This window comes from Azoarcus sp. DD4, assembly GCF_006496635.1.
Taxonomy (GTDB): Bacteria; Pseudomonadota; Gammaproteobacteria; order Burkholderiales; family Rhodocyclaceae; genus Azoarcus.
This window is the reverse complement of sequence record NZ_CP022958.1, coordinates 3018567-3075549: the sequence shown is the minus strand read 5'-3', so window position 1 is coordinate 3075549 and position 56983 is coordinate 3018567. Positions and strand designations below refer to the sequence as shown.

47 protein-coding genes (2 of these 47 only partly in view) are annotated in these 56983 nt (G+C 66.7%); 13 read left to right on the top strand and 34 right to left on the bottom strand.

Annotated features, from left to right (window positions below; genetic code table 11):
* Nucleotides 1–313 carry the 3' portion of an ATP-binding protein gene (locus tag CJ010_RS14180; protein WP_205754787.1) on the top strand. The gene continues 578 nt to the left of window position 1, outside the view, so the window shows 313 of its 891 coding nt (coding positions 579–891); the start codon falls outside the window, past its left edge; its stop codon occupies nucleotides 311–313.
* Between the two features lie 13 nt (nucleotides 314–326).
* On the opposite strand, the gene CJ010_RS14175 is transcribed toward CJ010_RS14180, so the two are convergent.
* Together CJ010_RS14175 and CJ010_RS14170 are read right to left on the bottom strand one after the other, a co-directional pair.
* Nucleotides 327–581 carry a hypothetical protein gene (locus tag CJ010_RS14175; protein WP_141018638.1) on the bottom strand — a complete coding sequence of 85 codons (255 nt, stop codon included), beginning with the start codon at nucleotides 579–581 and terminating at the stop codon, nucleotides 327–329.
* Between the two features lie 33 nt (nucleotides 582–614).
* Nucleotides 615–1994: an 8-oxoguanine deaminase gene (locus tag CJ010_RS14170; RefSeq protein ID WP_141018637.1), complete on the bottom strand. Its 1380-nt coding sequence runs from the start codon at nucleotides 1992–1994 to the stop codon at nucleotides 615–617.
* A 192-nt stretch (nucleotides 1995–2186) separates the two neighbouring features.
* Between CJ010_RS14170 and ehuB the strand changes: the two genes are divergently transcribed.
* From ehuB to CJ010_RS14150, 4 genes are all read left to right on the top strand, one after another.
* Complete coding sequence (ehuB, locus tag CJ010_RS14165; protein WP_168224957.1) at nucleotides 2187–3056, top strand: ectoine/hydroxyectoine ABC transporter substrate-binding protein EhuB; 870 nt, start codon at nucleotides 2187–2189, stop codon at nucleotides 3054–3056.
* Nucleotides 3053–5722 (top strand): bifunctional diguanylate cyclase/phosphodiesterase, encoded by a 2670-nt coding sequence (locus CJ010_RS14160; RefSeq protein WP_141018635.1) that lies wholly within the window; start codon nucleotides 3053–3055, stop codon nucleotides 5720–5722. Before ehuB ends, CJ010_RS14160 begins: the two co-directional genes overlap by 4 nt.
* Nucleotides 5723–5732: 10 nt before the next feature.
* Nucleotides 5733–6509 carry an N-acetylmuramoyl-L-alanine amidase gene (locus CJ010_RS14155; RefSeq protein ID WP_141018634.1) on the top strand — a complete coding sequence of 259 codons (777 nt, stop codon included), beginning with the start codon at nucleotides 5733–5735 and terminating at the stop codon, nucleotides 6507–6509.
* A 147-nt stretch (nucleotides 6510–6656) separates the two neighbouring features.
* Nucleotides 6657–8741: a methyl-accepting chemotaxis protein gene (locus CJ010_RS14150; protein WP_141018633.1), complete on the top strand. Its 2085-nt coding sequence runs from the start codon at nucleotides 6657–6659 to the stop codon at nucleotides 8739–8741.
* A gap of 13 nt (nucleotides 8742–8754) precedes the next feature.
* Here CJ010_RS14150 and CJ010_RS14145 read toward each other — a convergent pair whose 3' ends face one another.
* Complete coding sequence (locus CJ010_RS14145; protein WP_141018632.1) at nucleotides 8755–10068, bottom strand: HD-GYP domain-containing protein; 1314 nt, start codon at nucleotides 10066–10068, stop codon at nucleotides 8755–8757.
* Nucleotides 10069–10286: 218 nt separating this feature from the next.
* Between CJ010_RS14145 and CJ010_RS14140 the strand changes: the two genes are divergently transcribed.
* From CJ010_RS14140 to CJ010_RS14130, 3 genes are read left to right on the top strand one after another with little or no spacing between them, the layout of a single operon-like run.
* A complete protein-coding gene (locus CJ010_RS14140) occupies nucleotides 10287–12239 on the top strand; it encodes a PAS domain S-box protein (protein WP_168224956.1) in 1953 nt (650 codons plus the stop codon).
* The gene (locus CJ010_RS14135; protein ID WP_141018630.1) at nucleotides 12236–13591 is read left to right on the top strand and encodes an HD domain-containing phosphohydrolase; all 1356 of its coding nucleotides are present in this window, start codon (nucleotides 12236–12238) and stop codon (nucleotides 13589–13591) included. Before CJ010_RS14140 ends, CJ010_RS14135 begins: the two co-directional genes overlap by 4 nt.
* Nucleotides 13588–14997, top strand: a complete 1410-nt coding sequence (locus tag CJ010_RS14130) for a hemerythrin domain-containing protein (protein WP_141018629.1) — start codon at nucleotides 13588–13590, stop codon at nucleotides 14995–14997. The genes CJ010_RS14135 and CJ010_RS14130 overlap by 4 nt, the downstream gene beginning before the upstream one ends.
* 10 nt (nucleotides 14998–15007) lie before the next feature.
* Here the strand turns inward: CJ010_RS14130 and CJ010_RS14125 are convergent, their stop codons facing one another.
* The 16 genes from CJ010_RS14125 to xdhA all read right to left on the bottom strand — a co-directional run bounded on the left by CJ010_RS14125 (nucleotide 15008) and on the right by xdhA (nucleotide 34000).
* Entirely contained in the window at nucleotides 15008–16705 is a 1698-nt protein-coding gene (locus tag CJ010_RS14125) for a bifunctional diguanylate cyclase/phosphodiesterase (protein WP_141018628.1), read from the bottom strand.
* 149 nt (nucleotides 16706–16854) lie between these two features.
* Nucleotides 16855–17304, bottom strand: coding sequence for a YaiI/YqxD family protein (locus CJ010_RS14120; protein WP_141020705.1), 450 nt, complete (start codon nucleotides 17302–17304; stop codon nucleotides 16855–16857).
* A 13-nt stretch (nucleotides 17305–17317) separates the two neighbouring features.
* A complete protein-coding gene (gene guaD, locus CJ010_RS14115) occupies nucleotides 17318–18622 on the bottom strand; it encodes a guanine deaminase (protein WP_141018627.1) in 1305 nt (434 codons plus the stop codon).
* A 59-nt stretch (nucleotides 18623–18681) separates the two neighbouring features.
* Nucleotides 18682–19338 carry an energy-coupling factor ABC transporter ATP-binding protein gene (locus CJ010_RS14110; RefSeq protein ID WP_141018626.1) on the bottom strand — a complete coding sequence of 219 codons (657 nt, stop codon included), beginning with the start codon at nucleotides 19336–19338 and terminating at the stop codon, nucleotides 18682–18684.
* The gene (locus CJ010_RS14105; RefSeq protein WP_141018625.1) at nucleotides 19335–20030 is read right to left on the bottom strand and encodes an energy-coupling factor transporter transmembrane protein EcfT; all 696 of its coding nucleotides are present in this window, start codon (nucleotides 20028–20030) and stop codon (nucleotides 19335–19337) included. The genes CJ010_RS14110 and CJ010_RS14105 overlap by 4 nt, the downstream gene beginning before the upstream one ends.
* On the bottom strand, nucleotides 20027–20656 hold the full coding sequence (gene cbiM / locus CJ010_RS14100; protein WP_141018624.1) for a cobalt transporter CbiM: 630 nt from the start codon (nucleotides 20654–20656) through the stop codon (nucleotides 20027–20029). Before cbiM ends, CJ010_RS14105 begins: the two co-directional genes overlap by 4 nt.
* A gap of 1 nt (nucleotide 20657) precedes the next feature.
* Nucleotides 20658–21167 (bottom strand): carboxypeptidase-like regulatory domain-containing protein, encoded by a 510-nt coding sequence (locus CJ010_RS14095; RefSeq protein ID WP_141018623.1) that lies wholly within the window; start codon nucleotides 21165–21167, stop codon nucleotides 20658–20660.
* Nucleotides 21164–21874: a DUF4198 domain-containing protein gene (locus CJ010_RS14090; protein ID WP_141018622.1), complete on the bottom strand. Its 711-nt coding sequence runs from the start codon at nucleotides 21872–21874 to the stop codon at nucleotides 21164–21166. Before CJ010_RS14090 ends, CJ010_RS14095 begins: the two co-directional genes overlap by 4 nt.
* Nucleotides 21875–21905: 31 nt before the next feature.
* Nucleotides 21906–23954 carry a TonB-dependent receptor gene (locus CJ010_RS14085; protein ID WP_141018621.1) on the bottom strand — a complete coding sequence of 683 codons (2049 nt, stop codon included), beginning with the start codon at nucleotides 23952–23954 and terminating at the stop codon, nucleotides 21906–21908.
* A 313-nt stretch (nucleotides 23955–24267) separates the two neighbouring features.
* On the bottom strand, nucleotides 24268–25356 hold the full coding sequence (locus CJ010_RS14080) for a BMP family ABC transporter substrate-binding protein (RefSeq protein ID WP_141018620.1): 1089 nt from the start codon (nucleotides 25354–25356) through the stop codon (nucleotides 24268–24270).
* A 62-nt stretch (nucleotides 25357–25418) separates the two neighbouring features.
* Complete coding sequence (locus CJ010_RS14075; RefSeq protein WP_141018619.1) at nucleotides 25419–26351, bottom strand: ABC transporter permease; 933 nt, start codon at nucleotides 26349–26351, stop codon at nucleotides 25419–25421.
* Nucleotides 26352–26360: 9 nt separating this feature from the next.
* On the bottom strand, nucleotides 26361–27425 hold the full coding sequence (locus CJ010_RS14070; RefSeq protein WP_141018618.1) for an ABC transporter permease: 1065 nt from the start codon (nucleotides 27423–27425) through the stop codon (nucleotides 26361–26363).
* Nucleotides 27412–29004 carry an ABC transporter ATP-binding protein gene (locus tag CJ010_RS14065; protein WP_141018617.1) on the bottom strand — a complete coding sequence of 531 codons (1593 nt, stop codon included), beginning with the start codon at nucleotides 29002–29004 and terminating at the stop codon, nucleotides 27412–27414. The genes CJ010_RS14070 and CJ010_RS14065 overlap by 14 nt, the downstream gene beginning before the upstream one ends.
* A 32-nt stretch (nucleotides 29005–29036) precedes the next feature.
* Nucleotides 29037–30110, bottom strand: a complete 1074-nt coding sequence (xdhC, locus tag CJ010_RS14060; protein ID WP_141018616.1) for a xanthine dehydrogenase accessory protein XdhC — start codon at nucleotides 30108–30110, stop codon at nucleotides 29037–29039.
* A 13-nt stretch (nucleotides 30111–30123) separates the two neighbouring features.
* Entirely contained in the window at nucleotides 30124–32472 is a 2349-nt protein-coding gene (gene xdhB, locus CJ010_RS14055; RefSeq protein WP_141018615.1) for a xanthine dehydrogenase molybdopterin binding subunit, read from the bottom strand.
* Nucleotides 32459–34000, bottom strand: a complete 1542-nt coding sequence (xdhA, locus tag CJ010_RS14050) for a xanthine dehydrogenase small subunit (protein WP_141018614.1) — start codon at nucleotides 33998–34000, stop codon at nucleotides 32459–32461. The genes xdhB and xdhA overlap by 14 nt, the downstream gene beginning before the upstream one ends.
* Nucleotides 34001–34234: 234 nt before the next feature.
* Here xdhA and CJ010_RS14045 point away from each other — a divergent pair, with 234 nt between their 5' ends.
* The gene (locus CJ010_RS14045) at nucleotides 34235–34966 is read left to right on the top strand and encodes a GntR family transcriptional regulator (protein WP_141018613.1); all 732 of its coding nucleotides are present in this window, start codon (nucleotides 34235–34237) and stop codon (nucleotides 34964–34966) included.
* A 35-nt stretch (nucleotides 34967–35001) separates the two neighbouring features.
* Here CJ010_RS14045 and CJ010_RS14040 read toward each other — a convergent pair whose 3' ends face one another.
* The 4 genes from CJ010_RS14040 to CJ010_RS14025 form a co-directional block, all read right to left on the bottom strand.
* Nucleotides 35002–36021, bottom strand: a complete 1020-nt coding sequence (locus tag CJ010_RS14040; protein WP_141018612.1) for a quinone-dependent dihydroorotate dehydrogenase — start codon at nucleotides 36019–36021, stop codon at nucleotides 35002–35004.
* Between the two features lie 67 nt (nucleotides 36022–36088).
* Nucleotides 36089–36838 (bottom strand): arginyltransferase, encoded by a 750-nt coding sequence (locus tag CJ010_RS14035; protein WP_141018611.1) that lies wholly within the window; start codon nucleotides 36836–36838, stop codon nucleotides 36089–36091.
* 41 nt (nucleotides 36839–36879) lie between these two features.
* The gene (gene aat / locus CJ010_RS14030; RefSeq protein ID WP_141018610.1) at nucleotides 36880–37587 is read right to left on the bottom strand and encodes a leucyl/phenylalanyl-tRNA--protein transferase; all 708 of its coding nucleotides are present in this window, start codon (nucleotides 37585–37587) and stop codon (nucleotides 36880–36882) included.
* Nucleotides 37584–38693 (bottom strand): ABC transporter ATP-binding protein, encoded by a 1110-nt coding sequence (locus tag CJ010_RS14025; RefSeq protein WP_141018609.1) that lies wholly within the window; start codon nucleotides 38691–38693, stop codon nucleotides 37584–37586. Before CJ010_RS14025 ends, aat begins: the two co-directional genes overlap by 4 nt.
* Before the next feature lie 121 nt (nucleotides 38694–38814).
* Between CJ010_RS14025 and CJ010_RS14020 the strand changes: the two genes are divergently transcribed.
* A complete protein-coding gene (locus CJ010_RS14020; protein ID WP_141020704.1) occupies nucleotides 38815–40482 on the top strand; it encodes an iron ABC transporter permease in 1668 nt (555 codons plus the stop codon).
* A gap of 53 nt (nucleotides 40483–40535) precedes the next feature.
* Here CJ010_RS14020 and CJ010_RS14015 read toward each other — a convergent pair whose 3' ends face one another.
* Nucleotides 40536–41558 (bottom strand): Fe(3+) ABC transporter substrate-binding protein, encoded by a 1023-nt coding sequence (locus CJ010_RS14015; protein WP_141018608.1) that lies wholly within the window; start codon nucleotides 41556–41558, stop codon nucleotides 40536–40538.
* A gap of 124 nt (nucleotides 41559–41682) precedes the next feature.
* Between CJ010_RS14015 and CJ010_RS14010 the strand changes: the two genes are divergently transcribed.
* The gene (locus CJ010_RS14010) at nucleotides 41683–42021 is read left to right on the top strand and encodes a DUF2325 domain-containing protein (protein WP_141018607.1); all 339 of its coding nucleotides are present in this window, start codon (nucleotides 41683–41685) and stop codon (nucleotides 42019–42021) included.
* A gap of 64 nt (nucleotides 42022–42085) precedes the next feature.
* Here the strand turns inward: CJ010_RS14010 and CJ010_RS14005 are convergent, their stop codons facing one another.
* The 9 genes from CJ010_RS14005 to CJ010_RS13965 form a co-directional block, all read right to left on the bottom strand.
* Nucleotides 42086–42628 carry a C40 family peptidase gene (locus tag CJ010_RS14005; protein ID WP_141020703.1) on the bottom strand — a complete coding sequence of 181 codons (543 nt, stop codon included), beginning with the start codon at nucleotides 42626–42628 and terminating at the stop codon, nucleotides 42086–42088.
* A gap of 100 nt (nucleotides 42629–42728) precedes the next feature.
* Nucleotides 42729–43373: a 3'-5' exonuclease gene (locus CJ010_RS14000; protein ID WP_141018606.1), complete on the bottom strand. Its 645-nt coding sequence runs from the start codon at nucleotides 43371–43373 to the stop codon at nucleotides 42729–42731.
* Nucleotides 43370–45268, bottom strand: a complete 1899-nt coding sequence (locus CJ010_RS13995) for a DUF294 nucleotidyltransferase-like domain-containing protein (RefSeq protein WP_141018605.1) — start codon at nucleotides 45266–45268, stop codon at nucleotides 43370–43372. The genes CJ010_RS14000 and CJ010_RS13995 overlap by 4 nt, the downstream gene beginning before the upstream one ends.
* An 82-nt stretch (nucleotides 45269–45350) precedes the next feature.
* Nucleotides 45351–46496: an HD-GYP domain-containing protein gene (locus CJ010_RS13990; protein ID WP_141018604.1), complete on the bottom strand. Its 1146-nt coding sequence runs from the start codon at nucleotides 46494–46496 to the stop codon at nucleotides 45351–45353.
* Between the two features lie 73 nt (nucleotides 46497–46569).
* A complete protein-coding gene (locus CJ010_RS13985) occupies nucleotides 46570–48189 on the bottom strand; it encodes a PAS domain-containing methyl-accepting chemotaxis protein (protein ID WP_141018603.1) in 1620 nt (539 codons plus the stop codon).
* Between the two features lie 296 nt (nucleotides 48190–48485).
* A complete protein-coding gene (locus tag CJ010_RS13980) occupies nucleotides 48486–49937 on the bottom strand; it encodes a PhoH family protein (RefSeq protein WP_168224955.1) in 1452 nt (483 codons plus the stop codon).
* Nucleotides 49938–49959: 22 nt separating this feature from the next.
* Entirely contained in the window at nucleotides 49960–50415 is a 456-nt protein-coding gene (locus CJ010_RS13975; RefSeq protein WP_141018602.1) for a peroxiredoxin, read from the bottom strand.
* Between the two features lie 150 nt (nucleotides 50416–50565).
* Complete coding sequence (locus CJ010_RS13970) at nucleotides 50566–51384, bottom strand: UDP-2,3-diacylglucosamine diphosphatase (protein WP_141018601.1); 819 nt, start codon at nucleotides 51382–51384, stop codon at nucleotides 50566–50568.
* Between the two features lie 93 nt (nucleotides 51385–51477).
* Nucleotides 51478–52695 carry an NAD(P)/FAD-dependent oxidoreductase gene (locus tag CJ010_RS13965; RefSeq protein WP_141018600.1) on the bottom strand — a complete coding sequence of 406 codons (1218 nt, stop codon included), beginning with the start codon at nucleotides 52693–52695 and terminating at the stop codon, nucleotides 51478–51480.
* Between the two features lie 128 nt (nucleotides 52696–52823).
* Between CJ010_RS13965 and CJ010_RS13960 the strand changes: the two genes are divergently transcribed.
* Nucleotides 52824–56471 carry a DUF748 domain-containing protein gene (locus CJ010_RS13960; RefSeq protein WP_141018599.1) on the top strand — a complete coding sequence of 1216 codons (3648 nt, stop codon included), beginning with the start codon at nucleotides 52824–52826 and terminating at the stop codon, nucleotides 56469–56471.
* A 30-nt stretch (nucleotides 56472–56501) separates the two neighbouring features.
* Nucleotides 56502–56807, top strand: coding sequence for a 4a-hydroxytetrahydrobiopterin dehydratase (locus CJ010_RS13955; protein ID WP_141018598.1), 306 nt, complete (start codon nucleotides 56502–56504; stop codon nucleotides 56805–56807).
* Nucleotides 56808–56850: 43 nt separating this feature from the next.
* On the opposite strand, the gene CJ010_RS13950 is transcribed toward CJ010_RS13955, so the two are convergent.
* Nucleotides 56851–56983 carry the final stretch of a bifunctional O-acetylhomoserine aminocarboxypropyltransferase/cysteine synthase gene (locus CJ010_RS13950; protein ID WP_141018597.1) on the bottom strand. 1139 nt of this gene lie beyond the right edge of the window, so 133 of the gene's 1272 nt are visible here — the last part of the coding sequence; the start codon falls outside the window, past its right edge — the gene reads right to left on this strand; it ends in the stop codon at nucleotides 56851–56853.

The following is a 56983-nucleotide window of genomic DNA, read 5'->3' as shown; positions in this document are numbered from 1 at the left end:
GAACGTCGTCCGCAACGCGGTGAAATACACCGCCGAGGGCACCGGGGTGGAGGTGGCGGCGGCTTGCGAGCCGAACGGAGAGTTCCGCCTGGTGGTCGCGGACCGTGGGCCGGGCGTGGCCGAGGCGGATCTCGCCGCCATTTTCGAACCCTTCTATCGCGGCGGTAACGGCAGCGAGGTGGTCGGCTTCGGTCTCGGACTGGCGATTGCCCGCGGCGCCGTGCTCTTGCACGACGGCAGCATCGTCGCGAGTGCGCGCGAGGGTGGCGGGCTGCGCATGGAAATCCGCCTGCCGCTGTCGGCGCCGGGTTGAAGCGGGCTCCGCGTCAGCGCAGGTTGGCCGAGTTGAACAGCACCACCTGGTCGGCGACGAAATTGACGTTGATGTAGCGCTTGTCGTCGCCCCAGGTGCAGGCCTTGACCGCGAGGACGTCGTTGCAGCGCGCAGGCTCGCCGAGAATGGCCTTCACTTCGGTGTAACGCATGCCCATCCTGATCTTGTCGTAGTTTTCCGGGGTCAGCTTGCTGCACGCTGCGAGGGCGGCAACAAGTGCGAAGGCAATGGCGAGGCGGGCGCGCATGGCGTGTCCTTGTGTGGTTGGTATGGCGCGGATTCAGCGCGCTGCGGTAAGCAATTGTCGCGCGAGGCGGTTGTGGGCTTCAACCAGGCGGCCGGTATCCACCGGTAACAGCACGCCGTCGCGCACCACCGGCCGGCCGTCGATGATGCTGTGCTTGACGCCGGTCGGCGCGGCGAACAGGAGCGCCGCGAGCGGATCGTGCAGCGCCCCGGCATGAGCGACGCCCGAGACGTCGAAGATCGCCAGGTCGGCACACTTGCCGGGCGCCAGGCTGCCGATGTCCTTGCGGCCGAGCGCCGCCGCACCGCCACGGGTGGCGATGTCCAGCGCCTCGCGCGCGCCCAGCGCGGCAGGGTCGCCGCTGCCGTCGCCGGTGTCGCGCACGCGGGCGAGCAGCATTGCCATGCGGGCTTCGAGCAGCAGGTGGCCGGCATCGTTGGAGGCCGATCCGTCCACGCCCAGGCCGACCGGCACGCCGGCATCGCGCATGCGGCGCACCGGTGCGATGCCGGAGCCCAGCCGCATGTTGGACGAGGGGCAGTGCGCAACCCCGGTACGGGTGCGGGCGAACAGATCGATGCCGTGGTCGTCGAGGCAGACGCAGTGGGCGTGCCACACGCCTTCGCCGGTCCAGCCGAGTTCTTCGGCGTACTGTGCCGGCGTGCGACCGAAGCGTTCGCGGCTGTAGGCGACGTCGCCGACGGTCTCGGCGAGATGGGTGTGCAGGCCGACGCCGTAGTGGCGTGCCATTGCGGCCGATTCGCGCATCAGGTCCTGCGACACCGAGAAGGGCGAACAGGGTGCGAGCGCGATGCGCAGCATGGCGCCGTCGGCCGGGTCGTGCCAGCGTTCGATCAGGCGCTGCGAGTCGGCGAGGATGGCAGCCTCGTCCTCGACCAGGCGATCGGGCGGCAGGCCGCCCTGCGATTCGCCCACGCTCATCGAGCCGCGGCAGGCATGGAAGCGCATGCCGATCTCCGCGGCGGCCTCGATCGCGTCTTCGAGCCGGCAGCCGTTGGGGTAGAGATACAGATGGTCGGATGCGGTGGTGCAGCCGGACAGGATGAGTTCGGCCATCGCGGTCTGGGTGGAGACCCGGATCATCTCCGGCGTGATTCCGGCCCAGATGGGGTAGAGGCGCCGGAGCCAGGCGAACAGCTCGCAGTCCTGCGCGCCGGGCACCGCGCGCGTCAGTGTCTGGTACATGTGGTGATGGGTGTTCACCAGGCCGGGAATGACGACACAGCCGCTGGCGTCGATCACCTCGTCCGCGTTGTCGGGCAGTTCGCCAGTGGGACCGACGGCGACGATGCGGCGGTCGCGGATCATTACCGCGCCGTCGGCGATTTCGCGCCTGTGCTCGTCCTGGGTGGCGACGAGCAGGGCATTGCGGACGAGCAGGGTGCGTGTCATCGGACGAAGCTCCAGTGCGGCGGTGGCAAAAGCAGACTCAATAGCCTTTTGCGCCTGCCACGGCAAGATCGCAAGGCGAATTGCCGAAATCACCAATTCGCAGCCTGCGACCTGCAGGCTAGTATCCCCTGTGCCGCAACATGCCGGCGTATGCGGTTGGCAATGCCGGCCGGCCTGTACGATGATAGGACAGTGATCAAGGACTCCCTCAAACTCACCCATCTCGCCTCGCTGCTTGTCATCGTGGCAACGGCGGCGGTGACGCAATGGCTGGCCTTCGGCGAGCAGGCTTCTTCCCCGCTCCGGCGTGTGCAGGAGGGGGACGTGGTGCGCGCCGGCTATGCGCTCGAACCGCCCTTCGCCCTGCTCGATGCCGAGGGCAAGGTCAGCGGCGAGGCGCCGGAGGTCTTCCGCCGGGTGCTCGCCAGGCTGGGCCCGGGGCGCATCGAATGGGTGCACGCCGAGTTCGGCAGCCTGCAGCACGAGTTGGCGGCGGGCCGCATCGACGTCATCGTGTCCGGACTCTTCATCACGCCGGAGCGTGCCCGCCACATGCTGTTCTCGCGCCCGACCGCGCGGGTGTGCCCGGCATTCGCGGTAGTGGCCGGCAATCCGCTCGCCCTGCATGGCCACGCCGACCTGCTGCGCCATCCGGCGGCACGGCTGGGGGTGATAGCCGGTGCCGTCGAACACGACGAGGCACGCCTGGCCGGCGTACCGCTGGAGCGTCTGGTCGCCTTTCCCGATCCCTGGAGTGCGCTTGCTGCGCTCCGCAGCGGCCGGATCGACGCCTTCGCGCTGTCGTCGGTGTCGCTGCGCCATGCACTGGCGAATACCGGGGGGCTGGAGGTGATTTCGCCCCTGGTCGCCGAGCCCGCGCCGCTGCCCGGCAGGCCGGCTTTCGCCTTTCGTCCGCAGGACGGCGACCTGCGCGACGCGGTGGATGAGGCGCTGGGCAACTGGCTGGGTTCGCGCGAGCATATGGAGTTGATTGCCCGCTTCGGCTTTACCGCGGCAGAGCTGCCGGGTGGAGCACAGGGGGATGCGCGGTGTTTCCGGTGAGACACGATGTCGGGCGGGTGATGCAGTACAGCGGCTCGCTGGTGCTGCTCGCGATTACCGCACTGGCTGTGGTGGCCTTGGTGCTCACCGGCTGGTCTTCGGCGCGCTGGGATAACGCCTTGCGCGACAGCGTGGTGCCGCTGGACCGGCTGGCGCAGTCGCGCGTTCATTCCCTGCAGGCCGAACTCTTCACCGAAAGGCTGCTGCAGGGCGATCCGGGCAGTTCTGCAGCGTTGGTGCTTGCCAATCTGGAACACGCGCTGCAGGCCGCACGTGCCATTGTCAGTGCAGGCAGCCGCTTGGGCGATCTTGCGCTGGATCGTCCGCCCTCGGCGGCGCTGCAGGCGGCGGTCGACGACTATGTCCGTGTGCTCGAAGAAATGGCCGGGCGGGTACGGGCGCGGGTCGCGCATCCGCAGGATGGTTCCGGGCTGGAGCTGCGCATCCTGCACGCGACGCTGAGCGAGGCCGGCCTCAAGGTCGAAAACGTGCTGCTGGCCGACATGAACGCCCGCTACCGGTTCCAGCGCGAACTCGACCGCCTCGTCGGCCTGCTGCTGGCGCTGATGATGCTGGCCGTGGTGGCCTTGCGCTGGCGCGCGACCGCGCATCAACGCGATGCTGTGCTCAAGGTGGTCGACAGCGAGGCGCGTCTGCGTGCCTTCGTCTTCGCCATGCCGGACGTCGCCTTCATGCTGGACAGCGACGGTCGTTATCTTGAAGTGTTCGGTGCCAGGCGGGCGCTGGCCGGAGGTGGACGGGAACGCCTGATCGGTGCCTCGGTGTTCGACTACTTCGCGCCGGACGTCGCCGAGGGCTTCGTGCGGGTGATAGGCGAGGCGCTCGCCGAGCGTCGCGTGGTGCGTTACGAATACAGCCTGGACCTGGCAGGCGGCCGGCGCTGGTTCGAGGCCAGGGTGTCGCCGGTGGACGCGCTGCCCCAGGTGGTGTGGGTGAGCCGCGACGTGACCGAGCGGCGCCGCGCCGACGAGCGCATAAGGCTCCACTCGGTGGCGCTGGAGGGCACCCGCGATGGTGTGATCGTGACCGACCTCAGGGGTAGCATCCAGTCGGTGAACCGCGCCTTCAGCACGATCACCGGTTACACCGAGGAAGAGGCGATCGGCAACACGCCGCGCATGCTGAGGTCCGGCCGGCACGATGCGGCCTTCTACCGGGCGATGTGGTCGGCACTGATCAATGCCGGCCACTGGCAGGGCGAGATCTGGAACCGCTGCCGCAACGGCGAGGTGGCGCCGCACTGGATGTCGATCAGCGCGGTGGGCGGTCGAGATGGCGACGGCGCATCCCACTACGTGGGCGTATTCACCGACATCAGCCAGCTGCGGCAATTCGAGGAGCGGGTCAGCCATCTGGCCCACTACGACCTCCTGACCGACCTGCCTAACCGCATGCTGATGAGCGACAGGCTAGAACACGCGATCGAGACCGCGCGGCGCGAGGAGGGGCAGGTGGCGGTGATGCTGTTCGACCTCGACCGCTTCAAGAACATCAACGATGCGCTCGGCCACGAACTCGGCGACGAGTTGCTGGCGGCGGTCGCCGAGCGCTTGCGGGCGCGCCTGCGGCGCGACGACACCCTGGGCCGTCACGGTGGCGACGAGTTCCTGCTGGTGCTCGAGAACCTGCGTGATCCCGCCGATGCAGGCAGCCTGGCGCGCGATCTGCTGGCCGCGCTCGATCAGCCCTTCGTGCTGCGCAGCGGCAAGGAGATCTATACCAAGGCCAGCATAGGCATCAGCCTCTTCCCCGGCGACGGCGCCACCGCTGCCGAACTCATCCAGGACGCCGATGCGGCGATGTACGAGGCCAAGCGGCTGGGGCGCAATACCTTCCGTTACTACCAGGAAGAGCTCACCCGCGTGGCCAACACCCGGCTTGCGCTCGAATCCAGGTTGCGCCGTGCGCTCGACGAATCCTTGTTCGAGATGCATTACCAGCCGCTGGTCCGGCTGGATTCCGGCCGCATCCTCGGCGCCGAGGCGCTGGTGCGTCTGCGCCGCGACGGCGGGCCGCCGATCGGGCCGGCCGAGTTCATCCCGGTGCTGGAAGAAAGCGGGATGATCGTCGAGCTGGGCCGCTGGGTGCAGCGCGAGGTCTGCCGGCAGGGTCGCGCCTGGCTGGAGGAAGGGCTCGAATTCGAGCTGCTGGCGGTGAATCTTTCGTCGGAGGAGATCCGGCGGGGCGGTGTCGCGGAGCAGCTGCGCCTCGTCCTGGCCGAGACCGGGTTTCCGCCGGAGAAGCTCGAACTGGAGATCACCGAGAGCGGCCTGATGCAGCGCGGCGAGGAGGCGCTCGCCTTCCTGCACGAGCTGAAAAGCCTGGGCCTGCGGCTGGCGATCGACGACTTCGGCACCGGCTATTCGTCGCTGTCCTACCTCAAGCGTTTCCCGGTGAACAAGCTCAAGATCGACCGCAGCTTCATCACCGACATCCCGCACGACCAGAACGACGTCCAGCTCACTGCCACCATCATCGAGCTGGCGCGCGGTCTCGGCCTGAGGGTCCTGGCCGAAGGCGTGGAGACCGAGGCGCAACGCGATTTCCTTGCCGAGCGCGGCTGCGACGTCTACCAAGGCTATCTGTGCAGTCCGCCGGTGCCGGCCGAGCTGTTCCGCGAGCGCTTCCTGGTCGCGCGGGGCTGATCGGGCGTCGATGCGCATGTTGCCCCTGATTCCGCGGTTGCGATGCCTGTTGCTGGCAGCAGCGCCGCTGCTCGGCACGACTGCCGTGTCGGCCGGCGAGACGGCGGCGGAGCGGCGTGTCACCACGATAGCTGTCGATGTGGGCCATACGCTGGCGGAGCCGGGCGCGACCAGCGCGCGCGGGCGCAGCGAGTTCAGTTTCAATCTGGCGCTGGCACGCGAGGTTACGGCCGCGCTCGAGGCGCAGGGATTCGCCGTCCGGCTGATCAATGCCGATGGCCTGATCGGCAGCTTGCGGGCGCGCCCGGCGCAGGCCGAGGGAGCGGATTTCCTGCTTTCCATCCACCACGATTCGGTGGGCCAACACGAGCTGCACGCCTGGGAATGGGCCGGCCGGCGCGAGGCCTACAACGACGACCATGCCGGCCATTCGCTGTTCGTGTCGCGCGGCAATCCGGCCACCGCGCGCAGCATCCTGTGTGCGCGTGTCATCGGCGCCCGCCTGCAGCGGCTCGGCTACCTGCCCACCCACAAGAACGGCAACCGGCGCGAATACGCTGACGAGACCCATGCCGTGCATTACTACGACACGCTTGCCGTGCTGCGCCATGCGCGCATGCCGGCGGTGCTGTTCGAGGCCGGGGTGATCCGTAACCGGCAGGAGGAGCTGCTGCTGTCCGACAGCGCCTACCAGGCGCGCATGGCCGACGGCATCGCCACCGCCCTGCGCGCCTGCCTCGACCACGGCCAGCCAGCCGACGATGAAACGGCGGCCGATGCACACTGAGCGCCGCGGCGGTTTGCGACGGCAGTGTTGTATTTGCGGTATTCCCCTTATCCGATACGGGTTTTCCTATTCGCATACCCCCTTAACATTGCGCTATGCATCGCCTAGATTCATACAAAAAACGCATACGTAACAGGGAGAGGAAAAATGCGGACCAACCTGCCGGTAAACAATGTGGAGACGCCGGTACCCGACGGCGAATTCATCTATTCGCGGACGGATCCGAGCGGACGCATACTCGAGGCCAACGATCTGTTCGTCGCGCTGTCGGGCTTCAGCCGCGAAGAGCTGATCGGCCAGCCACATAACCTCGTGCGCCATCCGGACATGCCGCGCGAGGCTTTCGAAGACCTGTGGCGCTGCTTCAAGGCCGGCAGGCCCTGGAACGGTTACGTCAAGAACCGGCGCAAGGACGGCGGCTACTACTGGGTGCACGCCTTCGCCTCGCCGGTACGCGAGAACGGTGCGGTGGTCGGTTACGAATCGGTGCGCCGGCGAGCCGATCCGGGGGTGGTCAAGGCGGTAGACGTCCTGTATCGACGTTTCCGCGAGGGGCGGGCACGCGGCCTCGTCATCCGCGACGGTCGGGTTCAGCGCGTGGGGCCGCTCGGCTGGCTGGGCGGGCTGCAGCTGGGCGCGCGTTTCGGCCTCGGCATGGCAGCGATCCTGCTCGCGGTGCTGGCGGTCGGTGTCGTCGGCTTCAGCGGGCTGAAGGCTGCCAGCGCCTCGCTGCAGACGGTGCACGCCGACAACATGATTCCGGTCGGCTTGCTGTCCGACCTGCGTTCGCAGAACAACCGGGCACGGCTCAATCTCGCGCTCGGGGCGGCCGCGGGTGCGCCGGTGCAATGGCACGCCGATCAGATCGGCGAATCGGTGCAGCGTGCCCGCGCGCAGTGGCAGCGCTACCAGCAGACCAGCCATGGCACGGCGGAACTGGGCGTGATCGACGTCCTGCGGCCGAACATCGAAAAGGTGTTCGCCGCCATCGAAGACGGACGGCAGCGCCTGCTGACGGGCGATAGCGCGGGCGCCCTGCGGCTGGCCGGGCAGGAAGCCGTGCCGGAGTATCTCAAGGTGGTGGAGGAAGTCGAGCAACTGCTGGCGATGCAGGACGACACCGCGGCCAGCGCGGTGGCTGCGGCGGGCGAACGCTACCGGCAGGCGCTGGCGATCTTCGGCGGCCTGCTGGCGCTTGCGCTCGCGGTAACGGCCTATCTGTACTTCGGTGCGGTCCGCAGTCTGGTGCGGGACATCCGCCGCCTCGAGCAGGCCATCGTCACCATCCAGCGCGACGGCGATCTGCGCCACATCGTCGCCATCGAGCGGCGCGACGAGATCGGCCGGCTGGCGAGCGCCTTCAACGCCATGATGGCCAACACCCAGGCCATCATGATCCAGGTGCGCGATTCGGCCGCGCACCTGAACATCCAGTCGGCGGTGCTGGCCGATACCAGCCAGCAGGTCGCGGCAGGGGCGGCGGCGTCGAGCGAGGCGGCATCGTCGACCGCGGCGGCCGTCGAGGAAGTGACGGTGGCGATCGGCGAGGTGGCCGAACATGCGAACGCCGCGGCGAGCGCGGCCGACGAATCCAGCGCCTGTTCGGCACGCGGCATGGAGACCGCCGGCAGGGCGGCCCAGGAGATCGGCAAGCTGGCCGGCATGGTGGCGGCCACCACCGAGACCATCGAAAAGCTGGCGAGCTCGTCGGCCGACATCGGCCGCATCGCCACGGTGATCAAGGAGATTGCCGACCAGACCAACCTGCTGGCGCTCAACGCGGCGATCGAGGCAGCGCGCGCGGGCGAACAGGGCAGGGGATTCGCGGTGGTCGCCGACGAAGTGCGCAAGCTCGCCGAGCGCACCACCCATGCGACCTCGGACATCTCCAGCATTCTCGACGCCTTGCGCGTGGAAACCGCCAATGCGGTGGCCAGCGTGCGTCGCGGCGACGATCAGGTGAAGGTCGGCGTGGAGCTGGCACACTCCGCCCAGGCGGCGCTGGCCGCCATCCAGGGCGCGACCGAGCGCAGCCTGCAACTGGTGGCGGACATCGCGTCGGCGACGGGCGAGCAGTCGGCGTCGGCCAACGCGATCTCGCGCAATGTCGAGAAGATCGCCGAAATGGCGGAGGAGGGCGCGGCGGCGGTGAACAGCGTGGCGGGCGCCTCGAAGACGCTTGCCGGGGTGTCGCACAACCTCGATCGCGCGATCGCGCGCTTCAAGGTCTGAACCGCCGCGGCGGCTACTGCCGTCGCGTGCTGTGGAAGTAGCTCATCCGCCGACGCGGCGCCAGGTAGTCGAGCACCGGGCGTTCGAGGTCGCGCGGCTTGAGCACGAGATCGATCTGCACGTCCGGTTCTTCGCTGAGGTCTATCACCAGGGCTTCGGACTTCGGGATCGAGGGGTCGTAGATCATGACCGAGGGGCGTAGCAGATCGGCATGGTCCACCGCCACGACCAGCGCAGTGTTGCCGTTGGACAGCTGGACCAGCGAGCCCGGTGGATAGACGCCCAGCAAGCGGATGAAGTGCTGCAGCATGACCTTGTCCCAGGCGCTCGCCTCGTCGCGGAACATGTGGGTCAGGGCTTCGGCAGGTGTCATCGCAGTCTGGGTCAGGAGCGGATTGCACAGGTTGTCGTAGCGGTTGGCGATGGCGACGATCCGGGCCAGCAGCGGGATGTCGGTACCTTTCAGGTTGCGCGGATAGCCTTTGCCGTCCATGGTTTCGTGGTGGGACTCGATGACGTCGCAGGCGGCCGGGGCGATGTTGCCGAGTTCGCGGGCGATTTCCCTGCCGTAGAGGGTATGCAGCCGGAAGAACTCTTCCTCGTGGCGGTTGCGCGCGTCGTTGCGCAGCACCGCGTCGGGGATGCGCGACTTGCCGATGTCGTGGAACAGCGCGCCTTCGCCCAGCAGTCGCAGCACCTCGGGCGGCAGTTTGAGCTCACGGCCGAGCAGCAGGGACAGGATCATCACGTTGAGCACGTGAAAGTAGGCGGTCTCGTCGGAGATCTTCTCGTTCATCAGGTGGATGACGAGTTCGCCGCTGTCGGTAAAGCCGTCGACGATGCTGCCCACCAAGGCACGGGCGGTGGCGACGGATTTCTCGGACGAGCCGAAGAGCGCGTTCATCACGCTGCGGATCTGGCCGGCAGCTTCGGTGTAGCGGCGCTCGCAGCGGTTGATGCGGGCGCGTTGCTCGGCGATCCGTTGTGCCTGCGCCGACTTTTCGTTCGCGTCGTGTGCGGTGTCGGCCGCCTGAGCCGTGCCGGAGGCGTCGGTTGCCGTCTCCGGCATCGCCGCAGGGGGCTGTTCGACGGGTGCTTGGGGGGCCGCTAAGGGGGTGGCGATGCTGCGGCCGGGCAGGTAGGCGATGCGCGCGAGCCCGAGCGCCTGGATCTGCCGGACCTGCGCTTCGCTCGAGATCCGGAACTGGTTGAACAGGAAGGGGTGGGACACCCAGCCGAGGTTCAGGCGCACGAAGAGGCCGGGACGAAGGCATGCGGGGTCGATGTAGACCTCTTCCTCGCGGTTCGTGGAGATTGGATTCTGCATGGGCGCCGATTCCTGCCTCGCGGTAGGTTGGAGGAGCGGGTTGGGGGAGCCTGTGCAAGGCTGGATTTTGCCGGGCGCCGCCGATATGCTCCAGGCAAAACGAACAGCAAAGGCCCGTCATGCTCGAACGCGCGTTACGCCACTCGCCGTCAGCCATGGCGTCACGCCGTTTCACGCGGAGTCTACGCCATCTCGCGGACGTTCTCGATCTCCCATTCGTGGTATTCCGCAGCGATGGCCGGGCGGTTTACTGGAACCGTGCCGCGGAAGTCCTGTTCGGTTATTACCGCCAACCGGGCCTCGGACCGACGCAGGATGCGGACTTCGATCCGGACGACGTTTTCGGCGTGCTGGGGGCTGCGGAAGGGCCGTTCTCGCTGCTCATTCCCTCGCAGGACGGCGAACGCTATTACGAAGCCGCGGTGCTGGCGCTCGAACCCACGGATATCGCCGCCATCGCCAGGGTCGTCACCCTGCACGACCAGACCAACCTGGTCCGCAGCGACCGTGCGCTGCGCGAGACCGCCGACCGTCTGCGTGCGGTCGGGCTGGCTGCGCTCGACGCGATCTTCATCGTCGCCCCCGGCGGCCTGATCCAGTTCTCCAATCGGGCGGCGGAAACCATCTTCGGCTGGTCGGCAGTGGACATGACCGACCGCCGGCTCGACGAACTGCTGGCGCCCGATCCGGCGGACCCCACGTGGGCTGGCTTCCGCAGCGACTGGGTGAGCGAGGCCAGCGCGGCGCTGTTCAGCGAGATCCACCTGTTGCCGGCACGGCGCCGCGACGGCTCGCGGCTGGAGATCGAACTGTCGCTGTCGTCCTTCCGCGCCCGCGAAGGCATGGCGGCGCTCGCCATCGTGCGCGACGTCACCGAGCGCGTGGCCCACGAGCACACCCTGCGCGAAGCCGAGGCCCGCTGGCAGTTTGCGCTGGAGGGCGGCGGCGACGGCGTGTGGGACTGGAACGTGCGTACCGGCGCCACTTATTTCGGGCCGCGCTACAAGGCGATGCTGGGCTATGGCGAGGACGAGTTCGACAATTCCTTCGACGGCTTCATCGGCCATGTCCATCCGGACGACCACCCTCGCATCCGTACGCGGCTGGCCGAGTACTTCGATGGCGAGGCGCCCAACTACAGCTGTGACTTCCGCATGCGCACGCGCGACGGCAGCTACCGCTGGATCCATGCCCGCGGCCTCATTACCGAGCGCGACGCGGAAGGGCGGCCGCAGCGCCTGGTCGGCACCCATCGCGATGTCACCGAGGCCCGCCAGGCGGGCGACGCGCTGCAACGCCAGCTGGCCGAGACCTTGCGGCTCAACATGCGGCTGGAGGAGGCGCAGGTGCAGCTGGTGCAGTCGGAAAAGCTGGCCGCCATCGGCCAGCTCGCGGCCGGCGTGGCCCACGAGATGAATACGCCGCTCGGTTTCGTCAGCTCCAATTTCGGGTCGCTCGAGCGCTATGTGAGACAGCTGCTCGACGTGCTCGAGGCCTACCGTGCGGCCGACATAGACGCCTCTGCCGGCGGGCCGCAGATCGAGGCGGCGCGCGCCGCCTACCGTGCCGCCGACATCGCCTACCTGCGCGAAGACCTGCCGGCGCTGTTCGCCGAGACCCGCGACGGCCTCGAGCGGGTGCAGCGCATCGTGCGCAATCTCAAGGACTTCTCGCGCGTGGGCGACCAGGAATGGCAGTTCGCCGATCTGCACCAGGGACTGGAATCCACCCTCAACATCCTGCGCAACGAGATCAAGCACAAGGCCGAGGTGGTGCGCGAGTACGGTGAATTGCCCGAAGTGTGGTGTGTGCCCTCGTTGCTCAACCAGGTTTTCCTTAATCTGCTGGCTAACGCGGCGCAGGCGATCGTGGAGACCGGCACCATCACCATCCGCACCCGCAGCGCGGACGGGCGGGTGTCGATCGCGATCAGCGATAGCGGTTGTGGCATTCCGCGACAGAACCTAGGCAAGATCTTCGCGCCCTTCTTCACCACCAAGCCCAGTGGCAAGGGTACCGGGCTGGGCCTGTCGCTGGTGCATGACATCGTCGCCAAGCATGGCGGGCAGGTGACGGTGGAAAGCGAGCCGGGCATCGGCAGTACCTTCACCCTGCATTTGCCGGTGTCGTCGCTCATCGGCGGGCAGGCCGGACAAAGCGAGGCAGCATGAGCCAGACCACTCCAAGCTCCGTTCCATCGCCCGCAGCGGTTGCGGCGCCACAGCCGGCTGCAACCCTGCTGCTGGTCGATGACGAGGCTAACATCCTGTCCAGCCTGCGGCGCCTGTTCCGGCCCGAAGGCTACCGCGTGCTCACCGCCGAGAGTGGCGACGAGGCGCTGGAGCTGATCGCTGCCGAGCCGGTGGACATGGTGGTGTCCGACATGCGGATGCCGGGCATGAACGGTGCGCAACTGCTGGCCCGCATCCGCGAAGCCTATCCGGACACCGTCCGCATCCTGTTGACCGGCTATGCCGACATCGGGTCGACCATAGACGCGATCAACAAGGGCGAGATCTACCGCTACGTGGCCAAGCCGTGGGACGACAACGACCTGCGGTTGCTGGTGCGCGAGGCGCTTGAAGGGCGCCGCTTGCGCCACGAGAACCAGCGGCTGAGCGACATGCTGGCGGCACAGAACGAGCAGCTGCGCCAGTTCAATACCGAGCTGGAAGCCAAGGTGAAGGCCCGTACCCTGGCCCTGAGCGAGGCGCTTGCCAATACCGACAAGGCGAACAAGGAACTCAAGCAGGCCTACACGACGACCGTGCGTGTGTTCTGCGAGCTGGTCGAATCGCGTGGCGGCCTGATGACGGGCCACGGGCGGCGGGTGGCGGACCTGGCCCGGTCGCTGGGCCGCTTGCTGGGTGTCGGCGACGCGGACCAGCAGACGCTGGTGCTGGCGGGCCTGCTGCACGACCTCGGCAAGATCGGCCTGCCCGACGAGCTTCTGGACAAGCCATTCACCCAGTTGCGGCCGGAGGAGCGCGGTGCGCTGATGACCCACCCCGTCCGGGCGGAATCCCTGCTGATGGGCGTGCGGCCACTGGCCGAAGCGGCGAAGATCATCCGCAGCCATCACGAGCACTATGACGGCACCGGCTACCCCGATGGGCTTGCCGGGCTGGCAATCCCGAGACTCGCGCGCATCCTGGCGGTGGCCAACGCCTTCGATTCGCTCCAGCTCGGCACCATGGTCGGGCGCACGCTCAGCCCCAGGGACGCGCTGGCCTACATCGAGAGCAATCGCGGCAAGCGCTACGACCCGGAGGTGGTCGATGCGATGATCGCCATCGGCGCCCACGACAGCGCCGAGGTGCCCAGCCCAGATCAAAGGCTGCGGGTCGGCCAGCTCACGGTGGGCATGACGCTCGCGCGCGACCTTGTCCATGCCGAGGGTTATCTGCTGCTGAGCCGCGGCTTCGTGGTCGATCAGCAGATCATCGAGCAGCTCGCGCGGCTGGAACGCAACGAAGGCCGGCCGCTGCATGTGTATGTGCTGAAGAACGGAGGTGCCGCGTGAGCGAGGGGCATCCCGCCGCTTTCGAATGGGCAGGCTATTTCGCCACCGGTTTCGACGAGGTCGACGCCCAGCACCACAAGCTCGTCGACCTGGTGAACGCGCTGGGAGAGCGCTTGACCAGCGGCCGCCCGCTGAGCGTGGCCGAGCGCGACCATGTGCTCGCCGGCCTGCGCCATTACGCCGCACTCCACTTCCACACCGAAGAGGAAATGATGGCGGAGCAGGGCGTCGATCCGCGTCACCTGGACAGCCACACCCGCGCTCACGCCGAATTCGTCGCCCAGGTCGAAGCGATGCTGGCGATGGCGGGCGACACGCCGGATGCAGTCCTGCCCGAGCTGTTGCGCTTCACCTCGAGCTGGCTGGCCTTCCACATCCTCGGTGCCGACCAGGCCATGGCACGGCAGCTGCGCGCCCTGGACGCAGGCCTCACGGCGGCGCAGGCCTACGAGCGGGACGAGCATCCGGCCGATCCGGGCAACGGCGCCCTCATCCGCGCGGTCCACACGCTCTATCGCATGGTGGCCCAGCGCAATGCCGAACTCGTCATGGCCAAGCTCGAGCTGGAGCAAAGGGTGCAGGCGCGGACGGCCGAACTGGAGGACACCCTTCGCAGCCTGGAGCAGGCGCGCGGCGAGATCGTGCAGGTGGAGAAGATGGCCGCGCTCGGCCAGTTCGCCGCCGGCATGGCGCATGAACTCAACACGCCGCTCGCCTACGTCAAGGGCAACCTGAACGCCCTGGGCGGCTACAGCACGGCGCTGTCGCATCTGCTGCAGCGCGCGGACGCCATCGTCAGGGACGGGCCCGGTGCAGAGGCCTGGCGGCTGGCCTGCGTGGAGGCGGACCGCGCCTTCATCGAGGCCGATCTGACAACGCTGGTGGGCGAATCGCTTGGCGGTCTGGAGCGCATCGAACGCATCGTCGAAACACTGCGCCGGGCGGCCGGCGGCGTGGCCGAGCCGCGCGTCCGCAGCGATCTGCATACCCTGCTGGAGGATGCTGTCGCCAGACGCATGGAAAGCCGGCCACCCGGCGTCGAACTGCGCTGCGACGGCGCTGCGGGCCTGTACGCCGAGGTAGCGGTCCAGGCACTGACCGAGGCGCTGGACGAGATCCTGGACAACGCGATCCAGGCGGTCGCGGCAGGCGGCGAGGTGGTCTGTGGCGGCGGTCGTGACGAGACGACCGTGTGGGTCGAGATCCGGGATAGCGGCGCAGGCATGCTACCGGCCATTGCGGCACGGGTGTTCGAGCCTTTCTTCACCACCCGCGAGGTCGGGAGCGGGACCGGGCTGGGACTTTACTTCGCCTACGAGACCGCGCGCCTGCACGGCGGGCGGCTGACGCTGGATTCCCGCCCGGTGATCGGCACCTGCGTGCGGCTCAGCCTGCCGGCCGCCTGAGCGTGGAGCTTCAGCTGCGCTGCTGATCGTCGATGATCAGCATTTCCGCCTGCGCGGCCGTGACCGGGCGCGAGTACAGGTAACCCTGGCCGTATTCGACGCCGAGCTCGCGCAGCAGGGCCTCCTGTTCCGGCAGCTCGATGCCTTCGCACACCACCTGGCGGCCAAGCTTGTGTGCGAGGTTGACGATGGTTTCCACGAAGCTGCGGTCGTCGGCGCGCTCGTGCATGTGCATCACGAAAGAGCGATCCACCTTCAGCGCGTCGATCGGCAAGCGGTGCAGGTAGGAGAGCGAGGAATAACCGGTGCCGAAGTCGTCCAGCATCAGCGACAGGCGGGTGCGCTTGAGCGCTTCGAGCAGTTCGATGGCGCGCTGGGCGTCCTCCATCATCACGCTCTCGGTGATCTCGAGCTTGAGATGGCGCGCGGACAGGCCGGTCTCGCGCAGCGTGCGGCGGATTTCCGGCAGCAGTTGCGGGTGCAGGAGCTGGCGGGCGGAGAGATTGACGCTGACGGTGAGCGCCGGCCGCCGCGGAAAGGCCAGCTGCCAGCGCTTCATCTGGGCGCAGGCTTCCTGCAGCATCCAGCGGCCGATGTGGATGATGAGGCCGTTGTCTTCCGCAAGGGGAATGAACTCGGCCGGCGAGATCAGGCCGCGTTCGGGGTGGTTCCAGCGCACCAGCGCCTCGAAGCCGACCAGGCGCTTGTCCTTGAGGCGGACGATGGGCTGGTAGTAGGCCTCGAACTGCTGCTTTTCGAGTGCACGGCGCAGGTCGAGTTCGAGGTCGAGCCGGCGCAAGGCCTCTTCGTGCATGCCACGGTCGAACAGCACGTAACCGCCGCCACCCTGCGCCTTGGCGCTGCCCATCGCCATGTCGGCGTCGCGCAGCATCACGTCGGCCTCGTCGTACTGCTCGCCGCCGAGGGTGATGCCGGACGATATGCTGGCGAAGACCTCGTGTTCATGCAGCTGGAAGGGCAGCACGAAGTTCTCCTGCACGCGCTTGACGACGCGCACCGGCGAACTGGCGTCACGGATGTCTTCGAGCAGGATGCCGAATTCGTCGCCGCCCAGGCGCGCAACCATGTCGGTCGGGCGGGTCGAGCGGCGCAGCAGGTTGGCGACCTCGATCAGCAGCAGATCGCCGATACGATTGCCCAGGCTGTGATTGATGACGCTGAACCGGTCAATGCCGCAGTGGATCACCGCGAAGTGCAGATCCTTGCGTCGATGCGCGCGCAGCATGGTGTGGTTGACGCGGTCGAGGAAGAGGCCACGGTTGGGCAGACCGGTGAGACCGTCGACATAGACCTCGGGCAGGCGGGCTTCCTGCTCGGAGAGATTGACCGCGGTTTCGTGCGCGGAGGCGTAGAACAGGCCCTGGTCGGGGTCGTGGCTGACGCTCCAGGTCAGGCCGACGTAGCGGCCGTCGGCCTTGCGGCAGCGGCAGGAGAAGCGGACGGTGCTCAGGCCCTCGCCGATGTGGCCGAGGCGCTGCACCACGTCGGCGCGGTCAAGTTCGTGTACCAACTCGGTGAAGCGGCGCCAGCGCAGGTCGCCCTGCGTGCCCAGCACTTCGCGCCAGGACTCGCTCATCATCTGGATGATCCAATCGTCGTCCAGCACCATCAGCAGGGCCCCCGGGAGTCGGAAGAATGCACTTTCCGACGGCAGCGCCTGCGGTGGTTTGCGATAGACCTGGATCATGGATGGCGAGCCTCGAATGCCTGTGTGCGTTTCGCGCCGGCGCGTCGGGAAGGAAGCACCGGGGCGGGCAGGATGTTAGCGTGCGCCGTGCTCGCCGCCCACCATGCACTGCAGCATGTGCTGGGCTTCGTGACGAAGCGCACGCGGAATCAACGCGGCGGGCGGCGCAGGAAACGGTCGAGCTGGTTGGCGAAGGCCTGGCGGTCGGCCTGGCTGAAGGCGGGTGGGCCGCCGGTGTCGACGCCGGTGCCGCGCAGGGTGTCCATGAAGTTGCGCATGTCGAGCAGTTCGCGGGTGTTTTCCTTGCCGTAGCGTTCGCCGCGCGGGCTGAGCGCATGGGCGCCCTTGGCGACGACCTCGGCTGCGAGCGGAATGTCGGCGGTGATCACCAGGTCGCCCGCCTGTACGCGTTCGGCGATGTACTTGTCGGCCTCGTCGAAGCCGCCCGGCACCTGCACCATGCGGATCAGCGGGGAAGGCGGCGTGCGCAAGGTCTGGTTGGCGACCAGGATGAGCGGTAGCCTTGCCCGCTCGGCCGCGCGGAAGAGGATGTCCTTGACGACCGCCGGGCAGGCGTCGGCGTCGATCCAGATCTGCATCGTGTTCATCGCTTCAGACCCGTACCCAAGCGGCTTCGCCGAGCACATGGGTCGCGGCCACCGCGCGATCGTCGCCCAGCATCATCAGTATGAAGAGGCGCTCCGCCAGGCCGTCGGCGTTGGCCATCCGGCGCGCCAGCAGCGGCGTGGCCGCAGGGTCGAGGACGACGAAATCCGCTTCCTTGCCCGTCTCGAAATTGCCGATGCGCTCGTCCAGGTAAAGGCTGCGGGCGCCGCCCAGGGTGGCGAGGTAGAAAGCACGCGCAGCCGACAGGCTCTGGCCGTTGAGCTGCAGGATCTTGTAGGCCTCGTTCAGCGTCTGCAACATCGAGAAGCTGGTGCCGCCGCCGATATCGGTGCCGATGCCGACGCGCACGCCCAGCGCGTGGGCGCGGTCGAGGTCGAACAGGCCGGAGCCGAGGAAGAGGTTGGACGTGGGGCAGAAGCTCATCGCCGCGCCGGTGGCGGCCATGCGTTGGCGGTCGGTATCGTCCAGCCAGATGCAATGGGCGTAGACGCTGCGCGGGCCGAGCTGGCCGAAGCGTTCGTACACGTCGAGGTAGCTGCGCGCCTCGGGATAGAGCTCGGCCACCCAGGCGACCTCGCCGCGGTTCTCGGCAACGTGGGATTGCAGGTAGAGGCCCGGGTGTTCGGCGTAGAGGCGGCCGGCCAGGGTCATCTGTTCGTCCGTCGAGGTCGGGGCGAAGCGCGGTGTCACCGCGTAGAGCAGGCGGTCCAGGCCGTGCCATTTTGCGATCAGTGCCTGCGATTCGGCGTAACCGGTGGTGGCGGTGTCGCGCAGGTAGTCCGGGCAATGGCGGTCCATCAGCACCTTGCCGGCGATCATGCGCATGCGGCGCCGGTGGGCGGCGGAGAACAGGGCATCGACCGACGCGGGGTGCACCGTGGCGAAGGCCAGCGCGGTGGTGGTGCCGTTCTTCAGCAGCTCGTCGCAGAAGAACTCGGCGACAGCCTCGGCATGGGCAGGGTCGGCAAAGCGGGCTTCGGTCGGAAAGGTGTACTTTTCCAGCCAGGCAAGCAGCTGCTCGCCGTAGCTGGCGACGATATCGGTCTGGGCGTAATGGATGTGGGTGTCGATGAAACCAGGCAGGATGAGCTTGCCACGGTAGTCCGTCACCGGCGTGCCGGCCGGGATGCTGGTGAGCAATGCGTCGGTGGGGCCGCAGCGGGCGACGTGGCCGTTCTCGATCAGCAACGCGCCGTCGGCGAAGTGGGCGAGTGCGGCGTCACCGTGGTCGGCGGGGTCGGCTACAAAGTGCAGAATTTCGCCGCGAACGAGGTGCAGGGAAGGGTTCATGTTGTGCTGCCGCAAAGTCGTCGACCGGCACTATACCGCAGCGCCCCGGGCGGCCGGATTCAGCATCCTGCGTGGGTTGCGTCGCGGAGTTCGATGCGACGGCTGGCGAGCGCCGCCACGCATACCGGGTCGTGCGAGGCGACGATCATGCTGAGGCCGGTTTCGGCCAGCGCGGCGAGCAGACGTTCGGTGGCGCCGGCGTCCAGGCCGTTGGTGGGTTCGTCGAGCAGGAGCACGCGCGGCCGCATTGCTAGGACGCCGGCGAGGGCGGCAAGGCGTTGTTCCCCGCCGGAGAGTGCCTGCACCGGGCGGTCGGCGAGGCGGGCGATGCCGAGACGGTCGAGCTGGGTTGCGGCGATGGCGGCGGCGTCGCTGGCGCTGGCGCCGAGGTTGAGCGGACCGAAGGCCACGTCCTCGGCCACGGTCGGGCCGAACAGCTGGTCGCCTGCATCCTGGAACAGAAGGCCGAGCGGGCCGCGCAGCGGCGCGAAGTCGCGTTCCCTGCTGCGGGCCTGGCCGAACACGCTCAGGGAGCCGGCTGCGAAGGGCACGAAGCCGAGCAATGCGTGCAGCAGCGTGGTCTTGCCCGCACCGCTCGGTCCGAGGACGAAAAGCCGTTCGCCCTGGGTGAGGTGCAGATCGAGACCGCCCAGCAGTTCGCGACCGCCGCGCACCAGGCGCAGGCCACGCCCGTCTATCAAGGCGTCGTCCGTCATTGCACCAGCCAGAGAAGGCACGCGCAGGCCAGCGCACCGCCCGCCGCACGCACCCAGCGCGGACCTGCCGCTGGTGCCAGCACCTGCGGCGCGAAGGCGCGGGCACGCATGGCGAGTTCGATGCGCTCCGCCCGCAGCATCGCATGCACCAGGATGAGCGCGAGCTGCTGCGCAAGCACAGTGAAGCCGCGGCGGTTGGCGCCGGGGCGGAAGCCGCGTGCGCGCATGGCAAGGTCGATGCGCTGGCGCGTATCGTCGATCACGCCGAGATAACGCACGGTCAGCGCGAGCAGCCGCGCCAGCTTGGGCGGCAGGCCGAGGCCGGCCGCAGCGCGTGCGACCGCGAAGGCGTCCATGCCGGCCAGCAGGCCGATGCAGACGAGTGCAATCGCATTGGTCCGCAGGCTGATCTGGGCTGCGAGTTCCAGGCCGTGTCCGGAAAGCGTGACGCCCGCGGTGGAGAACGACCAGGGCAGTGTCAGCCAGACCATCAGGACGAAGCCATTGACCGTGAGCAGACGGCGCAGCAGCGTCCGCCGCTCGCGCGGCAGGCGGACGAGCGCGGCAAGGAAGCACAGGCCGCCGAGCAGTGTGGCCAGGCGGAGAGCGCCGGCAGCCGTCAGTTGGGAGACGACGAGGCTGGCCGCGATGGCCAGCGCCAGGCGAAGCATGTGGTCGAGGGGCGCCTTCATGCCTGCACCGGGAGGAGGGCGCGCGGCATCATGCGGGCCAGCAGGCTGACTGCCAGCGCGCCTATGGTGGCGTCGACCGCCAGCACAGGCAGGTGGGCGACCGCAAGCAGCACGATGAGGTCGGCGAAGGTCCGTCCGCCGGCGACGGCAAGCAGCAGGCTGGCCAGCAGAATGGCACCGCCGATGCCGACGAGGCCGCAGCCGGCGCCGGCGGCCAGCAGGCGCTGGCGCGACGGCGGCTTGCCCTCGGCGGAGGCCCGGACCATGCACCGCAGCATGTAGTGCGCCGCCACCGCCGGCGCCGCCATGATGAGGAGGTTGGCGCCCAGTACCGCGAATCCGCCGAAGGAAAAGAGAGCCGCCTGCAGCAGCAGCGCGACGAAGAACACCGGGAAGGCCGCCCAGCCGAGCAGCAGGCCGGCGAGACCGTTGAGGATGAGGTGCACGCTGCCTACGCCGACCGGCACGTGGATGGTGCTGGCGACGAAGAAGGCGGCGCCGAGCAGGGCGGCGAGCGGCAACTGGGCTTCGGCCAGCCGGCGCACTCCGGTTGCGACGCCGGCGGCGGCGAGGACGGCGGCGCCGATCAGGACAGGGGCAGAAAGCACGCCTTCGGCCAGATGCATGTCATTTCCTCCGACGCGCGGCGAGCCAGGCGGCAATGCCGGCGATGCCGACGATGTAGCCGATGCCGCCGATGATGTCCTGCAGGCGGATGCGGCTTTCGAGACGGGAGATGTCCTCGCGCAACAGGCGCAGTGTGGCGACGGCCGCATCGGTATCGGCCGTGCCGCCGACGACGAGCGGGACCGCGTGTGCGACGACTTCCGCACGGTGCCCTTCTTCGCCCTCGGCAATCACCCTGAGTGGCCGCGTGGCGGGTGCCGGCAGGCGGAAACGGCCTTCGGCATCGGTGCTGGCTTCGGCCAGCGGCGGGCCGTCTCCTTCAGCAGCACGCACTTCGACGAAGATGCCGACCGCCGGCGTGTTGTCCGAGTAACGTACCTGGCCACTGACATGGGTGCCTTCGCCCTGCGCGGTGAGGACGAGGCCATGCGCGCAAGCGGCTCCCGCCGCCAGCAGCAAGACGGTGGCGGCGATGGGGCGGAGGGCGCGAAGCAGGGGGGGGGGGGTCATCGGGCAGTGAAAACGAGGCTGTACTCGACGCTGATTTCGGTGAGGCGGGGATCGCCCTGCACGTTCTGCCTTTGGCCCGCCCACAGGCGGTTGATGCCCGGGCGCGGGACGATGCTGGCCACCCCTTGCGCATCGGAGACTGCATCCGAACCCTCTTCGCCGAAGGCAAGCTTGATCCCGGCGGCCGGCTTGCCGTCGATCAGCACGCGCAACTGCAGTGGTTGGCCGGCGCGCGGGGCCGAAGCCGACAAGGGCACCAGCTCGAAAGCCTGGCCGGTGGCGTGGGTGACGGCATCGGTCCACTGCACGATGGTCTTGTGGTACTTGACCGCGTGCACCCCGGACACTGCGTCGGGAACCTCCGTCATAGGCCGGTTGACGCTTTTGCCCTTGGCGGTCTTGCTCCAGTAGCCATTGTCGAAGGCCACGGCGAGCAGTGCCGGTCTGGCCGCCGGGCTCAAGCGCACTCCGTCCGCGCCTTCCCTGCGGTGCAGCGCGACCGGCTTGCCGGTGGCGTCCTGGGCGGCGACGGCGCCGAGCTTGGCGGCGTCGTAGCTTTCGGTCTTGCCGGCGTGACCACCGAACATCACCCGGTAATCGCCGGTGTGTGCCCTGTCGGCCTCCAGCCAGACAGTGTGGGCGCCGGCCTGGGCGGTGGCGCCGAGCAGCGTCATGGCAAGAATGGCGCGAAGCTTGAGCGGGTGCATGGGGAGAATTCCTCGGACGGGCGTCATTGTTTCAGAAGCTCAGCTGGGCGCCGACACGCAAGGTGCGCGGTGCGCCGGTGGCATAGCCGACGGTCGATACCGCGGTGGCATACTCGCGGTCGGCGACGTTGTCGATGGCAGCGTAGAGGGTGGAGGCGTGGGCCCCCGGGAAGGTGTAGGCGGCGCGCAGGTCGAAGACGCCGTAGCCGTCGTACTCCTGGGTGTTGTCCTGCGTCACCGCGTAGGAGCCGACCTTGCGCCAGGCGGCGGTAGCACGCCAGCCCGGCAGCGGACGCCAGTTCGCTTCCACCGTGGCGGTGTAGCGCGGCACGGCGGTGACGCGCTTGTCCTCGAGGCTGGCGTCGGGGTTGTCGAGCACCCTGGAATGCGCGCTCGCCCAGGTCAGCGCCAGGTCGAAGCCTTCCGCAGGCGCCCATAGCGCCGAGATTTCCACGCCGGTGCGGCGGGTGCTGCCTGCGTTGATGTACTCGTTGGCGAGGCTGTCGAAGTTGATCTCGTCGGACGAGCGCAGGTGATAGGCGGCGACATCCAGCACGAGTCGTGAAGATAGCTGGATGTTGGCGCCGATCTCGGTCTGGCGGAACACGTTGGGATCGACGTCGCTGGCACCCAGCGAATACTTGGCCATGTCGTTGGCGAGCGCAAAGCCCTCGGCCCAGCTCGCGCGCAGTTCGACGGCATCGGCAAGCTGCGAGCGCACGCCCAGCTTGGGGCTGAAGTGCTCGACCGGGGTCATGCGGTCGCAGTCGGTGGTGCTGGTTTCGGCGCCGCGCACGTCGCAGTCGCCGGTGAAACGGTCCCAGCGCAGGCCTATGGAGGGCTTGAACAGCCGGTGCAGGTCCAGCGTGGCTTCACCGAAGACGGCGAGGTTGTCGAGCTGGAAGCGGCGATCGAATTCCGCGGTGCCCACCTGGCGGCGGAACTGGGTGTTCTCGTGCTTCAGGTAATCGGTGGCCTCGGAAAAGGTCTCGATGCCGCCGATCCAGCTGAGCTGGCCGGTGCCGAGGTGGTGGTGGCCGTTGAGATTGAAGCCGGCGCCGAACACGTTGCGGTCGTAGCTTTCCTCGCGCTGGCGCCAGCTTGTGGCGGCTGCGGCGCCGCGGCTGAACCAGCGGGTGAAGTCCTGCTGGGTGACGTAGGCGAAGCTCAGTAGCTTGAGTTCCGGTGCCAACCGGTAGTTGATGTCGGTACGCAGCGTGTAGAAGCTCTTTTCGGAGCCGTCGTTCTTGGTGCGCGCATCCTTGCCGTAAGGGTCGTTCTTGAACTGGGCACGGGTGAGATAGCCGGGGTTGTCGGCGTCTGCTTCGTGCGCCCGTGCGGAGACGGCGATTTCGAGCGCCGGCGTTGTCTGGATCGCCCAGCGGCCGGCCAGCGTGCTGCGCTCGCCCGCCGACTGGTCGCGGAAGCCGTCGCTGCGGAAATGCTGGGCGGCAAGGTTGAGTTCCTGCTTGCCGCCGGATTCGGCACCGGCCGCGGCTTGCAGGTCGACCGTACCGTAGCTGCCCGTGCTCAGGTCGAGGTCGCGATAGTTACCGCCCTTGCGGGTCTGCAGCGTGACGGTGCCGGCGCGGTTGTAGTTGCCGTAGAGCGCTGAAACCGGGCCGCGCAGCACTGTCATGCGTTCGAGTTCCAGCGGCACGATGACGTTGAGGTCCGCATAGCCATCGGCGTGCGACATCGCCTCGTTGAGCGGGATGCCGTCGACCACGAAGCCGATGTCGCCGCCGTGGCCGCCGTTGCCGAAGCCGCGCAGCGAAACCTGGTCGGCGACGCCGGGCAGACCGTAGCCGGTGAGGTTCATGCCGGGTATGTAGCGGAAGAGTTCCTGCGGGCGCGACACGCGATGGTCGCGGATTTCCTCATGGTCGAGGCGGGTGCCGGAGTAGGCGGCGCCTTCGGCCTGCAGCGCTTCGCCCTTGACTTCGATGCTCTGGAGTTCGAAGGGGTCATCCTGGTGCGCCATGGCGGGAAAGGCACAGGCGGCAAGCACGAGGGCGAGCGGGCGCACACGGAACGGGAGGCGTGCGGCGTTGCTGCTTGTCGCAGTGTTGATGGACATGCTTGGACAGGGCTGAGCGTCGGTAGCGGATCGTTGTGTGAACAATGCTAGCAAAGTTCATACCGATGTTCGATCAGTATGCGCAGGCGGCGCCTGCACATACTCGTGGTTGCTGCTGTGGACCGGGTTCAGCCGGGTTGGGGCAGACCTGCGAGCAACCCGGGCGATATTTGGGAGTGGCAGCGTTGCGAGCTGTCCGGGATGTTGGTGCAAGGCTGCTTTGCAGTGTGTTGCGCCTAGCGGTGAGCACCGTAGCAGTGCCCACCGCTCGGAGCGTCCGGGTGCGATGGAAGTCCGGCGTGTGCCCGCGGCATCAACGGGCGGTGGGCAACCTCGAGGCAACACCCTGGACGAAGTAGTCCATCTTGCCCAGCGTGAGGTCGTCCATCACCGCGCCCTGCGCCAGGCGTTCCTTGCCCGACTGGTCGACGACCGGACCGGTGAAGGGGTGGAAACTGCCGGCCTTGAGCTTGCCTTCGAGCTCGCTGACCAGCACCTTGACGTCGGTGGGGATGGCCGGGTTGAGCGGGGCGAGGCGGATCATGCCGTCCTTGAAGCCGCCCCAGATGCTGGCGGGTTTCCAGCTGCCGGCGAGCACGTCCTGCACAGTCTTCGTGTAGAAGGCGCCCCAGTGGTGGGTGGTGGCGGTGAGCTGCGCCTTGGGGCCGTACTTGGCCATGTCGGAGTGATAGCCGAAGGCGTATACGCCCTTCTCCTCGGCGGCCTGCACCACGGCGGTGGAATCGGTGTGCTGGGTCAGCATGTCGGCGCCCTGGCTGATGAGCGTCATCGCCGCCTCGCGCTCCTTGCCCGGGTCGTACCAGGCATTGGTCCAGATCACCCGTACCTCGGCCTTGGGATTGACGCTCTTCGCCCCCAGCGTGAAGGCGTTGATGCCTTGCAGCACTTCCGGGATGGGGAAGGCGGCGACATAGCCGAGGACGCTGGACTTGGTCATCTTGCCGGCGATGACGCCGTTGAGATAGCGGCCCTCGTAAAAGCGCGCGTTGTAGTTGCCGAAGTTCTTGCCCGATTTGTAGCCGGTGGCGTGCAGGAAGGTGACGTTGGGAAACTGCCTGGCGACGCGCTCGACATAGTTCATGTAGCCGAAGCTGGTGGCGAATACCACCTTGTGGCCGCTGGCGGCGAATTCGCGGATCACGCGCTCGGCGTCCGCGCCTTCGGCGACGTTCTCGACGTATTTGGTCTGGATCTTGTTGCCGAGCGCCTTTTCCAGTTCCTTGCGGCCTTCGTCGTGCTGGAAGGTCCAGCCGGCGTCACCGATCGGGCTGACATAGACGAAGCCGATTTTTGCCGCCTCCTGGGCGAAAGCGAGCGACGGCAGGGCCGCGTAGACGGCAAGCGCGGCGGCGGACTGCAAGAACTGGCGGCGTTGGGACATGGACTGGCTCCTGGAGAGTTCGGTGTCTTCGTCTTGATGTGAAGGGGACGGCCGGGCGCTGGTCAGGCGTCGGGCCGGTAGGGTTTGCCCAGCGAAATGGGCGAGTTCAGGCGGATGGCGTTGGCATTGCGGGAGATCGCCACCAGCACCACGATGGTCGCCCAGTACGGCAGGGACGAGAGGAACTGCGACGGAAAGTCGATCTGCAGGCCGGAGCCCTGGATGAAGAGTTGGGTGATCATCACGCCGCCGAAGAGATAAGCGCCCACCATCACCCGCAGCGGCCGCCAGGTGGCGAACACCACCAGCGCAAGCGCGATCCATCCGCGACCTGCGACCATGCCCTCCACCCACATCGGCGTGTAGAACACCGAGAGGAAGGCGCCGCCCAGGCCCGCCATCGCGCCGCCGAACAGCACCGCGAGGTAGCGGATGCGAAGCACCGGATGCCCGATCGCATGGGCCGAGGCAGGCGATTCGCCAACCGCACGCAGCACCAGGCCGGCACGGCTGCGGTAGAGGAACCAGACCACGCTCCAGAACAGCGCCCACGACAGATAGACCAGCGCCTGCTGGTTGTACAGCGCCTCGCCGATCAGCGGGATGTCGGCGATGAAGGGAATGCGGATGGCCGGCACCGCCGGCAGCGCGATCGACTCGTAGGGTTTGCCGATGAAGGCCGACAGACCGACGCCGAAGATGGCCAGCGCCAGCCCGGAGGCCACCTGGTTGGCTTGCAGCGTCAGTACCAGGAAGCCGAACAGCACGGACACCGCCGCGCCGGCCAGTATGCCGGCGAGCACGCCCAGCCAGGGGCTGCCGCTGTGGTGGGTGACGGCGAAGGCGGCGACCGCCCCCATCGCCATCATGCCTTCGGCGCCGAGGTTGAGTACGCCGGCCTTTTCGTTCACCAGCAGGCCGAGGGCGACGATGATGAGCGGGGTGCCGGCCACCACGGTGGCGAACAGCATGGAAGTGAAGAGGGAGGCATCCATGGTCCGTCCTCAGGCGGTGGCGCGGCCGAAGCGCAGCCGGTAGTGGATGAAGACGTCGGCGCCGAGCAGGAAGAACAGCAGCAGGCCCTGGAAAACCAGCGAGATCGAACTCGGCAGGTTCATGTACTGCTGAACCTGCTCGCCGCCGATATAGAGCAGCGCCATCAGCAGGCTGGCGAGCGCGATGCCCAGCGGATGCAGGCGCCCGACGAAGGCGACGATGATGGCAGCGAAGCCGTAGCCCAGGCTGACCTTGTCGGTGAGCTGGCCCATCGGCCCGGCGACCTCGCTCATGCCGGCCAGGCCGGCGGCGGCACCACCGGTGAGCAGCCCGATCCAGATCATGCGGCGGGCCGAGAAACCGGCGTAGCGTGCGGCTTCGCCGGCCTCTCCCGCGACCCGCATCTTGAAACCGGTGTAGCTGCGGTTCATGAACACATGGCCGGCGATCAGCGCGACGATGGCCAGCACCAGGCCGAAATGCAGGCGGGTTCCTTCCAGCAGCACCGGCATCAGGGCCGCGTTGCCGAACATTGCCGTCTGCGGGAAGTTGAAGCCTTCCGGATCCTTCCACGGGCCGAACACCAGCCACGAGACGAAAAGCTGGGCGACATACACCAGCATCAGCGACACCAGGATCTCGTTGGCGTTGAAGCGCGTCTTGAGCAGCGCCGGGATCGCCGCCCAGGCCGCGCCGGCGGTGGCGCCGGCCAGCACCATCAGCGGCAGCACCAGCGCGCTTTCCGATTCGTGGAAGTACAGCGCCACGCCGGTTGCGCCCACCGCGCCGAGCATGAACTGGCCTTCGGCGCCGATGTTCCAGACGTTGGCGCGAAAACCGACCGCCAGGCCGATCGCGCACAGCATCAGCGGCGTCGCCTTCAGCAGCAGTTCGGAGATGCCGTAGAGATCCTTCAGCGGATAGCCGAGGAAGAGCCGCAGGCCTTCCAGAGGATCCTTGCCCAGTGCAGCGAACACCGCCAGCCCGGCCACCAGGGTGAGCACCGCGGCGAGCAGCGGCGAGAGATAGCTCATCAGCCGCGAGGCCTGGGCGCGTGGTTCAAGCCGGAGCATGCGTCACCCCCTTGTGCCTGGTGTCCGCGGGTGCCGCGATGCCCGAACCGGGCCACAGGCCGCTCATCCACACGCCGATGTCTTCCACCGAGGTGCTGGAGATGGAGCGTACCGGCGACAGCCGGCCCTTGGCGATGACTGCGATGCGGTCGCAGATCTCGAACAACTCGTCCAGCTCCTCGGAAACCACCAGCACCGCGCAGCCGCGCTGGCGCAGGTCGATGATGGCCTGGCGGATGAAGGCTGCGGCGCCGACGTCCACGCCCCAGGTGGGTTGCGCGCAGACGAAGAGGCGGGGCGCCTGCAGGATCTCGCGGCCCATGATGAACTTCTGCAGGTTGCCGCCCGAGAGCGAGCGCGCGGCCGAGCCGGCGCCGTTGCACTTGACGCCGAACCGGGCGATGCAGTCTTCGGCGAAGGCGCGGGCCTTGCCGAAGGCCAGCAGCCCGCCGCGCACGAAGCCCTGCGAGCGGGTGGCGGTGAGCATGGCGTTGTCCGCCAGCGACATCGTCGGTACGGCACCGCGGCCCAGGCGCTCTTCGGGCACGAAGCACATGCCGAGGGCGCGCCGGCGGGCGGCATCCAGCCGGCCGGCCTCGATGCCGAGGATCTGCACCGGGAATTTCTCGGCGATCGGCTCCTCGCCGGAAATCACCCGCAGCAATTCCTGCTGGCCGTTGCCGGAAACGCCGGCGATGCCGACGATCTCGCCGGCGTGCACATCGAGATGGATGTCGCGCAGGTCGGTGCCGAAGGGATCGCGCGACGCGTGCGACAGGCCGGCCAGGCGCAGGCGCAGCTCGCCGTCGAGCACTGCCGGCGGATGCTTACAGCGCGGCAGATCCTTGCCTATCATCAGCCGCGCCATCGATTCCGGTGTTTCGTCCGCCGGCCGGCAGTGGCCGGTGACGCGCCCGCCGCGCAGCACGGTGGCGCTGTGGCATAGCGCCTGGATCTCGTCGAGCTTGTGGCTGATGTAGAGGATGGAGCAGCCTTCGGCGGCGAGCTGGCGCAGGGTCTCGAACAGGGTCTTCACCGCCTGCGGCGTGAGCACCGAGGTCGGTTCGTCCATGATCAGCAGCTTGGGCCGCTGCAGCAGGCAGCGCACGATCTCCACCCGCTGGCGTTCGCCGACCGACAGCGCATGGACATGCCGGCGCGGATCTACCGGCAGGCCGTAGCGCTGCGATACCTCCTCGATGCGCCGGGCGAGTTCGCCGAGATCGGGCTTGTCGGCCAGGGCCAGCGCCACGTTCTGCACCACGGTCAGCGTCTCGAACAGCGAGAAGTGCTGGAACACCATGCCGATGCCGAGTTCGCGCGCATGGGCCGGGTTGGTCACCGCGACCGGCTGGCCCTCCCAGCGGATTTCGCCCGCGGTGGCCTGGGTGACGCCGTAGATGATCTTCATCAGCGTCGACTTTCCGGCGCCGTTCTCGCCGAGCACGGCGTGGATTTCGCCGGGGGCGACGGCAAGGTCGACGCCGTCGTTGGCGACCACACCCGGATAGACCTTGCGTATGCTCTTCAGCTCAAGGCGCGGCGGCGCAGCGGCCGGCGAACTCGTCGCGGTGCTCATCGTGTTCTTGTTCTCCCTGTTGGCCTTGTTCGTCAGCCGCCGGAAAGCGCCTTGCCGGGCTGGCTCCGGGCGGCCGAGGCCTGGCTGCGACGCAAACTCATCAACTGTGCGGCGATCGCGATGGCGATCACCTCCGGTTCCTTGCCGATCACGCGGGTATCGCCCACCGGGCAGACCAGTCGCGCCAGCGCTGCGGCGTCGAAACCGCGCGCCCGCAGCTTGTGCTCGAAGCTGGCGCGTTTGGTTTTCGAGCCGATCAGGCCGAGAAAGCGGAAGTCGCCGCGGGTCAGCCAGGCGCGCACCAGCTCGAGGTCGAGCGCGTGGCTGTGTGTCGTCACCAACACGGCAGTATCTGCCGGCAGCCGGCGGACCTCGTCTTCCGGTGCATCGGTCAGCACAGGCGTGACATTGTGCGGCATCCAGGCCAGAAATTCGCTTTCGCGCGAGTCTATCCAGGTAACGCGGACCGGCAGGCGGGCGAGGGTTTCGACCAGCGCGCGGCCGACATGGCCGGCCCCGAACAGTGCCAGGTGCAGTTCGGGCTGACGGAAGGTCTCGACGAGGTGGCTGAGTCCCGGCAGGCGTTCGCCGGTCAGGGCAGCGTTATCGGCCGGTACCTCCAGCAGGCGGGCGACCACCGCGGCGAGGTTGGGGCGGGTGGCATCGGCGAGCAGATCGCGTGTGGCGGCAACCCGAACCAGCTGTCCGCCCAGGGTAACGATGCGAGCCCAGTCCTGCCGTGCCGTAGCGAGATCGCGGGCAATCTCCAGCCAGTCGGCCCGGCCGGGTAGGACGACATCGAAGGCCAGCTGGACGACGCCACCACAGCACTGGCCGAGGCTGGCGCCGAGCGGCAAGCGTTCCAGGCGGGCAGGCGGTGGCCGGTCGGGGTTGGTCTCCACGAGCATGGCGCGGGCGATTTCGATAGCGCGCAGTTCGAGGTGTCCACCGCCGATGGTACCGGTGACATGGCGGGCATCCACCAGCATGCGCGTACCGGGGCCGCGCGGCACCGAACCGCGCGCGGCGGCCACGCTGACCCACACCGCGGGCGTGCCGGCCGCAAGCCGTTCTGCCAAGGCGTCGAGCAGGGCGAGGACAGGCATGGCCGATGGTCCTTCAAACTGCCAGGCCGGCGGCCTGCCGCGCCGCATCCACGCTGCGCAGGATTTCTTCCGCGGTGGCGGGGGCGTCGAGCGTAGGCGCGACGCGATAATCGGCGGCCGCGGCCACCGCATCCTTGATCGCATGCCACACCGACAGCGCCAGCATGAGGGGCGGTTCGCCCACCGCCTTGGAGCGGAAGATGGAGTCCTCGGCGTTGATGCCGCGCTCCCACAGCCTGACCTTGAACACGGCGGGCACGTCCGACACGGCTGGAATCTTGTAGGTGGAAGGGGCGTGGGTGCGCAGCCGGCCGGTCTCGTCCCAGCACAGCTCTTCCATCGTCAGCCAGCCCATGCCCTGGATGAAACCGCCTTCGATCTGGCCGAGATCGATCGCCGGGTTCAGCGAGCGCCCGACGTCGTGCAGGATGTCGACGCGCAACACTCTGGATTCGCCGGTCAGCGTGTCGATGGCGATCTCGCTGCAGGCCACGCCATAGGCATAGTAGTAGAAGGGGCGGCCGGACAGGGTGCTGCGGTCGTAGGCGATCTTGGGCGTACGATAGAAGCCGGTGGCCGACAGCGACACCCGCGCCATCCAGGCGGCGTGCGCGAGCTCGGCAAAGCTCAGGCTGGCGGCGCCGGCGTGCACCCGGTTGGCGCGGAACACGACTTCGTCCTCGCGCACGCCGAACTTCGCCGCGGCGAATTCCGCGAGCCGCGCCTTGATCTTGCGTGCCGCGTCCTGTGCCGCCTTGCCGTTGAGGTCGGCGCCGCTGGAGGCGGCGGTGGCGGACGCGTTGGGCACACGCGAGGTGTCCGAGGCGGTGACGCGGATGCGGTCGAGGTCGATCTGCAATTCTTCGGCGACGACCTGGGCGACCTTGGTGAAGAGCCCCTGGCCCATCTCGGTGCCGCCGTGGTTGAGCAGCACGGTGCCGTCGGTATAGACGTGGAGCAGGGCGCCGGCCTGGTTGAGGTGGGTGGCGGTGAAGGAGATGCCGAACTTCACCGGGGTGAGCGCGATTCCTTTCTTGATGACGGGGCTGGCGGCGTTCCACGCGCGGATGGCGGCGCGACGGGCGTGGTAGTCGCAGTCCGCCTCCAGCGTTTCGGTGAGCTCCGGGATGACGTTGTCGACGATGGTCTGGCCGTAGTGGGTGGTATTGCGCTCGTTGACGCCATAGTAGTTGAGCTTGCGCACCGCGAGCGGGTCGCGGCCAAGGTGGCGGGCGATGGCGTCCACCACTTCCTCGATGCCGAACATGCCCTGCGGTCCGCCAAAGCCGCGGAAGGCGGTGTTGGAGACCGTGTTGGTCTTGCAGCGCAGCGAATCGATGGCGACGTTTTCAAGGTAGTAGGCGTTGTCTGCGTGGAACATCGCGCGGTCGGCAATGGCGCCGGTGAGGTCGGCCGAGTAGCCGGCACGGCAGGCCTGGCGGAAGCGCACGCCGAGGATGCGGCCGTCGTCGTCGAAGCCGGCTTCCCAGTCGATGCGGAAGTCGTGGCGCTTGCCTGTCATCACCATGTCGTCGTCGCGGTCCAGCCGCAGCTTGACCGGTCGGCCGGTATGCCAGGCGCCGATGGCCGCGATCGCCGCAATCTGGCCGGGCTGGCTTTCCTTGCCGCCGAAGCCGCCACCCATGCGGCGGCATTCGATGACCACGTCTTTGGCGTCGCGCCCGAGCGCATGCGCCACCTGCAACTGGACCTCGCCCGGATGCTGGCTGGACGAGTGCACGTGCATGGTCCGGTCTTCGCGCGGGATGGCGTAGGCGACGTGCGATTCGAGGTAGAAGTGGTCCTGGCCGCCGTGGCGTACGGTGCCCGCCAGCCGGTGCGGTGCCGCGGCAATCGCGGCGTCGGCATCGCCGCGGCGCAGCGCGACGTCGGGCAGTACGCGAGTGCCGGCAGCGATGGCGTCGTCCACGGTGAGCGCGGCCGGCAGATCCTCGTACCGCACTTCGGCGAGCCGCGCTGCACGCCGGGCGGCGCGCATGTCCTCGGCCAGCACCGCGAACAGCGCCTGACCATGGAACTGAACCTCGTCGGTGGCGAAGATCGGGTCGTCGTGGATCACCGGGCCGAAGTCGTTGAGGCCGGGCACGTCCGCCGCGGTGAGTACCGCGACCACGCCCGGTGCTCTGCGCACGGCTTCCAGGTCGAGGCCGAGAATGCGGGCATGGGCGCGCGCCGACAGGCCGACCGCGGCATGCAGGGTGCCGCGCAGTTCGGGCAGATCGTCGATGTAGCTGGCGCCGCCGGTGACGTGCAGGTGCGCCGATTCGTGCGGCTGCGCGCTGCCGACGGTGGCTGCCGGCTGGGCATCCTGAGGAAGTGGCGGGCGTTCAGATGGATGCATGGCCGACCTCCTTGGCGTCCACGCGGGTCAGGGTTGCGGCTGTGCCACTGCTGGTTTCGAGTTGCAGGCGGGTCAGCAGGTTCTGGGCGACGCGCATGCGGTAGGCGGCCGAGGCCCGCATGTCGGACAGCGGAGCGAAGTCCTGCGCCAGTGCGGCGCGGGCGGCGGACAGCGCGCTGGCGTCGAAGGGGCGCCCGAGCAGGGCCGCCTCGGCAGCGGCAGCGCGTTTGGGTGTGGCGGCCATGCCGCCGTAGGCGAGGTGCACGCGGCGGATCACACCCTGGTCGAACTCGATCGCGAAGCCGGCGAATACGGCAGAGATGTCCTGGTCGTGCCGCTTCGAGACCTTCCAGGCGCGGAAGTGAAAGCCCGCGGCGGCCGGCCGCAGCGGTACGCGCACCGCTTCGACGAATTCACCGGCAGCGAGATCCTTCTTCTGGTAGTCGAGATAGAACGCGTCCAGCGGCAAGCGGCGGGTGCCTGCGCCTGCCCGCAGGACGAGCTCGGCGCCGAGCGCGATGAGTGCCGGCATGGCGTCGCCGATGGGGCTGCCGTTGGCGATGTTGCCGCACAGGGTGCCGGCGTTGCGGATGGGCAGGGAAGCGAAGCGCCGGTGCAGTTCCCGCATTTCCGGATAGTGCTGCAACAGGGCGGCGAAAGCCTCTTCCAGCTTGACCGCGGCGCCGATGCGCAGCCAGCCGCCTTCGGTCGTGCTTTCGGCAAGTTCGCGCACCCGGCCGAGATAGAGGATTTCCGGGAGCTTGCGGAACTGCTTGGTGATCCACAGGCCGACGTCGGTGCCGCCGGCCAGCACCGTTGCCTCCGGGTGGGCCGCACGCAGCGCGGCGAAGTCGGCCAGCGTGCGGGGCGCGAAGAAGCGGGCTTCCGGGTGGTCCAATTCCAGCCGCTGTTTGCCGTCCAGGGTTTGCAGCCGGGCGAGAAGTCCGGCTTCCGCCTGTCGGCCGTCGTCGTGCCAGCGCGGCAGCGGAGCGTCATTCGCGACGCCTGGCAAGGCGTACATGCGGTGCGCGGCGTCGACGATGGGGCGGTAGCCGGTGCAGCGGCACAGGTTGCCGGAAAGCGCATCGGTGATGGCGTCGGCATCCGGTGCGGGCTGATGCTGGTACAGGCCGAACAGTGACATCACGAAGCCAGGTGTGCAGAAGCCGCACTGCGAGCCGTGGCAGTCCACCATCGCCTGCTGCGCGGGGTGCAGTACGCCACTCCTGCTGCGCAGGCTTTCCACGGTGTAGAGCGCCTTGCCGTGCAGGGTGGGCAGGAGCTGGATGCAGGCATTGACGCTGCGCCAGGCGATGCCGGCGGCGCCGATCTCGGCCAATACCACGGTGCAGGCACCGCAATCGCCTTCGGCGCAACCTTCCTTGGTGCCGGTGCGGCCGCGCACTTCGCGCAGCCAGTCGAGCAGCGTGGTCGTCGGGGAAAGGCCGCTACAGGCCACTTCCTGGTCGTCGAGCAGGAAACGGATCGTGTTGCTTACCGGGATTTCGCTGGTGGGTGTGGACCCCATGTGCGGCTCCGTCCTTGTTTCGTACCGGATTCAATGTAGTTGTCCGATGCTGAGATTGTCAACAATAATGAGTATGCAAGATATTGATAGATAAGGGGTTTATGTGCGATTTTGGTGCGAGATGGAGTATTGGCGCCCCTTTTTGGAGCGGCGTCGCGAATCCTGCAGCGTCGTTCTTGACAGGGGGTGAAGCGTCGCCCGACACTCGGTGCGCCGCGTCCACCCGCTCCCGCCATGACACTAGACCGCAACCGTGCCCCCGCCGCCCGCCGTCCGCTCGCCGAGCTGCTCGGCGGGATAGGCGGCAGCCGCAGCGCCGGTCGCGATGCGGACGAGGTGTTCGACGTGCTGCGCACTGCGGTGCTCGACCATCGCTTGCCGCCAGGCACCCAGCTCAAGGAGCAGGCGCTGGCCGACGCCTTCGGCTGCAACCGCGCGGTGGTGCGCGCGGCGCTGGCGCGGCTGGAAAGCGTGCGCCTGGTCGAGCACAGGCCGAATCGCGGCGTCTTCGTGGCGACGCCGAGCATGGCCGAGGCGCGCGATATCTTCGCGGCGCGACGGGTGATCGAAAACGCGGTGATCGAGGCCTTGTGTGCCGCGCCGCCGCCGGGCGCGGTGGCCGCCTTGCGCCAGTTGGTGGCGCGCGAACAGGCGAGCTATCGCGCCGGCAGGGCCGCCGAGGGATTGCATCTGTCGGTCGAGTTCCACCGTCTGCTGGCAAGGCTGGCGGGCAATTCGGTGCTGCGCGATTTTCTCGAGGAGCTGCTCGGCCGCACGCCGCTGGTGGTGCTGTCCTTCACCACGCTGGATGCGCACAACTGCGCGCTCGACGAGCACAGCGCCATCGTAGATGCGATCGAGCGCGGCGAGGCCGGTACGGCCGTCCGCCTGATGAGCACCCACATCCGCCATCTCGAGCAGCGGGTTGCGGGCAGCGCCGCATCGGCGGAGCAAGGGAAGCGCTGACCGGCGGGTGGCGGTCAGCGGCCGGAGCAGCTGCGTCAGGTATTGGCGTGCTGACTGGTGGCGCGCACGCATTCCCGCACCAGTCCGGGGCCGCGGTAGATGAGGCCGCTGTACAACTGCACCAGTGCTGCACCGGCATCGAGCTTGGCACGGGCGGTGCGCGCATCCATGACGCCGCCGGCGGCGATGATGGGCAGCTCGCCGCCGAGCGCACGCGCAAGCTGGGTCACCACCGCGGTCGAGGCTTCGAACACCGGTGCGCCCGACAGGCCGCCCTGCTGTTCGGCGTAACGGACGCCCTGGACCTTGTCGCGCGAGATCGTGGTGTTGGTGGCGATGACTGCATCGATGCGGTGGCGGCGCAGGGCGTCGGCGATGTTCACCACCTGCTCGGGCTCGAGGTCGGGCGCGATCTTCAGGGTGAGCGGCACATAGCGGCCGTGCGTGTCGGCGAGCCGTTGCTGGGCGGCCTTGAGGCGGCCCAGCAGGTCGTCGAGTTCGGATTCGCCTTGCAGCTGGCGCAGGTTCTTGGTGTTGGGCGACGAGATGTTCACCGTCACATAGCTCGCCAGCGGATAGACCTTGTCGAGGCAGGCGAGGTAGTCATCGGCGGCCTGTTCGATCGGGGTGTCGAAATTCTTGCCGATGTTGATGCCGAGGATGCCCTTGAACCTGGCCGCCCTGACGTTGGCGACCAGGGCATCGACGCCGTGGTTGTTGAAACCCATGCGGTTGATGATGCCGCGCACTTCCGGCAGACGGAACAGTCGGGGACGGGGATTGCCCGGCTGCGGACGGGGCGTGACGGTGCCGATCTCGATGAAGCCGAAACCGAGGCGGGCAAGGCCGTCGATGGCTTCGCCGTTCTTGTCGAGTCCGGCGGCGAGGCCGATGCGGTTGGGAAACTTCAGCCCCATGACCTCGATCGGGTCGGCCGCTTCGGGTTTGCCGGCGGGCAGGGCGCGGCCGGCGAGGTTGAGGGCGGCGAGGGTGAATTCGTGAGCGGTTTCCGCGTCGAGCGAAAACAGGAATGGGCGGGCGATGTCGTAGAGCATCGCGGGATTGTAGCGTTTGGGGGCGGCTTCGGCGAAGCCCGCGGCCGACTTTGCCGGCCTATGTCCTTCAGCCGATGTTTTGCGTTTCCGGCGCTGCCGAGACGTCGAGTGGGTGCCAGTGGCCGTCGGTGTAGCCTTCGAGCGGGCGGAAGCGTGCCTTGTAGGCCATCTTGCGACTTTCGGCGATCCAGTAGCCGAGGTAGAGATAGGGCAGACGCAGCCGGCGGCAGGCTTCGATCTGCCACAGCACGCCGTAGGTGCCGTAAGCCGTGCGCAGCTGGTCCGGATCGAAGAAGGTGTAGACGCTGGACAGTCCGTCGGTCAGCCGGTCGATCACGCTCACCATGCGCAGCTCGCCCTGTTCGCGGAACTCAACCAGGCGGGTGTCGACATGGCTTTGCAGCAGGAAATGGGCGTACTGCTCGCGGTTGTCCTGGTCCATGCCGCCACCGGCGTGGCGCGAGGACTGGTAGCGCTGGTAGAGCGCGTAGTGCTCTTCCGAAAACTGCAGGGGCTGTTCGGCGGCTTCCAGTCCGGCGTGCTGCGTCCATGCGCGGCGCTGGCTGCGGTCGGGCTTGAAGCGGTTGATGGGGATGCGCACCGGTACGCAGGCACTGCAGTGGTCACAATGCGGTCGGTAGGTGAATACGCCGCTGCGACGGAAGCCACGCCGCACGAGTTCGCTGTACACCTGCGGATCGATCAGGTGCCCGGGCGTGGCGACCTGGGAGCGCGCCATGCGGTCGGGCAGGTAGGAGCAGGCGTACGGCGCCGTGGCGTAGAACTGGATCAGTGCGTAGGGGTAGTCCTTCTGCATGTTCTTACGCCTGCGGTCTCTGGCTGTCGCTTTCCTTGGTGTCAGTCCCAGTCGAAATCGGCACCGCTGATCGCGCTCCACTTCCGGGGCGGTGGTCCTTCGCGCGTCCAGTCGGCCAGGCCAGCGCTGAACTCGCTGCGGCCGATCTCGTGCGCACCCATGGAGAGCAGATGCGGTGTCGTCATCTGGCAATCTATCACGGCGTAATTGTGCCGCTCAAGGAAGCGGGCGAGATGGGCGAGGGCGACCTTGGAGGCATCGCTTACGCGGCAGAACATCGATTCGCCGAAGAATGCGCGCCCCATCGCCATGCCGTAAAGGCCGCCGACCAGCCTGTCTTCCTGCCAGCATTCGACACTGTGCGCATAGCCCAGTTCGTGCATGCGATCGTAGGCGGCACGGATCTCGGCGGTGATCCAGGTGCCGCCGCCCGGTTCGCGCGGCGCCGCGCACTCGCGCACGACCGCGTCGAAGGCGGTATCGAAGCGGACCTCGAAACGGCGCTGGCGCAGCGTCTTGCGCAGCGAGCGGGTGATGCGGATCGCGGCCGGCTGCAGTACCAGCCGAGGATTGGGGCTCCACCACAGGATGGGTTCGCCCTGGCTGTACCAGGGAAAGATGCCGTGCCGGTAGGCAGCGATCAGCCATTCGGGTGTCAGCCGGCCGCCGGCGGCGAGCAGCCCGTTGGGTTCCGTCAGCGCCTGCTCGACAGGTGGAAAGGCAGGTCGGTCGGCCAGCCAGGGGATCATCGGCTGATCTGTACCAGCGCCGGCGTTGCGGCTTCGTCCGTGTCGTCTTCGTGGAAGGTGACCACGTGATCGACGTCGAGCCGGATGCCGATCCGTTCGCCGATGGCGTGGTTGTGATGGCTGGGAACCAGCGACAACACGCGCGCACCGCTGGCGAGCTTGAGCGTGTAGAGGATGTCGGCGCCGCGGAAGGCCTTGTGCGCGACCTCCGCCTTCAGCGGGCTGGCGTCGTCGTGGACGATGTCGTCCGGCCGTAGCAGCACGTCCACGCTGCAGTTGCGGCTGCAACCGCCGCAGCCTATGCCGCATTCCACCGGTACCGCGCTGTTGAGGGTGCCGAGTTCGACCTGCACCTCGCGGTCGTTCAGCACCATGCCGGGCAGGAATACGCCCTGGCCGATGAAGTCGGCTACGAAACGGTTGGCCGGGCGGTGATAGAGGTTGTACGGCGTATCCCACTGCTGGATGCGGCCCTGGTGCACGATGCCGATCTCGTCGGCGACGGCGAAGGCCTCGTGCTGGTCGTGGGTCACCAGGATGGCGGTCGTCTGGGTTGCCTTGATGATGTCGCGGACTTCATACGACAGGCGTTCGCGCAGTTCCACGTCCAGGTTGGAGAAGGGCTCGTCGAGCAGGAGCAGGCTGGGCCTGGGCGCCAGTGCGCGGGCGAGGGCGACGCGCTGCTGTTGGCCGCCGGACATCTCGTGGGGGAATTTTTCGCCCTGGCCGGCAAGCCCGACGAGGTCGAGCAGTTCGTCGACGCGGCTGCTGCGGGTGTCGGTGGAATCGCCGCGCAGGCCGAAGGCGATATTTCCGGCGATCGTCAGGTGAGGAAACAGGGCGTAATCCTGGAACACCATCCCGATGCGGCGGCGTTCGGGCGGCAGGTGATGGTCCTTGCGGCTGACCACCACGCCGTCGAGGCGGATCTCGCCGCCCAGGACCCGTTCGAAGCCGGCGATGCTGCGCAGCACGGTTGTCTTGCCGCAACCCGAAGGGCCGAGCAGGCAGCCGATGCGCCCTTTTTCCAGACGGAGGGAAAGGCCGCGCACCACCCTGTGGGTGCCGTACGCGAGATCGATGCCGACGAGTTCGAGATGAGACATGACTGGCAAGCTATATGCGGTTCGGACGATTATTGCACCGCGGCGATTCAAATGCGATCAATTATAATTTGCCGCCGAAAGCCGCGTGGAATGGTCCCGTGGCCACTCTACCGGGAGCATGATGGAACTCAGGGCAGGTTTTGCGCGCGTCGCTCAGCGCTGGTCGACGCTGACGGCGGTCGCCGTCGTGATCGCCGTATTGATAGCTGCCCCGGTGCTTTCGGTTTTCTCCAACGTGTTCGTTGGCGGCACCACCGAGACCTGGCTGCACCTGGCCGAAACGGTTCTGCCCGAATTCATCGGCAATACCCTGGTGCTGTGCATAGGCGTGGGACTGGGGGTGTCGTCCATCGGCATCACCACGGCCTGGCTGACCACGATGCACGAATTCCCCGGGCGACGCGTCTTCGACTGGGCCCTGCTGCTGCCGCTGGCCGTGCCGGCCTACGTGATGGGCTATGTCTACACCGATTTCCTGCAGTTTGTCGGGCCGGTGCAGAGCGGGTTGCGCGAGACCTTCGGCTGGAACAAGGGGGATTACTGGTTTCCCGACGTACGCACGGTGGGTGGTGCGGTCGGTATGTTCATGTTCGTACTCTATCCCTATGTTTACATGCTGGCCCGCACCGCCTTCCTCGAACGTGCCGGCGGCATGCTGGAGGCGGGGCGCTCGCTCGGACTGGGGCCGTGGGCGTGCTTCTTCCGCGTGTCGCTGCCCTTGGCCAGGCCGGCCGTGGTCGCCGGTACGGCACTGGCCCTGATGGAGACCCTGGCCGATTTCGGCACGGTCTCGTATTTCGGCGTGCAGACCTTCACGACCGGCATCTACCGCGCCTGGTTCTCGCTGGGCGACCGCATCGCGGCGGCACAACTGTCGGCGGCCCTGCTGGCCTTCGTCGTGATCGTGCTGGCGCTGGAACGGGCCAGTCGTGGCCGCGCCCGTTTCAACAACACCTCGCGCAATGCCGGCTCGCCGGTGCGTCATCGTCTGTCGCTCGTGCCCGGTCTGGTGGCGAGTTTCGCTTGCTTCATGCCCCTGCTGCTCGGCTTCCTGCTGCCGGCCGCCCTGTTGCTGCAGATGGCCTTTGCGGAAGGCGATGCGCAGTTCGGCGCCCGTTTCGTGCAGCTCGCGCGCAACAGTTTCGTACTGGCGGCAGTCACGGCATTGATTGCGGTCGTGCTCGCGCTGTTGCTGGCTTATGCGGCCAGGCTCGCGCGGTCGCGCCTGCCGCAACTGCTCAACCGGCTTGTCAGCCTCGGCTACGCCGTGCCGGGCTCGGTGATTGCGGTTGGGGTGCTGATTCCCGTCACGCGCCTCGACCGATCGCTGGCCACATGGTGGGAGGCGAGTTTCGGCGTCAATCCCGGCCTGATCCTGACCGGCGGGATTGCGGCCCTGGTTTATGCCTACCTCGGCCGCTTCCTGACCGTGGCCTTGAACACCGTCGATTCCAGCCTCGGCAAGATCACGCCCAGCATGGACGATGCGTCGCGCAGCCTCGGCTTCGGTTCATGGGCGACGCTGCGGCGGGTCCATGTGCCCATTTTGCGAGGCAGTCTGCTGACGGCGGCGTTGCTGGTCTTCGTCGATGTGATGAAGGAGCTGCCGGCGACGCTGGTGATGCGTCCCTTCAACTTCGATACGCTGGCGACGCAGGCGCATACGCTGGCCTCCGACGAGCGCCTGGCCGAGGCGTCGACCGCCGCGCTCACCATCGTGGTGGTCGGCCTGTTGCCGATGTTCGTGATCTCGCGGCAGATCGTCAAAGGCCGTCGCCGCGAAGCATGAAAAAGGGGCCGGATCGACCGGCCCCGTGCTGAGCTGCTGGATTCCGCCGACGTTCAGCGGTAGCCGGCGCGATCGAAGATCTTCTGCGCTTCGGCAACCGTGTTGGCGAGATCGCCGATGGGCAGGGTGTCGGCCTTGAAGGGGCCGAGCTTTTCGAGGGCCGGGTTCGCGACCTTCACGCCCGCCACCACGGGCCATTCGTTGTTGCCGTTGGCAAAGTAGGACTGCGCTTCGTCCGAGGCCAGGTACTCCAGGAACTTGACCGCAGCACCCTTGTTCGGTGCGTGCTTGAGCATGCCGGCGCCCGAAACGTTGATGTGGGTGCCCCAGCTCTGCTGGTTGGGCCACACGGCCGTCACGCGCGCAACCACCGCCTTGTCTTCCGGCTTGTCGGAGTTCATCAGGCGCGCCAGATAGTAGCTGTTGGCGATGGCGATGCCGCATTCACCTGCTGCCACCGCCTTGATCTGGTCGGTGTCCCCGCCCTTGGGGGCGCGGGCGAAGTTGGCGACGACGCCCTTGGCCCATTGTTCGGTCTTCGCAGCGCCGTCGTGCTGGATCAGCGCGGCACCGAGCGAGAGGTTGTAGGGGTGGCTGCCGGAGCGGGTGCAGACCTTGCCCTTGAGCGCGGGGTCGGCGAGGCCTTCGTAGGTCTGAGCCTGTTCGGCCGTGACCATGTCCTTGTTGTACACAATTACGCGGGCACGGGTGGAGTAGGAGAACCAGTTCTTGGCGCGCAGATGCGCGGGAATGCGCTCTTCCAGGATCTTGGAGCTGACGGGGGCGAAAATCCCCATCTGGTCGGCATAGGCAAGGCGGGATGCGTCGACGGTGACGAAGATGTCTGCAGGGCTGTTGGCGCCTTCGTTGCGGATGCGCTCGAGCAGTTCGTCTTCCTTGGCCTCGATCCGGTTGACCTTGATGCCGGTCAGCTTGGTGAAGGTGCCGTAGAGCGCTTCGTCGGTCTGGTAATGGCGGGCGGAGTAGATGTTGAGTTCCGTATCCGCAGCATTGGCGCCGAAGGCGGTCATGCCGAGTGCGACGAGAACAGCGGTGCTGAGAGACTTCTTCATCATGGTGCGACTGCCTTTCATGGGATGGGTTGTCGATGTGCGCATAGTAACGAGAGTGATTCGCACTTGCAAACTGATTGTATTTGGATCAGGATAGATGCGAATCGTTCTCATAAAGGTGTATCGCATGGACGCGCTCATCGTCGGTGCCGACCGTCTCGGCAACATCCCGGATGTTCTGCAGGAATTCGGCATCCGTATCGCGGCACACGTCAGCGGTCGCGACAGCAATCATCAGCGGCGCAGTGCTCCGCTGCCGTCGGGGATACAGATGGTGATCCTCTTCACCGACTTCATCGGCCACAACGTCATGCAGCGCTTCCGTGACGCGGCGACACGCGAGGGGGTGATGTTCGTATGTTGCCGGCGTTCGGTGTGTGCGCTTCAACAGGCACTGGGGCGCAGGATGAGCGAAGAGTGCGAGCGTTGCAGTGCCGGATGCAAGACCAGACGTCGCGGCAAATGAGATGCCAGGGGGCTCCTGGCAATCGGGGCTGGGCGTGCGCTGAGGGGGCTGAGACGTGTGTCTATCAGCGCGCCAGGGTAGGCAGATCGGTGGTGTTGCTCTCTTCGTCGAGCAGACGGCGGGCGCCATTGAAACGCTTCGCCCAATAGCTGCTGCCCATGTCTTCGACGCGGACGCCACCGCCGCGTGAAGGTGCGTGCAGGAACTGTCCGTCGCCGACGTAGATGCCGACATGGGAAAAGGCGCGGCGCATGGTGTTGAAGAACACCAGATCGCCCGGTTTGAGATCCTGCCGGCCGATCTTGTCGCCCAGCGAGGCCATTTCGCGCGCGGTACGCGGCAGGTCCAGGCCAATGGCGTTGCGGAAGACGTTTTGTACCAGACCGCTGCAGTCGAGGCCGGTCTCGGGCGAGGTGCCACCGAAACGGTAACGGATGCCGAGATAGCTCATGCCCTTGTTGACGAGTTCATGCACGGAGCTGGCTTGCCCGTTGAGGACGTCGGCAGCGGGCGCTTCCACCGGCGCCGGCAGGGTTTCGGCCGTGTGGGCAGGCTGGATTGCGCTGGCGGACAGGAACAGGGCGAGGAGGGCGGCTCGAATCTGCATCGGCGCGACTATACGCATGGATGAGTACGCTGTAAACGACGGATTGCAATGGAAAATCCGTCCAATTGCGAAAACACGGCGCAGCGTCGGGCAGGCTTTGTCATGGCTGGCGCCAGAGCTGCCGCCGGGCGCGTTCGATGTCTGAGAGGGCACGTGCATGAAGCGCTCCTTGCGCCAAGGCCCTGGATTGCATGGCGAGGAAGAGCTGCGCGATCGCCCAGCAGTCGCCGAGCGCGTGATGGCGCTGGAAGGTCTCGATGTCGAATTCCTGCATCCAGTCGGCCAGGCGGACGGGCGCGTCGATACGCTCTGGAAAAAGCGCCGGCAGCAGGACGCGAAGGTCCAGCCACAACCATGGCGGCGTGATGCCCAGCGTGTCGAGCAAGGCACGCTCCAGCATCACTCGGTTGAAACCGGCATTGAATACAACCACAGGCCCTTTGCCGATGAAGCGCAACAGGTCGATCAACGTTGTGGCGGGCGACGGAAGAAGCTCGGCATAAAAGCCGCTGCTCGCGCTGAAACGACCGTTGTCTACCGCTATCGCACCGACCGCAAGCAGCCTGTCTTTGTCGAGATCGAGCCCGGTGGCTTCGGTGTTGAGTACCGTGTAGCGGGTCTCGAAATGGGGCCGTGCCGGGTCGGGTTCGGCAATGGCCTGCCACTCGCGCAGTGCATCGACCTGTGCGTCGCTGAGACCGAGATCACTGCCCCTGCTGGAGATCAGGCGAGTGAGCCAGTTCATAGCTGGTAGTCCAGCTTCAGTCGCAGTTGCAGCTTGCGGGCCTGACGAAAGGCTTCCTTGAGGATGCGGCGATCGAGTTCGTTCAGGGTGTCGGGGTTCAGCTTGTTGTCGCCGGGCGAGTCGTGCTCGGTTTCAAGGTGCTGGGAACGCAGCCGCAGCAACTGGATGAAATGAAATCCGTCGATGATGGCGGACACTTCGTCGACCGGTACGCCCATCCGGGTGGCGGACTGGCGCAGGCGCTGCACGGTGCTGCTCGATTCGACGCCGGTGCGCAGCGCCACGATGCGGGCCGCATCCACGAACAGGCGGGCGCCGGATTTCTTGAGGTCGATGCTGTTGTCGTCCTCGACGACGAAGTCGCGAATGCGGCCCAGCGGCGGCGCGACCTGTAAGGCATTGCTCGCCATCATGCGCAGGAAGGCGGAATTCATTCTTGCACTGCGGTTGAGCCAGAGTCGCAACTGGTCGCCCAGCCGCTCGTTGCCGTACAGCACACGGAAATCGAAGAAGATGGAGGCGTTGAGCAGGGCCTGCGGGTCGGGTTCGCGTATCCAGTCGCCGAATCTGGATTGCCATTCGTCCAAGGTCAGGCAGAGCTCCGGATTGCTCGCCATGATGTTGCCCTTGCACAGTGGGAAGCCGCAGGCGGCGAGGCTCTCGTTCACCTCACGGCCGAAGCGGATCAGCCGGGCACGTACGGCCTCCGCGTCCTGGAGTTCCGGGCACTGCCAGATGATGCCGTTATCCTGGTCGGTGGATAGCGTCTGCTCGTGCCGTCCCTCGGATCCGAACGCCATCCATGCGAAATCGATGCCATAGAGATCGTGATGATCGAGCGCGAGATCGATGATGCGGCGGGTAAGGGCGTCGTTGAGAGCGGAGATGAACTGGGTGAGTTGTTCGGCACCGATGCCCTGGGCGATAAGGTTGAGGGCGAGGTGACGGATGTCCCTGCTGGCGCGTTGCAGGGATTCGACGTCGTTCGCGCTCTCGATGCCGGCGCGGATCTGGCGCAGACTGATGCGCTGCAGCGAGAAGAGGTCGCGTTCGGATACCACGCCTTTCAGCTTGCCCTCGCTGTCGATGACCAGCAGGTGGCGGACGCCGTGGGTCGCCATCTCCAGCGCGGCGTCGTACGCGGATGCGGTGGCCGGCAGCTGATGTGGATTGGCGGTCATGACCTCGTTGATCGGGCGAGCCAGATCGAAACCGACGAGGACGACCCGCGGCAACAGGTCGCTCTGTGTGAGGATGCCGAGCGGTCGCTGTTTGTCGTCGACCACCACGATGCAGCCGATGTCGTGTTCCGCCATGGCTTCGAGCGCGCTGCGGGTGGCTGCATCCGGTCCGACGCAGATCGGTGTCTTCTTTATCAGCTGACCGAGCGGCGTCGTCATCGTCTGCTGTTCGGCTGCGCGCTGGGCGAAGGTGGTCTGCAGTTGCTGGCGTGACTGGTTGAGCAGGCTGGCGATGTACTGGGTGCAGAACAGATGGAACACCGGACTCATCTGCATCAGTTGAAGGAACTGATCGGCGTCGATCTGGAAGCAGAAGCTGTCCTCCACCGCGACGTAGGCATTGGTCGAAGGCCGCTGGGCCGAAATTGCCCCGATCGGGAAGCATTCGCCAGGGCCGAGTGTCATGCTGGCGTACTCGGTGACCGTGGCGGCGCCCGCTTGGCGGGCCTGAACCTTGCCGCGCTGGATGATGAAGAACTGCCGGGCCTGCCCCATTTCGGGGGTGAGGATCTCGCTGCCGCGCGGATGGAAGGCGAGGACCGCATGCTGCGCCAGGAAGGCCAGTGCTTCCGGCTCCATGCGATTGAAGGGCGAGAAGCGTCTGAGAAAATCGGAGCTTGCTCCGACCAGCAGTTCCTGGGCTGCAGCAGTCATGGGGCGGCCTGAAAATGATGTCGGCCCAATTATAGGGGCAGGTCGGGGCTACGGCAGGCGCGACGGCGGACGGAGCAACATTTCAGAAGGCGGGGTTGAGGTTTTCCGCGAATCTGGCCTGGGTTTCTTCCACCAACGCGGTGTTCAGCAGGAATGCGCGTACGCAGTCGGTATCGAGCTTGCCACGTTCGGCCATCGCAGACAGCTCGGCGAAGGCGGCTTCATTAGGCCAGCGCGGCTTGTAGGGGCGCTCGCTGGTGAGCGCATCGAACACGTCCGCAATGGCAACGATGCGGGCTTCAAGTGGGATCTGCTCGCCGGACAGGCCATAGGGGTAGCCGCTTCCGTCGAGCGCCTCGTGGTGGTAGGCGATGATGTTGCGCATGATGGTCACGGCACGGTCGCCGGCAAGGCCGATGTCCTGGATCATGCGGTCGAACACCGTGACGCCGAGTTCGACATGCCCCTGCATGACCTTGCGCTCTTCCGCGGTGAGCGGGCCGGGTTTCTGCAGGATGCTGTCGGGGACGCCGATCTTGCCGATGTCGTGGAGCGGGGCGAACAGGAATACATGTTCGATGAATTCGTCGTCGAGTTCCGCGATGTCGGCCAGGCCCCGGGTGATGATGCGCGTGTAGTGGGCGATCCGGTCGAGATGATGGCCGGTTTCGATGTCGCGGATGCGGGTGAGGCTGCGGGCCACCTCGACGGTGCCTATCAGCGTGCGGACCGCGACCAGGCCCGAGAGATACATCTGCGCGGCCAGGTAGCCGACCAGGTCGAGATAGCGAAGGACTTCGTCCGTGAAGGCGTTGGCCCGGTTGGCGTCGAAGAACAGGAAGCCGACGAAATGATCGCCGTGGAAAATCGGTACCGTGTAGCTGCTATGGAAACCGGCAGAAATCAGCCAGCTGCTGTGCGGTCTGGCGTTGTCGGCAATGTTGTCGGGCAGGTTCTGCAGAATGCGTTTTTCCCCGCTTCGCGCCAGTCGCAAGAGCGAGGGTACCTGACTCAGCCGTGTCTCGTATCTCGTGAACGGTTCGCTCTGGCCGTAGGTGCTGTTGATGAAGGTTTTCAGCATGTCGGTATCCGCATCGTAAGTCGCCAGCGCGATACGGTGGATTTCCGGATGGCGGGTGGCGATGATGGCGTGCAGATCCTGCAGGCGGGCAGAGAGGTTTTCCCGGGTCGGCGCGACCGGCGCGGGAGGGATGAAGTGGGCCGTCATCGTGGGCGTGGTGTCTAGGGTAGGCGGTCTGCTGAGCGCGCGCTCAAGGTGATCTGCGGCTTGCCGGAGCGGCTCAGAGACGCGCTTCGAAATGGGCGACCAGCAGCTGGAGTTCGTGGGCGGTGGATTCGAGCGAGGCTGCTGCCTGTTCGATGCCGGCCACCGCGTCGAGGTTGCTGTCGGTCAGGCCGCTCATCCGCTCCATGATGTTCGCCACCTCGGAGGAGGCCTGCTCCTGCTGACGCAGCATGTGGCGGATGTCCTCCGAATTGGCTGCGACGGCATTGTTGGCCTGCGAGATGAGATCGAGTTCGTCGGCCACCGTGCGGATCGTCGCGACGCTGCCGCTCACGCCGTGCTGCAGTGTGTGCATGGTGGTGATCACGCTGCCCTTGCGCTCGGAAATCTCGGCGATCAGTCGGGCGATGTCTTCGGTGCTGTGCTGGGTCTGGCTCGCGAGCTCGGTGACTTCGCCCGCCACCACGGCGAATCCGCGTCCCTGTTCGCCGGCGCGTGCGGCTTCGATCGCGGCATTGAGTGCCAGCAGATTGGTGCGCTTGGCGATTTCGCTGATGGCGGAGGCGACGGCGCCGATCTTCTCGACGGATTGGGACAGCGCCTCGAGCATGCGGTGGTTATCTTCGACCGCGCTGACGACCCGGTGGGTGGATTCGGCGGCGGTCGCCATGTTCTGCTGCCCGTCCGCGGTGATCTTCTGGGCGTTGCGGGCCTGTTCGGCACTGTTGTCGGTGGTGTTGGCGATTTCGCTGACCGATACCGCGAGTTGCTGCATCGCCGAAGCCGACGAAGCCACCTGATCCGCCTGCTCGTGCGAACCCTGCTGGAGTCTGCGTGCGCTGGCGTGGAGCTGGGAGGCTTCGCGCGCGGTGTCGGCAGCCGAGGCGACCACGTCGCCGATGAGTGCGCGCAGGCTGACCTGCATGGACATGACCGCACTGCCGAGCGCCCGCAATTCGCGGCAGCCCTCTTGCGGCGGCTCGCCGTTGAGGCGTCCTTCCGAGATGTCGTTGAGCAGGTCGATCAGGCCGCGGATCGGCGATTCCACGCTCTGCTTGAGGAGCATCCAGAGGATTGCGGCGGTCACGACCATGGCCAGCAGCAGACCGACGCGCAGGTAGCCGTCGCTGTAGGCCGCGCCTGCGCCGAGCGCAGCCACAAGGGCGAGGCCGCAGGCGTTCAAGGTCGAAAGCGGACGGCCGCTGGACAGCGGCGTTGAGGGCAGGTTGCCCTGGCCGGCCTGCAGATCCCGGTAAAGCGCATCGGCGCGTTCCCGGCGATCGATCGAAGGGGGCGTACGGACCGACATGTAGCCGACCCGCCGGCCGTTCTCGGTGAGCGGGGTGACGTAGGCGTCGACCCAGTAGAAGTCGCCATTCTTCGCCCGGTTCTTGACGATGCCGCGCCAGGGCTGCCCGGCCTCGACGGTACGCCAGAGATCGGCAAAGGCAGCGGCCGGCATGTCGGGATGGCGGACGATGTTGTGATTGGCGCCGATCAGTTCGTCGCGGGTAAATCCGCTGATGGCGACGAAAGCGGGGTTTGCGTAGGTGATGCGTCCCTGCAGATCCGTCTTGGTGACGATGGGACGGCCGGCCTGAAGAAAACGCTCGCAGGGCGAATTGGAAACGCGGGCGCGATTTTCAATATTGTTGTTCTTGACGCGCTGGGTCATCGGGGGGCTTGGCTCCGGTTGCGTGGCTAATGCCTTCCGTGATCGTGAGGATGGGCGGGAGCAGCTTGTCTGCTCGCGCGACTCCCCATCTCTATAAGGATTCGCGAATGATACGTCAGGGACGGGGAACTGCGGAATTCAACGAAAGTATTATGGGATAAGCGATTGTTATATGCAGGACATTGCAGATTCATTTCCTGCGGTAGAAATCTCGTCGATCCGGGAAATCCATTCGGAGGATAAAAAAGCCCGGCGTCATGGCCGGGCTTCTGTTTGCATGGTATGAGCGGCTTGGGTCAGAGTACCTCGGCGGCGTGGTCTGCCAATCGCGAACGTTCGCCGCGTTGGAGGGTAATGTGGCCGGAGTGCGGCCAACCCTTGAATCGATCTACGGCGAAGGTCAGACCCGAGGAGCCTTCGGTCAGGTAAGGCGTGTCGATCTGGGCGATGTTGCCGAGGCAGACCACCTTGGTGCCCGGACCGGCGCGGGTGATCAAGGTCTTCATCTGCTTGGGCGTGAGGTTTTGCGCTTCGTCGATGATGAGGAACTTGTTGATGAAGGTGCGTCCGCGCATGAAGTTGAGGCTCTTGATCTTGATCCTGCTGCGGATAAGGTCGCGCGTGGCGGCACGGCCCCAGTCGCCGCCTTCGCCCGTGGTGCCGTTGAGTACGTCGAGGTTGTCCTCGAGCGCCCCCATCCACGGCGCCATCTTCTCTTCCTCCGTGCCGGGCAGAAAGCCGATGTCCTCGCCTACCGGCACCGTCACCCGGGTCATGATGATCTCGGAGTAGCGCTTGGTCTCCAGCACCTGGGTGAGACTGGCCGCGAGCGTCAGCAGCGTCTTGCCGGTACCGGCCTGGCCGAGCAGGGTGACGAAGTCGATCTCCGGGTTCATGAGGAGGTTGAGCGCGAAGTTCTGTTCGCGGTTGCGGGCGGTGATGCCCCACACGTTGTTCTTCTGATGGCCGTAGTCGGTCAGCGTTTCCAGTACCACGCTGCGGCCGGCCTTTTCCTTGACCCAGGCTTCGAGCGGACGGTCGCCGTCCTGGAACAGGAACTCGTTGACCAGAAGGTTCGGCGTGTCCGGGCCGGACAGGCGGTAATAGGTATGACCGTCGTTCTTCCACGACTCCATGCCCTTGCCGTTGGCATCCCAGAAATTTACAGCGAGTTCGCGGGTGCCGGTGTAGAGGAGGTCGGTGTCCTCCAGCACCTTGTCGTTGAAGTAGTCCTGCGCGGCCAGACCCAGCGCGCGGGCCTTGATGCGCATGTTGATGTCTTTCGAGACGAGGATGACCGGGCGGTCGGGATGACGCTCGGCCAGGTACATGACCACGGCGAGGATCTGGTTGTCGCCCTTGGCCGTGGGGAGCGCCGCCGGCAGCACCACGTTGATCGCTTCGGTCTGCAGGAAGAGCTTGCCGGTGGCGAGGTCGTGGGAGGGCAGCTTGAGCGGGATGCCGGTGTCGATGCCGTCGGGCGAGGACGAGACGATTTCGTCCATCATCCGACTGGCCTGCCGGGCATTGCGCGCGACTTCGCTCATGCCCTTCTTGTTATTGTCGAGTTCCTCCAGCGTCATGATCGGCACGTAGATGTCGTGCTCTTCGAAGCGGTAGAGGCTGGTCGGGTCGTGCATCAGCACGTTGGTGTCGAGCACGAACAGCTTGGTGGCCGCTACGGGACGCTTGCGCGGCGTGCGGGGCGCTGGCTTGGTCGCGGCGGGTTTCTTCGAGGCTGCTGGCATGATCGGTCCGCCTTGGCAATGTTCAGAGGGTTTGGACGTAGGCGAGCACTTCCTGGGCGTGGCCGGGCACCTTCACGCCACGCCATTCGCGCGCGAGGCTGCCATCCGCTGCGAGCACGAAGGTGCTACGTTCGATGCCACGCACCTGCTTGCCGTACATGTTCTTCATCTTCATGACGCCGAAGGCGTTGCAGGCGGCTTCTTCGGGGTCGGAGATCAGCTCGAAGGGCAGTACGAGTTTGGTCTTGAAGTTCTCGTGCGACTTCAGGCTGTCGCGCGAGATGCCGAACACCTTGCAGCCAGCCGCGGCGAAGTCGGCGTGGAGGGTGCCGAAATCGCGGGTTTCGTTGGTGCAGCCGGGGGTGTTGTCCTTGGGGTAGAAGTAGAGCACGACCTTCTGGCCGACGAGGGCCGAAAGCGTGACGTTCTGTCCGCCGGTGGCGGCGAGCGTGAAATCGGGCGCGCTGGATGTCGTCATGTGGGCTCCTGTGGGTGCGGTTGAGCGCAGCGTAATGGACTGCGTGGACGCTGACAATCCGCCCGCCGGGTGTCCGCGGGTATGCACGCGGCCTTGCCGCAGGCCCCGCCGGACGGCGCTTTCAGCCTAAGTGTCTGGCCGGAAAGCCATTCAGGGCGAGAGCGCGACGCCGCTGCTTTCTTCTTCGGTGCGCGCACCGCCTGCCGTCGTCGCGGGGTGGGGGTTGGGGCCGACACCCCATTCGATGAGTTCGAGCCGGCCGTCGAGGTGTTCGACGATGGCGGTGCAACTGTCGACCCAGTCGCCGCAGTTGATGTAGGTGAGTCCGTCGACTTCCTTGATCGCGGCCCAGTGGATGTGGCCGCAGATCACGCCGTCCACGTCGCGTTCGCGCGCGCCGCGCATCACCGAGTCCTCGAAGTCGAAAATGAAGCTGACCGCCGTCTTGACCTTGCGCTTGGCGTAGCCGGCGAGGGACCAGTAGCCCGAGATGCCGAGGTGTCGCCGCCACCACGACAGCCAGGTGTTGATGCGGACCAGCCCGTTGTAGGCAACGTCGCCGAGCACTGCGACCCAGCGATGGTAGCGGGTGACCTGATCGTACTCATCGCCGTGCAGCAGCAGGAAGCGGCGGCCGTCGGCGGTGTGATGTACCCACTCGGTTTCGAGCCGGATGTCGCCGAAGGTGATGCCCGCGTATTCGCGCAAGGCTTCGTCGTGGTTACCCGGGACGAAGATGACCTGCGTACCCTTGCGGGCGCGGCGGAGCACTTTCTGGACCACGGTGTTCTGTACCGGCGACCAATGGATGCTGCGGCTCATCGACCAGAAATCGACGATGTCACCGACCAGGTAAAGGTATTCCGAGTCGTGATGCCGGAGGAAGTCGAGCAGGCGTTCTGCCTGGCAACCGCGGGTGCCGAGATGAACGTCGGACAGGAAGATCGAGCGGACCAGTTTTTCTTGCATGAAGCGCTTGCGCCAGTGGGGTGGCGACAAGCGTGCTACCGGCGCGTGACAGCGTGATGACGTCGTTCGGGGACGACAGGTGGAACGCCTTCCTTACGCGAACTCGCCGGCGACGTGGCCCGACGACCAGGCCCACTGGAAATTGTAGCCACCGAGATGGCCGGTGACGTCCATGACCTCGCCAATGAAGTAGAGACCGGGCTTGTCCTTGGCCTCCATCGTCTTCGACGACAGGGCACGGGTGTCTACGCCGCCCAGGGTGACCTCTGCCTTCGCATAGCCCTGGGTGCCGGAGGGGACGAGTTCCCAGTTGGCGAGATGTGCGGCGATCTGGCGAAGCTCGGCATGACGGAACTGGTTGAGCGGCCGCGTCCAGCCGTGCAGTTCGCACCACGCATGCGCGAAACGGCGCGGCAGATGCTCGGCGAGCAGGTTGGCGAGCAGGCCGCGGCTGCCGGCGTGTTCGAGCAGCCATTCGGCGGTGTCCAGGTCGGGCAGCAGGTTGAGGCTGACCGGTGCCCAGCGGGCATTATCGTCAGCCTTGTAGGCCTGCGCCTGCCAGTAGCTCGACACCTGCAGGATGACTGGCCCGGACAGACCGCGATGCGTCAGCAGGACCGCCTCGCGAAAGCGGCCGTCGTTGCAGCTCGCTTCGACATCCAGCGAGGCACCGGCCAGCGGCGCAAGTCGAGCCAGCGTTTCCGGCGGCAAGGTCAGCGGCACCAGCGCGGGCCGAGGTGGAACGATGGGCAGCTGGAACTGTTCGGCCAGGCGATAGCCGAACGGACTGGCACCGATCTTGGGGATGGAAAGGCCGCCGGTGGCGACGACCAGACTATGTGCGGCGAATCGGCCGCGGTTGGTCTCGATTTGGTAGCGGTCTGCGGCGTCCGGCGTGGCGGCGACCTGACGGACCTCGGCCGGCGTCAGCCAGTTAACCTTGCCGTCGTCGCATTCGGCGCGCAGCAGATCGATGATCTGTTGCGCGGAATCATCGCAAAACAGCTGTCCCCAAGATCTTTCGTGGTAACGGACGCCATGATGTTCGACAAGATCGATAAAATCCCGCGCCGTAAAGCGTGAAAGGGCCGAGCGCACGAAATGCGGATTGCGGCTGAGATAATTCTCGGGACCGACCCGCCGATTGGTGAAGTTGCAGCGGCCGCCGCCGGAGATCCTTATCTTCTCGGCAAGGCGGGTCGCGTGGTCGATGATCAGCACCCGGCGGCCGCGCTGCCCGGCGGTCGCGGCGCACATCATGCCGGCGGCGCCGGCGCCGATCACGACGAGATCGTATGTCTGGTCAGCCACTATCGAGCCTGGTGCGTTGAAAGCGGCGCAGAATACGCGCCGGTCCGGGTACGGGCAACCGCGATGCGGCCGGACCGGCTGTGGCAGATTGAATGGATAATGAACAGCCCTACTGATGGAGCGTTTTGATGACTGATTCCACCCCCGGCGCAACGGCGGCTGCTCGCCTGCGACGGTATGCGCGACCTGCCAAATGGGGAGCGGGTGCGCTGGTCGCGATTGCGGCGCTTGGATTCGGCGTGGTGCCTCCGGTCGCCCGCCATTACGCGGTCAAGATACTCAACGAGCAACTCGGTCGCGAAGTGTCGATCGAGCGCGTCGGCTTCAACCCGTTCACGCTGACTGCAGAAATCCATGGCGCCCGCATCATGGAAGCCGATGGCAAGACCGAAGCCTTTGGCGTGGACAGGCTGCGCGCCAATCTTGAGCTTGAATCCATCATCCGTGGCGGGCCGGTGCTGCACGAATTCTCGGTGCAGGCGCCGCGCGTGCGCTTCGTCAAGCTGGGTGAGGGGCAGTACAACTGGTCGGATGTGACCGAACGTCTGGCAGCCGGACCTGAGAGCGAGGGGGATGCGCGCTTTTCCGTCGGCAACATCAGCGTGACCGGTGGCCGCATTGTGGTGGACGACCGCACCAAGAACCTGAGCCACGAGTTGAGCGAACTCACGCTCGGCGTGCCCTTTGTTTCCAACCTTCCGGTCAAGGTGGACGTCTTCGTCGAGCCTTCGCTGGCGGGTAAGCTGGATGGCAATCCGATCGCGGTGTCGGGTCGGACCAAGCCTTTCACCGATACGCGCGAAACCGTGCTGGAATTGTCGGTGAAGGATCTGGAGCTCTCGCCCTGGCTGGCCTACCTGCCGTTCGAACCGAATTTCCGGCTGCCGTCCGGCAAGCTCGCGACCGATATCGAAGTCGCTTTCGCCCAGCCCGAGGGCAAGCAGCCAACGGTGGCGGTGAAGGGGCAGGCGCAGGTGGACGGTCTGGTATTGCAGGACAAGGCCGGACAGCCCGCGGTGGCGGTGGCCGAGCTCGGCATCGAGCTGGCCGACGTCCAGCCCCTGATCGGGAAATGGCATTTTGCCCGTCTGCGTCTGATCCAGCCGGAAATCGACGTGGTGCGCCTCGCTGACGGCGGCATCAACCTGTTGGGGCTGATGCCGGCAGGCAAGGATGGGGCCAGGCCCGCCAAGGGGACCGCGACGAACGGCAAGAAAGCGGGCAACGGCGCTGCCAAGTCGGCGCCCGTCGCCGAAACGCCCGTACCGGATTTCCTGCTGGCCTCGGCGCGGATTCGCGATGGCGTGGTGCGCTTCGAGGACCGCGCGCTGGCCTCTCCCTTCAAGGCACAGATTCAGGCGATCAACCTGGATTTGCGCGACCTCGCCACCAGCGGTGACATGCCGGCCGAGATCCGCCTCGACTACGCCACCGATGGTGGGGAAGAGTTCAGCCATCAGGACAGCCTGCGCCTGGTGCCCTTCGAACTCGATGGCAGTGTGACGATGGAGCAGCTCCGACCGGGTCGCTATGCGCCTTATCTGGCGCTGGCGCTGCCGGGCGGCGAGCTGCGTGACGGGCGCGTCGATGGCACGGTGCGCTACAAGCTCGGCAGCGGGGCGGATGGCTTCGATGCCGAGGTCACGGCGGACAGCCTTGCCGTGCACGACTTCATCCTTGGTCTCAAGGGGCGCAAGGACGCCGTTGCCAATGTGCCGGAGCTGGTGGTCAACCAGGCGGTGCTCAAGCTCGGAGAGCGTTCGGTAAACGTGGCCGAGGTCAACGCCAACGGTGCCGTGCTGTCGGCGATCCGCTTGCGCGATGGTCGCTTCGACGTGCTCGATCTGCTCGGCAAGCAGGCGCCTCCGGCGCCCAAGGACACCGCCGGTGCGCCATGGAAAGTCGTGCTGCAGAAGCTTGCCATCGGCGGGGCGTCGGTCAGGATCGAAGACCGTACCGTCGACAAACCGGTAACACTGGCTGCGGAAGGCATCGCGCTGAAGGTGGAGAACCTGTCCAACCAGAAGGGGGCGTCGGCGAAGATCGATCTGGACTCGAGGATCAACAAGCGCGGGCAGCTCGGCGCGAGTGGCGCCGTCGTACTGGATCCGCTCAGGACCGAGCTCGACCTCAACCTGAAGAACGTCGACCTGTTGCCGCTGCAACCATACGTGCTCGAGCAGACCAAGATCGCCATCGCGCGTGGCAGCCTGACGACCAAAGGCAAACTGTCGCTCGAGACACGGCGTGACAGCACCCTGACCGGCCGCTTCCGTGGCGATGTCGGCGTGGCCGACTTCGCCTCGGTGGACAAGCTCAATGCGACGGACTTTGTACGCTGGCGGTCGCTGCAGGTCGGTGGTATCGATGCGCGCATCGCGCCGCTGGCCCTCGATGTCGACCGGATTGCGCTAAGCGATTTCTACACCCGCCTGATCCTCAACGAGCAGGGGCAGCTCAACTTGCGTGAAATCCGCGGCGATGCGGCTGCAGAGCCTGCGGATGAATCCTCCGCGGCAGAGGCGCCCGCCGGCGAGGTCCGGCAGGACCAGGGCAGGTCGACCGTCGAGTTGCCGGCACCGGAGCCGGTTCCGCCCATCCGCCTTGGACGGATCGAGCTGAAGGGCGGGAACATCGCCTTCAGCGATCGCTTCGTGCGGCCCAACTACGATGCCAACCTGACCGGCATGGCGGGCACGCTCACGGGTCTGTCATCGGATCCGAGCACGATCGCCAAGCTTGCGCTGACCGGCAAGGTCGACAACAGCGCACCGGTCAGCGTGAGCGGCGAGCTCAATCCCTTCCGTCAGGATCGCTACCTGGACATCGTCGCGTCGGTGAAGGATTTCGAGCTGACCGGCCTGTCCAGCTATTCCGGCAAATACGTCGGTTACGGGATCCAGAAAGGCAAGTTGTCGGCTGACCTCAACTACAAGATCGAGGACAGGAGGCTTACCGCGACCAACCGGGTGTTCGTCGATCAACTCACTTTCGGCGACAAGGTCGACAGCCCTGACGCCACCAGTCTGCCGGTGCAGTTCGCGGTGTCGCTGCTGAAGAACGGGCGTGGTGAGATCGATCTTAACCTGCCCATCAGCGGCACGCTGGACGATCCGCAGTTCAGCGTTTTCGGTTTGGTGGTACGCGCACTGGTCAACCTTGTCGGCAAGGCCGTCACTGCGCCGTTCTCGTTGCTTGGTGCCGCGCTCTCGGGGGGCGAGGAACTGTCGCAGATCGATTTCGAACCAGGCGTGGCCAAGCCGGGCAAGGCGCAGGTCGATAAGCTGGCCTTGCTGGCCAAGGCGCTCAACGAGCGGCCCGCGCTCAAGCTGGAGGTGACGCCCTACGCCGATCCGGCCAGCGATCCCGAGGGCCTCAAGAAGGTGATGCTGGGCCGCAAGACCGCTGCACTGAAACTCAAGAGCCTGGTTGCGAAGGGGCAGAACGCGCCTTCGCTCGACGAGGTCGAGGTCAGCGCCGAGGAGTATCCGGCCTTGCTCAAGCAGGTGTATCGCGACGCCGACTTCAAGAAGCCGCGCAACGTCATCGGCCTGGCCAAGGATTTGCCGGTTGCCGAAATGGAAGCCCTGATCTATGCCAATACCACGGTGACAGATGAAGACCTGCGCGCGCTGGCGCAGCAGCGTGGCCAGGAGGTCAAAGGCTGGCTGCTCGACAGCGGCAAGGTCGCCTCGGAACGGGTCTTCCTGCTTGCGCCCAAGCTCGGCGCGGGCGAGCAGGGTGGTGTCCGCGAGGTGCAGTTCTCGTTGCGCTGAGCGAGGTTGCGTTGGGGAAAGGAGGTGGCGATGAGCGAACGACTGGATGACGCCGTGCGCAAGGCAGCGCTGGCGAGCTTGCCGGGCTGGAGTGTCGTTGACGGGCGTGATGCGATTCGCCGCCAGCTTCAGTTTGCCGACTTCAATGCCGCCTTCGGCTTCATGACGCAGGTCGCATTGATGGCGGAAAAGCTGGATCATCACCCGGACTGGAGCAACGTCTATAACCGTGTCGAGATCGTCCTGAGCACCCACGACGCGGGTGGCTTGACGCACAAGGACATCGTGCTGGCCCGGTTCGTCGATCAGGTCGCCCAAAGGGCGGACGCCGGCTGAGCCGGCGTCCGCTGTTGCCTGGGCTGGCGTGCGGCGGCGGGTGTCAGACTGCGGCGAGGGCTTGGTCGATGTCGGCCAGGATGTCGTCGATGTGTTCGATACCGATGGACAGTCGCACCATGTCGGGCGACACGCCGGCCTTGGCGAGTTCGTCCGGGCCGAGTTGACGGTGTGTG

Bases quoted from the DNA above. Each gene is read 5' to 3' on its own strand.
- CJ010_RS14175 (WP_141018638.1), bottom strand. From the start codon at position 581: ATGCGCGCCCGCCTCGCCATTGCCTTCGCACTTGTTGCCGCCCTCGCA.
- CJ010_RS14170 (WP_141018637.1), bottom strand. From the start codon at position 1,994: ATGACACGCACCCTGCTCGTCCGCAATGCCCTGCTCGTCGCCACCCAG.
- CJ010_RS14155 (WP_141018634.1), top strand. From the start codon at position 5,733: ATGCGCATGTTGCCCCTGATTCCGCGGTTGCGATGCCTGTTGCTGGCA.
- CJ010_RS14150 (WP_141018633.1), top strand. From the start codon at position 6,657: ATGCGGACCAACCTGCCGGTAAACAATGTGGAGACGCCGGTACCCGAC.
- CJ010_RS14145 (WP_141018632.1), bottom strand. From the start codon at position 10,068: ATGCAGAATCCAATCTCCACGAACCGCGAGGAAGAGGTCTACATCGAC.
- CJ010_RS14135 (WP_141018630.1), top strand. From the start codon at position 12,236: ATGAGCCAGACCACTCCAAGCTCCGTTCCATCGCCCGCAGCGGTTGCG.
- CJ010_RS14125 (WP_141018628.1), bottom strand. From the start codon at position 16,705: ATGATCCAGGTCTATCGCAAACCACCGCAGGCGCTGCCGTCGGAAAGT.
- CJ010_RS14120 (WP_141020705.1), bottom strand. From the start codon at position 17,304: ATGCAGATCTGGATCGACGCCGACGCCTGCCCGGCGGTCGTCAAGGAC.
- guaD (WP_141018627.1), bottom strand. From the start codon at position 18,622: ATGAACCCTTCCCTGCACCTCGTTCGCGGCGAAATTCTGCACTTTGTA.
- CJ010_RS14110 (WP_141018626.1), bottom strand. From the start codon at position 19,338: ATGACGGACGACGCCTTGATAGACGGGCGTGGCCTGCGCCTGGTGCGC.
- CJ010_RS14105 (WP_141018625.1), bottom strand. From the start codon at position 20,030: ATGAAGGCGCCCCTCGACCACATGCTTCGCCTGGCGCTGGCCATCGCG.
- cbiM (WP_141018624.1), bottom strand. From the start codon at position 20,656: ATGCATCTGGCCGAAGGCGTGCTTTCTGCCCCTGTCCTGATCGGCGCC.
- CJ010_RS14095 (WP_141018623.1), bottom strand. From the start codon at position 21,167: ATGACCCCCCCCCCCCTGCTTCGCGCCCTCCGCCCCATCGCCGCCACC.
- CJ010_RS14090 (WP_141018622.1), bottom strand. From the start codon at position 21,874: ATGCACCCGCTCAAGCTTCGCGCCATTCTTGCCATGACGCTGCTCGGC.
- CJ010_RS14085 (WP_141018621.1), bottom strand. From the start codon at position 23,954: ATGTCCATCAACACTGCGACAAGCAGCAACGCCGCACGCCTCCCGTTC.
- CJ010_RS14080 (WP_141018620.1), bottom strand. From the start codon at position 25,356: ATGTCCCAACGCCGCCAGTTCTTGCAGTCCGCCGCCGCGCTTGCCGTC.
- CJ010_RS14075 (WP_141018619.1), bottom strand. From the start codon at position 26,351: ATGGATGCCTCCCTCTTCACTTCCATGCTGTTCGCCACCGTGGTGGCC.
- CJ010_RS14070 (WP_141018618.1), bottom strand. From the start codon at position 27,425: ATGCTCCGGCTTGAACCACGCGCCCAGGCCTCGCGGCTGATGAGCTAT.
- CJ010_RS14065 (WP_141018617.1), bottom strand. From the start codon at position 29,004: ATGAGCACCGCGACGAGTTCGCCGGCCGCTGCGCCGCCGCGCCTTGAG.
- xdhC (WP_141018616.1), bottom strand. From the start codon at position 30,110: ATGCCTGTCCTCGCCCTGCTCGACGCCTTGGCAGAACGGCTTGCGGCC.
- xdhB (WP_141018615.1), bottom strand. From the start codon at position 32,472: ATGCATCCATCTGAACGCCCGCCACTTCCTCAGGATGCCCAGCCGGCA.
- xdhA (WP_141018614.1), bottom strand. From the start codon at position 34,000: ATGGGGTCCACACCCACCAGCGAAATCCCGGTAAGCAACACGATCCGT.
- CJ010_RS14045 (WP_141018613.1), top strand. From the start codon at position 34,235: ATGACACTAGACCGCAACCGTGCCCCCGCCGCCCGCCGTCCGCTCGCC.
- CJ010_RS14040 (WP_141018612.1), bottom strand. From the start codon at position 36,021: ATGCTCTACGACATCGCCCGCCCATTCCTGTTTTCGCTCGACGCGGAA.
- CJ010_RS14035 (WP_141018611.1), bottom strand. From the start codon at position 36,838: ATGCAGAAGGACTACCCCTACGCACTGATCCAGTTCTACGCCACGGCG.
- aat (WP_141018610.1), bottom strand. From the start codon at position 37,587: ATGATCCCCTGGCTGGCCGACCGACCTGCCTTTCCACCTGTCGAGCAG.
- CJ010_RS14025 (WP_141018609.1), bottom strand. From the start codon at position 38,693: ATGTCTCATCTCGAACTCGTCGGCATCGATCTCGCGTACGGCACCCAC.
- CJ010_RS14020 (WP_141020704.1), top strand. From the start codon at position 38,815: ATGGAACTCAGGGCAGGTTTTGCGCGCGTCGCTCAGCGCTGGTCGACG.
- CJ010_RS14015 (WP_141018608.1), bottom strand. From the start codon at position 41,558: ATGATGAAGAAGTCTCTCAGCACCGCTGTTCTCGTCGCACTCGGCATG.
- CJ010_RS14010 (WP_141018607.1), top strand. From the start codon at position 41,683: ATGGACGCGCTCATCGTCGGTGCCGACCGTCTCGGCAACATCCCGGAT.
- CJ010_RS14005 (WP_141020703.1), bottom strand. From the start codon at position 42,628: ATGCAGATTCGAGCCGCCCTCCTCGCCCTGTTCCTGTCCGCCAGCGCA.
- CJ010_RS14000 (WP_141018606.1), bottom strand. From the start codon at position 43,373: ATGAACTGGCTCACTCGCCTGATCTCCAGCAGGGGCAGTGATCTCGGT.
- CJ010_RS13995 (WP_141018605.1), bottom strand. From the start codon at position 45,268: ATGACTGCTGCAGCCCAGGAACTGCTGGTCGGAGCAAGCTCCGATTTT.
- CJ010_RS13990 (WP_141018604.1), bottom strand. From the start codon at position 46,496: ATGACGGCCCACTTCATCCCTCCCGCGCCGGTCGCGCCGACCCGGGAA.
- CJ010_RS13985 (WP_141018603.1), bottom strand. From the start codon at position 48,189: ATGACCCAGCGCGTCAAGAACAACAATATTGAAAATCGCGCCCGCGTT.
- CJ010_RS13980 (WP_168224955.1), bottom strand. From the start codon at position 49,937: ATGCCAGCAGCCTCGAAGAAACCCGCCGCGACCAAGCCAGCGCCCCGC.
- CJ010_RS13975 (WP_141018602.1), bottom strand. From the start codon at position 50,415: ATGACGACATCCAGCGCGCCCGATTTCACGCTCGCCGCCACCGGCGGA.
- CJ010_RS13970 (WP_141018601.1), bottom strand. From the start codon at position 51,384: ATGCAAGAAAAACTGGTCCGCTCGATCTTCCTGTCCGACGTTCATCTC.
- CJ010_RS13960 (WP_141018599.1), top strand. From the start codon at position 52,824: ATGACTGATTCCACCCCCGGCGCAACGGCGGCTGCTCGCCTGCGACGG.
- CJ010_RS13955 (WP_141018598.1), top strand. From the start codon at position 56,502: ATGAGCGAACGACTGGATGACGCCGTGCGCAAGGCAGCGCTGGCGAGC.